Raw genomic sequence first — 54,679 nt, 5'->3', positions numbered from 1 at the left:
GACGACGGCCCGGCATCCGCGGATGCCGGGCCGTCGTCAGTGTCTGGCGACCTACCGGGTCAGCGGACCCGGCCGTAGCCGTACGGCGGCATCATGTCCACGCTGGCCAGCTCGACGGTGCGGCCGAAGGTGGGTGCGTGGATCACCTGGCCGCCGCCCACGTACAGGCCGACGTGGGCAAGACCGTTGTAGAACACCAGGTCACCGGGCTGCAGCGCGCCACGGTTGATTTTTGCGACCACGTCCCACTGCATCGCCGCGTTGTGCGGCAGGCTCTTGCCGGCGGTACGCCACGCGGCGAGCACCAGGCCCGAACAGTCGTAGCCGTTCGGGCCGCTGGCGGCCCAGACGTACGGCTTGCCGATGGCTCCGTACGCGAACTCGACGACCGAGCCGGCGGCACCGGACACCGACGGGATGGTCCCGGTGTACGACGAGCCGGTCTCGCTCGCGGCACCGTAGGCCCGTTCCCGCTTGTCCATCAGCTCGTCGATGTCCGCTTCGATGCTCTTCTTGCGGTCGGCGAGCTCCTTGACCTGGGCGTCCTGCTTCTTCAGGGCCGCCTGCAGCTTCTCCTGCTCGGCCAAATAGGTCAGTTGGGTGCTGGTGAATTCGCTCAGTCGCTGCTGCCGGTCCCGGGCCAGGTGGTCCAGGGTGCCGAGCCGGTGGATGAAGCTGCCGGAGGTGCCGTCCAGCAGGGCACTCGCGGTGCTCAACCCGCCGGTCTTGTACGCGCTGACCGCGATCTGACCGACCTCGGTCTGCGCTGCCGCGAGTTCGGCCTGCAACGGGCCGAGCTTGGCGTCGATCTCCTCGGCCGCCGCCCGGGTGGCCTTGGCCTCCTCCCTGAGCCGGTTGTACGACTCGACGACCTTGGCCAGCTCTTCGGATTCCTCGTCGATCTGCTGCGTGAGTTCGCTGACCGTCGGCTGGGCGGTCGCGGCGGTCGCCGGTACCACCAGGCCGAGGCTCACGCCGGCCAGCATCAGGGTGCGCAGCAGAATCCGCGCTGTTGACAAGAACGCAGAACCCTTCTTCCTCGCCGCCTACCGGGTTAGCTGACGGATTCGGGCGGGAAGTTCGCCCTACCGCGGTGGACCGCGGATTCACCCCAGTTGCCGGTGGGTCCCCGGATCGCGACCATGGGATCACTGGTTGTAACGCCAGGTAATCTCGGGACGGCGATTCGGCGGCACTGGACCGGCGTCACCGCTTCCCGGCGACTGGCGACCGGACCAGCCGGTCCAACTTAGCCGCAAGGATTGCGACCCGGAAAGCGCTGCGATCGTGATCCGTGGCATGGAACTAGTCGAGATCCGTTGACAGTTACTGGATGTGACGGTTGGCTGCTCTGGGCAACATTTTCCTTGCCTTGGTGTGATCGGTTGACTGCGACGCGTCGTCATTCGACAGCGGCTCATCAATTGCGAATAATGCGTCATTAGTCGGTCTGCGCGGTTGTCGTGACTAAGCTATCTGGATAAATAGGGACGAAAGCTCCGATTCGCCATCCAGGACGCGGCCTGCCGTACGTCATTCTGCTAGGTGGCAGAATGACTACCTTCCATCGAGTAGCTTGCTGTTTGCACAATGGACCCGCAAGGTCAGCGCCGCACGAGCCCTTCGGAGGCAGCTATGCGTGCTACTCGCCAGACCCCACCCCGACGCGGTTCCCCGGTGCCCGCCCCGTCCGGCTCCAGTGTCGGACGGACCTTCTACCGGCAGCCCGGCATCTGCGTGACCGGTGAATGGTTCGTCGTGGCCGGCCGGCGGTTCGCCGTCCGCGATCTCACCGAACTCCGGACCGCACGAGGCGCCCGTGACCGGCTCACCGGCCGGGTGATCGCGGTGACCGCCGTGACCCTGGCGGCGGTCGCGGTGACCGTCGGCTACACCCGAGGGCTGGACGAGGTCAGCGCGGGTGCCTACCTCGCCATGCTGGCGGCCGCGTTCGTGCCGGTGTCGGTCGCCTGGCTCGGTGACCGGTTGCGGCCGCGGGCGTACGAACTCTGGGGCCGTCACCAGGGACTGCTGGTGCTGCTGTTCAGCACCGACGACGAACGCCAGTACGGCCAGGTGAGCCGGGCGTTGATGCGGGCCCGGGAGATGTCCCGGCTGGCCGGTCTGTCCGAGCCGGTAACCATCGAACCGTGGGTGCCCGACCAGCGGTGAGCGGGCCCGGCGGCCGCCGTGGTCGTCGGCGGGCTGGTCGACGTCGATCAGCCCGCGTCCGGCCCGTCGAGCCGACGGGCGAGGTCGTGCAGCATCGCCACCGAGTCGGCCGGCGACAGGGATTCCGCCCGTAGCCGGTCGAAGACATGCTGGTACGGCCGGACCTCGTCGGCCCGGTCGATGACCTCCTCGACCAGAGCACTCTCCACGTACACCACGTCGGCGTCGGCCTGGTCGGCGAAGTGCAGGATGACGAACGGCCCGAGCACCGTGTTGCTCCCGGCGGCGAACGGCAGCACCCGGACCGTGACATGAGGTGCCGCGGACATCTTCGCCACGTGCAGGAGCTGCTCGCGCAGCACCCGCGGGCCGCCGGTCATCCGGCGCAGCGCCGCCTCGTCGATGATCACCTCGATCTGCGGCGGGTTTGCGCCGAGGAGCACCTCGTGCTGACGGGCCAGCCGGATCTGCACCCGTCCTTCGATCTCGGCCGCCGGTACGTGGTGCGGGCCGTCGGCCGGGATCACCGCGCGGGCGTACTCCTCGGTCTGCAGCAGGCCGGGGAAGCTGATCGGCTGGAAGTACCGCAGTGCCGACGCCTCCGCCTCCAGGCCGATGTAGGCCGCGTAGGCGGCCGGCACCCGGTCCTTGTAGCCGCTCCACCAGGCGCGCCGTCGTGCCGCCCGGGCCAATTCGACGAGCTCCTGCACCTGCTGCTGGTCGCGTACGCCGTACAGGTCCAGCAGGGCCTTGACGTCGTTGGTCGAGATGCTGACCGACCCCGACTCGATCCGGATCAGTTTCGACAGCGACCAGTCCATCTGAGCGGCGACGTAGTCCTGGGTCAGCGCGGCGGCCTCGCGTGCCCGGCGTAGCGCCGCACGCAGCCGGCGACGCCCGATGGTCGGGCCCTGGTGTCGGGCAGGCATGGGATCGCTCCGGGGGAGTGCCTAGCAGAGTGCCACCTGGCTGGTTGCCACCCTGTTGCAGGCTACACCGCCGCCGTCAGGTCCGCTAAGGACGGCCGGCCGCTCCGCGTGGGACGGCTGGCCCCTCCGCGTGGTCCGGACGGGGGGTCGCCGGTTCTCCCGGTGTCGCCCAGTCGCGTTGGCAAGATCGAGAACTGGTACAGTCCGCCCGATTGCCTGCGTGCTCTGATGGCAAATTTACCAATTTATCCTTATTAAGGAGTCTGGGTGACTGTGATCAGCACTGCCGGTCCGGCGTGGCGTAAGAGCCGCCGCTGCGAGGCGACGACCTGCGTCGAGGTAGCCGAGATCGGCCCGGCGGTCGGGGTGCGCAACTCCACCGATCCCGGAGTGCACCTGGAATTCTCGGCAGCCGCCTGGTCGGCATTCGTCGCCGGGCTGTCCGGTGTGCGGACCAGCTCCGGCGGCCACACCATGGGGTGATCCGACGCCCGCACGAGGTTCGGTTCCGTACGGCCGCCGACAACGTCGGCCATACGCCCCGGCCGGGTCGGCCCGACAACGGTGCCGGCCCGGCGGGGCGCCCTCAGCCGGTCACCGCCCGTCCGGTGTCAGCCGGTGAACACCTTGTCCGGCTCGGTACGCGGCTGCTCGCTCGCCCAGCGGCTGACCACCCGCTCGGCGTAGAACGACACGAACGGCACCGTCCCGGCCAGCATGATCGCCAGAATCCGGCCGAGCGACCAGTTGGCCCGCCGGGCCAGGTCGAACGCGGCGACCAGATAGACCATGTAGAGGAACCCGTGCGCCGGCCCGACCGTTTCGACCACGATGGCCTGGTCGAACAGGTACTTCAACGGCATGCCGATCACCATCAGCAGGATCAGCACCACGCCGACCACGTACGCGATCAGTCGGTACCGGGTGAGTGCGCCTGACACTGTCGTCCGTCCTTCTCTCTTCCGGTCAGCCCGGGTAGTCGCCGGCCCTGGCGTGCGGGTTCGCGTTCAGCCAGGCCAGGTAGTCGTTGTAGGCGGCCAACTCCGGGTCGTCTGAGCCAGGAGCGGCGGTCACGCCAGGGGCAGACCGAACCCGTACCGGCCGGCCGAACGCCTCCTCCCGCGACGGCGCGTTCTCCGGTGTGTCGTTCCTCGGCGTGCCGTTGTCCGGTGCCCCGCTGTCCGGGCCGGGTACCGCCCGACGGGCCTGCCGCATCTCGCGGACCCAGATGAACACCACGAACGCCGCGAAAACCGGCCATTCCACCGCGTACGCCCAGCTCAGCGTGTTGCCGGCGGCAGCTCGGCTGATCTGCCACCAGCCGAGCGCGAGGAAGCCCACCACCAGCGCCACCGCCGCCAGGTGCCGCAGGATCCACACCGGGGTCCACAGCTGCCGCATGCAGGGAAGCGTACCGGCCGGCCGTCGGCTTCTCCGACGAGCCGTCGTAGTCAGCTGCGTGGCCGCCCGGAAGCCGGCGCCCGGTGTTTGCCGCCGACCGGCCGGGGAACCCTACGACGGTAATGCCTCGTCGACTCCCCGGAGGCCGGAGATGACGGATTCAGCGCGGTACGGCAGCTACTCCCCGGCGGCGGCCGGTCGGCCCTTCGAGCCCCGCCCGGACCACTCGCCCGGCGGTGCCACCCGAACCTGGTCGGCCCCGCCCGAACCGGGCGCCGAGACCTGGGTCGACACGGTCGACGAAACCGGAATCGACCCGGTCGAGCTGGCCGACGACGAACTGCTCCGCGAGATCGGCAGCCTGCACCGGACCCGGCTGGACACGCTGCGGCACGGCACCGACGCGGCGCTGGCCAACCATCTGCACCGTACCGCCGACCTGGAGACCGAGTACCTCACCCGGCACCCGGGCCGGGAGGTCGATGCCGCCCGGTTGCGGCACGGGGAGTGAGTCGTGCCCGCGTACGCCGAACGCGGTGTCTCCGCGCCACCTGAGGTGGCGTTCGGCACCGCGACCGACCCCGACCGCAGGGCCGCCTGGTTGCCGGGGCCGCTGCGCCAGGTGCCGGCGGAACCAGCCCACGGCGACCACCTGCAGGCCCGGTGGTCGACGGCGGGCGGCCCGTGGACGGCTGTCGTGCAGGTGTACCCGGTGCAGGCGGGCGGTGCAATGCTCCGCCTGGAGCTGGACTCCGACCTGCCGCACGAGCAACTGACTCGGCTCGCCGACGAGACGCTGACCAGCCTGGTCCGGGCGGTCACCGACAACCTCAACGCCGGTTGACCGTCAGTCCGTAACGCCGGTTGCTCGTCAGTCGGCGGTGAACCCGGGCTTCTCCATCCCGGACCAGCCGCGGGGCGTCTCCGGCTCCCGGTCCCGGTCGGTCCCTTCGATGATGTCGTGGGAGACAGCCGTGTCGTCGTGCTCGCCGGCGAAGTCCGGGTCGTCCCCGGGTGGCTGGCCGTCCGGGGTCTGGCCGAGTGCGGCGGCCGGCCGGTTCTGGTGCTCGTCCATCGGTGATCAGGCACCTTCCGTGGAGGAATGCAGGACCTCTTCCGCCTCATCCTGGGCGTATTCGCCTTCCGGCAGGGCGTTGATCCTGGTCAGCAGGTGAGCGGGCAGCTCGGCGGCGACCGCCCGGCGGGCGATCTCGGCCCGGCTCACCCGCTCCTTGCCGAGGTAGATGTCGTCGAGCAGTGCGTACAGCTCGGCACGGGACGTCTCATCGGTCACCTCCGCCTGCTACCCCGCACGCGACACGGCAAACGACGCTCCACGTACCGACCGGACCGCCGGTTTCATCCTGCCGACCGTCGGCGTTCCGCCCTCCCGGTCCGATCCGGGCACCTACGCTCGGGCCAGGAGGTGGACTCATGATCGGCACCATTTTGTGGGCGCTCGTCGCTGGCGCGATCATCGGCGCTCTGGGACGTCTGCTGCTACCCGGGCGGCAGAACATCTCAGTCTGGCTGACCATCGGCGTCGGAATCGCCGCTGCCCTGCTCGGTGGGGTGATCGCCGCCTGGTTGGGCATCGGCGAGACCGCCGGGATCGACTGGCTGCGACACGCGATCCAGGTCGCGCTGGCGGTGTTCTTCGTCTGGATCGCCGCGCGGGTGGCCGGCCACCGGCCGACCGATGCCCCAGGTCGCGCTACCCGCTGACGGACGCCCCTTGGGTGCCCGAGCCACCCGCTGACTCGCCCGGGGCCGGCCGTCGTGCCGGCCCCGGCCTGGTCATCGCAGAGCGCCGCAGGCTACCGCTGCGCGGCGGCCAGCACCGCCCGGCGGTCGCCGACCGCCGTCGCCAGCCGCCCCAGCACCTGGGCGGTCTGGTCCCAACCCAGGCAGGCGTCGGTGATCGACTGTCCGTGCACCAGTTCCCTGGTCGGGTCGAGATCCTGCCGGCCGGCCACCAGGAACGACTCCAGCATCACCCCGACGATGCCCCGTTGCCCGGCGCCGAGCTGCCCGGCGACGTCCTCGACGACCAGCGGCTGCCGGCGGTGGTCCTTGCCGCTGTTGCCGTGGCTGGCGTCGATGACCAGCCGCTGCGGCAGTCCGGCGGCCCGCAGCAGGTCCAGTGCGGCGGCCACCGACGCGGCGTCGTAGTTGGGCTCACCGGCACCGCCGCGCAACACCAGGTGGCAGTCGGCGTTGCCCCGGGTGTGCAGGATCGCCGGCGTCCCGGACATGTCGATGCCGGGGAAGACGTGCGGCACTGCGGCGGCCCGGATGGCGTCCACCGCAGTGGCGACGCTGCCGTCCGGGCGGTTCTTCATGCCGATCGGCATGGACAGCCCGGAGGACAGCTGCCGGTGCACCTGGCTCTCCACGGTGCGGGCGCCGATCGCTCCCCAGGCCACCGCGTCGGCGATGTACTGCGGGGTGATCGGGTCGAGGAACTCGCAGCCCACCGGCAGCCCGGCCCGCAGCACCTCGAGCAGCAGCGAGCGGGCGATCCGCAGCCCGGAGTTGACGTCCCCGGATCCGTCCAGTCCCGGGTCGTTGATCAGACCCTTCCAGCCGACCGTGGACCGCGGCTTCTCGAAGTACACCCGCATCACGATCAACAGGTCCTCGGCGTGCCGTTGCGCGGCGGCGGCGAGCAGCTGCGCGTACTCCAGGGCGGCGGCCGGGTCGTGCACCGAACACGGGCCGACCACGACCAGCAGCCGGTCGTCCTGTCCGTCGAGCACGCCGGCGACGGCTCGTCGGCCGTCCAGCACCCGCGCGCTGAGCTGGTCGTCGAGGGGCAGCTCGTGGTGCAGCAGGGCCGGGGTGGTGAGCGGCACGACCCGGTCGATGCGCTGATCGGCGACGCGGCCGATGGAGGTGCTCATGTGGTGTGTTCCTTCCGCCAGCCTCCCTGGGGAGCCGGCGCCCCCAGCCGAGCCGGCTGCTCGTTGGCATACGAAAGGGCAGGGGTCGATGCCCGCTGCCCTTGGCCGGCTCTGGTGGGGTGACGTCAGGTCAAGGCTGAGCCACCGGCACCAGGGCCGGCTGCCTAAACCATCGATACGTGCGCGTCACGACGCTCACTGTACCGGATCGGCCGCTGAGCGCCACCCCTGCCGGGTGCCACCACCGGACTTCGGCCGGTCCTCGCCACCCGTTAACCCCGGTCGACATCCGTGGCCATCAGCGTCATCTAGCTTCATCGATTGCCACAAGCATCGATGGAGGTTGAGATGGATCGTCGTAGCGTACTGCGTGCCACGGTGGTCGGCGCTGGTGCCGCCGCCTTCTCCGGCAGTCTGTGGACCGGCGCCTTCGCCGCACCGGCGCAACCCGGCGCCAGCCCGTACGGGCCACTCGGCAACCCCGACGCCAACGGCATCGCGCTACCCGCCGGCTTCACCAGCCGGGTCGTGGCCCGGTCCCGGCAGCGGGTCGGCGACACCTCGTACGTCTGGCACGACGCGCCGGACGGCGGTGCCTGCTTCGCCGCCGGCACCGGCTGGGTGTACGTCTCCAACTCGGAGATCTCCCGCACCGGCGGCGCCTCGGCGATCCGGTTCGACGCCAGCGGCGACGTCGTCTCGGCGTACCGAATCCTGGCGAACACCAACCGCAACTGCGCCGGTGGCGCCATGCCCTGGGGCACCTGGCTCTCCTGCGAGGAGGTGGCCCGCGGGTACGTCTACGAGACGTACCCGCTCGGCGGCACCGGCGCGGTCCGGCGCCCGGCGATGGGCCGGTTCTGTCACGAGGCCGCCGCCGCCGACCCGGTCCGCGGCGTGATCTACCTGACCGAGGACGAGAGCAACGGCTGCTTCTACCGGTTCCGGCCGGACACCTGGGGCGACCTGTCCGCCGGCACCCTGGAGGTGCTGGTCGCCGGCAGCGGCACCAGCGGTCCGGTCAACTGGGCCCGGGTGCCGGACCCGGACGGCGGTCCGATCCCCACCCGCTTCCAGGTCTCCGGCGCGAAACGGTTCGACGGCGGCGAAGGATGCCACTACGCCGACGGCGTCTGCTGGTTCACCACCAAGGGCGACAACCGGGTCTGGGCGTACGACGCGGTCGCCCAGCGGATCGATCTGGCCTACGACGACTCGCTGGTCTCCGGCACCCCGCCGCTGACCGGCGTCGACAACATCGTCGGTACGCCGGGCGGCGACCTGTACGTCGCCGAGGACGGCGGCAACATGGAGATCTGCCTGATCACCCCGGACGAGCGGATCGCGCCGTTCCTGCGGATCAGCGGCCAGTCGTCGTCGGAGATCTGCGGTCCGGCGTTCTCCCCGGACGGTGGCCGGCTGTACTTCTCGTCGCAGCGCGGCACCTCGGGTGCGTCCTCTGGCGGCATCACCTACGAGGTACGCGGCCCGTTCCGCTCCTGATCTGCCCGGCCTGTTCCGCTCCTGACCTGCGCGGGAACGACATGCATGACTCGGTCGCCGCCCGGGTAAACCCTCCGCCCATGAACACTGACACCGACGACGATCCGTTCACCGGCCTACCACCACCGGGCGCCGCCACCACCGGCCAGGCCGCCGCCGACGTCGAAGCCGAGGCGGAGCGGATCGAATCGCGCGCCGGCCACCTGCTGCCGGAGGAGGAGGCGGCCGGTAGCGACGACCCGGTGCGTCAGGCCGCCGCCATCCTGGGCGACTCCGAGCGGCGCGAGCAGCCGCGTCCGCAGCCCGGCAGCGAGCCGCCCGGCTGACCCCGACGGCACCGGCTGATTCCGAAAGCGCCGGGCGGCGCCCGACGGCACCCGGCCGGCCCGGTGCGGCCGGCCGGGGCCCCGATCGGATAACGTCGGGCGCATGTCGCCCAACGGGTACCCCTGGCCGATCGAGACCACCCGGCTGGACAACGGTCTGCGGGTCGTCGTCAGCCCCGACTCCAGCGCACCGGTGGTCGCGGTCAATCTCTGGTACGACGTGGGCTCGCGCCACGAGCCCGCCGGTCGGACCGGATTCGCCCACCTCTTCGAGCATTTGATGTTCGAGGGATCGGTCAACGTGGCCAAGACCGAGCACATGAAGTTGGTGCAGGGCGCGGGCGGCTCGCTCAACGCCACCACCAACCCGGACCGGACCAACTACTTCGAGACCGTCCCCGCCGAGCATCTGGCCCTCGCGCTGTGGCTGGAAGCCGACCGGATGGGCGGCCTGGTGCCGGCGCTGACCCAGGAGACGCTGGACAACCAGCGCGAGGTGGTCAAGAACGAGCGGCGACAGCGCTACGACAACGTGCCGTACGGCGACGCCTGGCTGCGGTTGCTCCCCCTGCTCTACCCGCCGGGGCACCCGTACCACCACGCCACGATCGGCTCGATGGACGACCTGAACGCCGCCGACCTGGCCACCTTCCAGGCGTTCCACGAGATGTACTACGCGCCGAACAACGCGGTGCTGACCGTGGTCGGCGACACCGACGCCGACGAGGTGTTCAGCCTGGCCGACAAGTATTTCGGCGGGATCGCCGCGCGGGCCGACATCCCGCCGGCACCGGACGGGCGTACGCCGGCACCGCTAACCGGCCCGGTCACCGAGACGGTCACCGCCGACGTGCCGGCCGCCCGGCACTACCTCACCTACCGCACCCACCCGTTCGGAACCCCGGCCTACGACGCGGCGACCGTGCTCGGCACGGTGCTGGGCAGTGGCCGGGGCAGCCGGCTCTACCAACGGCTGGCCGACGGTGCCCGGATCGCGCAGCCCGACTACCTGGGCGCGTACGGCGTCGACCTGGCGCACGCGCCCGCGCCGCTGATCATCACCGCGACCGCCCAGCCGACGGTGACCGCCGAGCGGCTCGCCGACGGCCTGATCGAGGTGCTCGACGAGGTGGCCCGCGACGGCGTCACCGACGCCGAGGTCGACCGGGCCAAGGCGCTGCTCACCACCGGCTGGTGGCGTCAGGTCGCCAGCTTCGAGGGCCGTGCCGACACGCTCGGCCGGTACGCCACCCAGTTCGGCGACCCGGCCCGCGCCGCGGAGCGGCTGCCGGGCTGGCTGGCGGTCACCGCCGAGGCGGTCAACGACGAGGCCGCACACCTGTTGCGGCCGGACAACCGGGTCCAGCTCAGCTACCTGCCGGAGGGCGACCAGTGACGATCATCGCGCAGCGTCCCGGACCGGGCGCGGCCCGGCCGTACCGTTTCCCGGACGTGGTCCGGCGCAGTGTGGCCGGTGGCGAGATCGTCGCCGCCCACCTGCCCGGCCACCGGCTGGCGGTGGCGGCCCTGCTGCTGGACGCCGGTGCCAGCCGGGAACCGGCCGGCCGGGAGGGGCTGGCCGGAGTGCTCGCCAAGGCCCTCGAAGAGGGCACCGAGATCCGGGACTCGGCCGCGTACGCCCTGGTCCTGGAAGGTCTCGGCACCGAGTTGTCCATCTCCGTCGACTGGGACTCGTTCCGGGTCGGCGTGCAGGTCAGCACCGACCGGCTCGGGGCGGCAGTCGAGCTGCTCACCGAGGCGGTCCGGACCCCCCGGCTGGATTCGTCCGACGTCGAGCGGGTCCGCGACGACGAGGCGACCGCGCTGCGGATGTACTGGGCCAACCCGGGGCCGCGGGCCGAATCCGCGCTGCGCGCCGACCTGTTCGGTGCCGACCAGCGGCACGGTCGGCCGATGGGCGGCGACCCCGAATCGGTGGCCGCGGTGACCGTGGCGGACGTCGTGGACTTCCACAGTGCGTGGTTCACCCGGCCCGGCACCCTGCTGGTCGCCGGCGACCTGGACCTGATCGACCTGGACGCGCTCGGCGTGGCCGCCTTCGCTGGGGCGACCGGCTCGCCGTCACAGCCCGGACCACCGCTGCCGGTCACTCTGCGGGACCACCGGCGGATCATCCTGGTCGACCGGCCGGGCGCGGTGCAGTCCACGTTGCGGCTCGGCCATCCGGCCCCGCACCGGGCCCACCCCGACTACGTACCGATGACCCTGGCCAGCACCGTCCTCGGTGGAGCCTTCACATCCCGGCTGAACCACCTGATCCGCGAGGTACGCGGCTACACGTACGGCATCCGGTCGGACTTCGGGATGTCCCGCCGCTTCGGGCGCTTCGCGGTCAGCTCCAGTGTGCAGACCGGGGTCACCGCGCCCGCCCTGATCGACTCGGTCGGTGAGGTGTCCCGTACCCAGGCCGACGGGGTGACCGAGGAGGAGCTGGCGGTGGCCCGGTCGTGGCGCGCCGGCCAGCTCTCGGTCGAGCTGCAGACCCCGCCGGCGATCGCCAGCGCCCTGGCGACCCTGGTCGTGCACGGGCTGCCCGACGACTACCACGCCCGGCTGCGCGACGAGCTGCTGTCGGCGACGGTCGAGCAGGTCTCCGCCGCCGCCGCCACCCACTTGCAGGCCGAAGGGCTGACCCTGGTGGTGGAGGGCGACGCGGCGAAGATCCGCGACGAACTGACCGCCTCCGGCCTGGGGGAGCTGCACGACGCCGACTGATCCGCACCGGGCTCAGCGCCGTCGCAGCAGGCGCAGGGTGCGGAGCAGGTGCAACAGCCGCGTACCACGCCGACCCGAGGGCGCCAGGCAGGGCGACACCGTACGCTGCCCGGTAGTGGCCCTCGGCGGACCAGGCCAGGAACGCGCTGACCGTGAGACTGAGCCCGGCGAGGCTGCCGATCAGCATGGCGGGTGCGGTCCGCCAGAACGGCACGCGGCGCTGCGCTTCGCGGTCGGCGATCCCGCAAGCCCACCCCGCGGTCAAGAAGGATCTGGCCGGTATATCGACCACGATCCTTTCAGATCCGCCCCGTCAGGGCCGTCAGGTCCGCGCGACCAGTCTGATATGTCCGGTCAGGTGGTTAACGTGTTGGCCTTCCCGTCGGGGCGTCCTATGGTTGCCGGATGATCATCCCTGCGCAGCGCGACGGAGCCGTGACTGTCACGGCTCCGATCGGCGTGGGCGTCGGCGTGCCCGGCGCCGCCGGCCGGCCGGGCTTGCCGCGCCCCACCGGCCGGGGTCCTCCGGACGGCCGTCGCACCACAACGACGACGGCCACCAGGGGCGAAGCGGACCAGCTTCGGCCCTTTTTCTATCGAGGGAGACCCGATGAGCACCGAACTGCACAGCACCCGCGGCACCGAATGGATCGAACAGGTACGGGTGCAACTGGCCGACCAGTTGGACACGCACCGGGCTCAGTTGACCGAACTCACCGCCGACACCGGCGACCCGGGTGAAGCGCACACCCGGGCCGCGCTGGTCGTCGCCGCCCGGCGCGGCTACGACCAGACCGTCGAGGCGTTGAACCGGATCGCCGAGGGTCGTTACGGCCGCTGCGACCGGTGCGGCGGCGACATCCTCCGGGAACGGTTGGAGATCCTGCCGCACGCGCGGTACTGCGTACCCTGCACGCGCTGAGCGTGACTTGCCCGCCTACCGAATCGCGGTCGGTAGGCGGGCAAATACATTCGAACCCGCGACGGTGTGTCGTCCGTTGTACCCGGGTGTCCGCAATGTGCCGCAGAGAGGCGAGCGCTGATGCCCCAGCTCCACACGTCGGTGATGATCCGGTACGCGACCTACACCGACACCCCGCAAGTGGCCAAGACACTGGTGGAGGCATTTCAGGACACCCCGGAGTCGTCCTGGCTCATCCCGGACCCGGTCGCCCGTCGCCGGGTTTACCAGCGGTTCTGCCCGGCGCTGATCGACTACGGGCTGCGCCAGGGCAGTATCTACCTCACCGAGGACTACAGCGCGGTGGCGGTGTGGCGTCCGTGCAGCCTGATCCTGCCCAACCCGGTCGAGTACGAGCAGCTGCTCGACGACACCTGTGGTGAGTACGCGTACCGGTTCCGGTTGCTGGACAACGCCCTCGCCGAACGACACCCGGTGGGCGAGCACCACTACCTGGCGTACCTCGGAGTCGCCCCGGACCGGCAGGGCTACGGCCTCGGTACGGCGTTGCTGAACCACCGGCACGCCATCTTCGACACCGCCGGCAGCGCCGCCTACGTGGTGGCCAGCAGCCCCGGAGCCCGCGACCTGTACGCCCGGCTCGGCTACCGGCTCACCGCCACCGCCCCGTTCCACCTGCCCGACGGCGGCCCGCTGCTCTGGCCGATGTGGCGGCAGCCGCAGCTGGCCCGCCGTTACCTGAACTGATCACGCGTACCTGATCTGACTGCGCGGGGGTACGCCGACGGGCCGGAAGGTGACGCCGGACAACTCGGTTCCGTCCCGGCCCGGCCCGTCGGTAACCTTCGCAGCATGAGGATCGGGATTGCGACATGAGGATCGGGATTGTCGGCGCGACCGGGCAGGTCGGTGGCGTCATGCGGCAGGTACTGGAGCAGCGGGCGGTGCCCGTCGACGAGTTGCGATTGTTCGCCTCGGCCCGGTCGGCCGGCCGGACCCTGCCGTGGCGCGGCGGCGAGATCGTCGTCGAGGACGCCGCCACCGCCGACTACCGAGGGTTGGACATCGCGCTCTTCTCGGCTGGCAAGGCCAGCTCGAAGGAGCTGGCACCCCGGGTCGCGGCGGCGGGTGCCGTGGTGATCGACAACTCGTCGGCCTGGCGGATGGATCCGGACGTACCGCTGGTGGTCGCCGAGGTCAACCCGCAGGCCGCCGCCGACCGCCCGAAGGGCATCATCGCCAATCCGAACTGCACCACGATGGCGGCGATGCCGGTGCTGCGCCCGCTGCACGACGAGGCCGGCCTGGTCAGCCTGGTCGTCTCGACCTACCAGGCGGTCTCCGGCGCCGGCCTGGCCGGTGTCGCCGAGCTGGACGAGCAGGTCCGCAAGGTCGCCGAGGGCGCGGCGGCGCTGACCTTCGACGGCGGCGCGGTGGAGTTCCCGGCGCCCCGGTCATTCGCCGCGCCGATCGCGTTCAACGTGCTGCCGCTGGCCGGTTCGATCGTCGACGACGGCTCCGACGAGACCGACGAGGAGCAGAAGCTGCGCAACGAGAGCCGCAAGATCCTCGGCATCCCCGAGCTGCGGGTGAGCGGGACCTGCGTCCGGGTGCCGGTGTTCACCGGCCACTCGCTGCAGATCAACGCCCGGTTCGCCCGGCCGATCGACCCGCGACGGGCGGCTGAGCTGCTGGCCGACGCGCCCGGTGTGGCGCTGTCCGACGTGCCGACGCCGCTGCAGGCCGCCGGTCAGGACCCGACGTACGTTGGGCGGATCCGGGTCGACGAGACCGTCGAGCATGGCCTGGCGCTGTTCTGCGCCAACGACAACCTGCGCAAGGGCGCTGCCCTGAACGCGGTGCAGATCGCCGAGCTGCTGATCGCCGCAGCGGACTGAGCCCGGCACCGCAACAGTTCGTGTCACAACAGTTCGTGCCGCAACGCCGGGCGGGTCGTCGTCAGCCGGCGGCGACCCGTTCGGCGAGCAGCATCGCGGCGTCGTCGCTGATCTGGCCGCCGGCGTGGCGCTGCAGCTCGGCGACGACACGGTCCAGCGCCTCCTGCCGGTCCGGCAGCTCCAGGCACGCGGTCACCTGGTCCGAGGCGAGGAACTCACCGTGGCCGTTGCGGGCCTCCACCAATCCGTCGGTGTAGAGCAGCAGCCGGTCTCCGACCTGCCAGGGCCGGGTCACCCGAAGCGGTTCCGGCGCGTCGCGGCGCAACCCCAGCGGCGGGTGCCGGTCACCGGGCTCCAGGATTTCCAGCGCCCCGTCGGCGGTACGCAGCGCCGGGGCCGGATGGCCACAGTTGATCACGGTCAGCGCGTCGTCGGTGAGCTGCACCAGAGCGGCGGTGACGAACTGCGCCGGTTGTCCGGTACCCAGCCCGTCCCGGTACACCGCCTGGTCCAGGTCGGCGGCGACGGCGGACAGCTCCGGCTGTACGAAGGCGGACTGCCGGAAGGCACCCATCACGGTGGCCGACATCTGGACCGCCTGCAGCCCCTTGCCGCACGCGTCCCCGATGATGATCCGAGTCCCGTACGGGCTGTCCACGACGGCGAACAGGTCACCGCCGACGTTGGCCGCCTCGGACGCGGACAGATACCGGGCGACCAGGGCGACATCGCCCAGCTGCGGGGGCGGTGCGCGCAGCACCGCCCGCTGCGCGACCTCGGCGATCTCGGTCATCCGGCGCAGCCGGGCCTCCCGCAGGTTCCGGGACCGGGCCACGTAGATCGACACGATGCCGACCGCGAAGACGACGCTGCTGCGCAGCAGATGGTCCAGGCTGCCGAACATGCCGCTGGGTAGCCCGGCGACCAACGCGACGACGCAGGCGACCGCGGTGACCAGCGCGGTCCGTCGGGTCTTCTCGACGGCGGCGGCGAGCAGCGGGGCCAGCGACAGGAACCCGAGAACGACCGCGCTGGTTTGGGTCAGCACGTCGATGACGGTGATGACCGCGATCAGCGCCAACGCCAGCGGCATCCCGCGCCAGCGTTCGGTGCGGTGCAGCAATGACCGGTCGGCCGGGTGCGGCATCCGCGAATCCGGCGGAAGAGGCTTACGCCAGCTGACCCGGCGTGCCCACACGACGTGCTCCCTACCCGGCCTGCCCGCCCGGTGCACCTCGTGCCGGCGTGGCCGTTCCGACCTGCGAGCGTAGCCGATCCCGCCGACCGGGGGAGGGTGCTGGTTTTCCGCTCCCGACCCCGGGTACCCCGAAGACGGCGCCGACACCGAGAGGAGTGCGCGATGACGACCGTCGGAGAGTTCATGACGGCCCGGCCGTTCACCATGGACGCGAGTGACATGTTGACGGCGGCGGCTCGGCAGATGCGGGATGCCGACATCGGCGACATCATCGTCACCAACGGGAGCGATATCCAAGGAATCGTGACCGACCGGGACATCACGGTCCGGGCGGTGGCATCCGAGATGGATCCGTCGATGACCCAGCTCAGCCAGATCATCACCGAGGACGTGGTGGTCGTGTCGCCGTACGACGACGCGGTCGCGGCCGCCGAGCTGATGCGGACCTACTCGGTACGGCGACTGCCGGTGGTCGACGACGGCCGCCTGGTCGGTGTGGTCTCCATGGGTGACCTCGCCGTCGAGTGGGAACCGGATTCGGTGCTGGCCGACATCAGCACCGACGACCCGAACAACTGACCACCGGCCCTGCCGCCGCGACCACCCGGTCCGGTGAGGCGGGGCCGGAACCCTCCGGTGGGTGTCCCCGACAGGTCTGCCCGGTCTCCCCGGCGCCCGGGTCCGGCAGACACGGGGACACCCGCTTGCGCCCACCCACCCCGATCGGAGATCAGCATGAAGCGCCCACGCATCGTCATCGCGGGTGCCGGCTTCGCCGGCTACCAGGCTGCCCGTACCCTGTCCCGGCTGGCCCGGGGGTCCGCCGAGATCGTCCTGATCAACCCGACCGACTACTTCCTGTACGTGCCGTTGCTGCCCGAGGTCGCCTCGGGTGTGCTGGAGCCGCGCCGGGTCACCGTCTCGCTGCCGGACACCCTGCCCGGCGTACGGGTGGTGCTCGGCGAGATCGACCAGATCGACCTGCCGGACCGGCGGATCTGCTACGTCGACGGCGAGGGCGACCGGGCCGAGCTGAGCTACGACCGGCTGATCGTCTCCATCGGCAGCGTCAACAAGCTGCTGCCGATCCCCGGCGCCAACGAGCACGCGCATGGTTTCCGGACCCTGCCGGAGGCGCTCTACCTTCGCGACCATCTCACCCGGCAGATCGAACTCGCCGACCTGAGCGACGATCCGGCCGAGCGGGCCGCTCGGTGCACCTTCGTCGTGGTCGGGGCCGGATACACCGGCACCGAGGTCGCGGCGCACTGCGTGACCGCCACCGACCTGCTGATCCGCCGGCATCCCCGGCTGGCCGGCCAGCAGGTCCGCTGGCTGCTGCTCGACCTGGCCGACCGGGTGCTACCCGAGCTGGACCAGCGGATGTCGGTCACCGCACAGAAGGTCCTCGACGCGCGAGGTGTCGAGACCAGGTTCGGCACCTCGGTTCGCGAGGCGACCGGCGACGGGGTACATCTGTCCGACGGGGAGTTCATCCCCACCCGGTCACTGATCTGGTGTGTCGGAGTGCGCCCCGATCCGGTGGTGGACGATCTGGGACTGACCACCCTGAAGGGCCGGCTGGTGGTCGACGAGTTCCTCGCCGTACCGCAGCATCCGGAGGTGTACGCGTGCGGTGACGCCGCCGCGGTGCCCGACCCGAACCGGCCGGGCGAGGTCACCCCGATGACCGCCCAGCACGCCGTCCGGCAGGGCAAGCTGGCCGCACAGAACGTCGCCGCGTCGTACGGGCACGGCTCGTTCCGCCCGTACCGGCACAAGGATCTCGGGTTCGTGGTCGACCTCGGCGGCGCGCAGGCGGCGGCGAACCCGCTGCACGTGCCGATCTCCGGCCCGCTGGCGAAAGCGGTGACCCGGGGTTACCACCTGGCGTCGATCCCGGGCAACCGAATCCGCGTGGCGGCCGACTGGACGTTGGAGTCGTTGTTGTCGCGCCAGGGTGTGCAGCTCGGTCTGGTGCCGCCGTCGGCGGTGCCGCTGGACACCGCGTCGCCGGAGCTGGTGTACCCGGTCGGCCGCTGATCTGGTGCGCGGCCGTCACCCGAACCGCAGGTGGGGTCGGCGGCGTAGCCGTACCCCGGTGGCGATCGCGACCAGGGCGACCATCGTGACCGCGACGACCGCGCCGTGCAGCAGCCCTCGGTCGAGGTAGCCGCTGTCGGTGTGGTCGATCGCGTAGGTGGCGATCTCCCGGCTGAACCAGAACGGCAGTGCCCGCGCGGCCGGGCTGGCCGGGTCCATCACCATCTGCAGCCCGACGATGGTCAGCAGGATCAAGGTGCCTTCCAGCTCGCGGGGCAGCAGCGCGCTGATCGCCAGCCCGAACGGCACCGCCACGGCGACCATCACCAGCATGATCAGGGCGATCGCCCCGTGCCGTACGTTGGGTTGGTCGAACAGCACCAACAGGAAGTACGGCACGGACAGCAGCACGCCGACCGCCCACAGTGCCAGCAGCCGGCCGGCCGACAGCTGCGCCGGCCGGTAGCCGGTCAGCCGCAGCCGGGTCTCCAGATCACGGTTGGCGTTGCCGGCGAACAGCGCCGCCGTACTCAGCGCCCAGCCGAGCCCGAGGCAGACGAACCGGATCGACTGCCCGGCGAAGTCGCCCCGGCGGGCCAGGTAGAAACAGAGCGGGAAGACCAGCAGGATCGCCAGTACGCCGCGGCGCCGGGACATCTCGCGCAACGTCATCTCCGCTACGGTCAGCACCCGGCTCATCGACCGGCCTCCTCTCCGGTCAGGTCGAGCACCAGGTCGACCCGGTCGAGCTGGTTCAGCAGGTGGGTGACGACGACGACCGCCTTGCCGGCATCGCGCCAGCGCCACACCTGGTGCCAGAAATCCAGGTAGGTGCCGCGGTCGAAACCCTGGTACGGCTCGTCGAGCAGCAGCAGGTCCGGGTCGCCGAGCCCGGCCAGCACCAGGTTGAGCTTCTGCCGGGTGCCGCCGGACAGGTGCCGGGCCTGGACGGCGGCGGACGCGTCCCAGTCGAGGACCGCGGCCTGCGTCCGCCCGGCGGTACGCGACTGCGCCCGGCTGAGCCGACGGCCGGCACCGACCAGCGCGAAGTGCTCGTCCGGGTGCAGGAAGTCGCCGGTGCCGCCGGACTGCGGGCAGTAGCCGAGGGTGCCGTACACCCGGACCCGGCCGCTGTCCGGGCTGGCCAGGCCGGCGCAGATGCGCAGCAGGGTGCTCTTGCCGCTGCCGTTGGCACCGACCACGGCGGCGATCTCGCCGGCCCGGACGGTGAGTCGCACCCGGTCCAGTACGGTGTGCCGGCGGTACCGCTTGGTGACGTCCTGCACGTCGAGCCGGACCGGACCCGGGTGGACGCGGCGCGGGATCTGAGCCGGCCCGCCGACGCTGCGCGCCACGTCGGTGGCGTATTCGGCCGGGGTGCCGAAGACCGCCAACGGTGCTTCGCCGCTGTCGTACAGGTGGGCCGCGGCCTCCGCGACGACGTGTCCGGCAAACTCGCGGTCGATGCCGTGCCGGTGCAGCTCGCCGGTCAGGGCGGCCAGCCAGGTCTGCTGGTTCACGCGGTGGTCACCTCCTGCAGGATCGTGTCGACACCGGTGGCGAAGGACCGCCAGTCGGCGGTGGTCTGGCGCAGTCGTTGCGCACCGGACTCGGTCAGCCGGTAGTACTTGCGGGCCGGGCCGCTGGTGCCGGCGCGCCACCGCGCGTCGACCAGGCCGGTCCGTTGCAGCCGGAGCAGTACGGGGTAGAGGGTGCCGCCCTTGATCGGCCCCAGCCCGGCCGCCTGCAGCGACTGGGCCAGCTCGTAGCCGTACGACTCGTGCCGGTGCAGCGCCGCGAGCACGCAGAGGTCGAGCACCCCGCGCAGCCACTGGCCCCGCCGTTCCTGATCCACGGTCAGGAAGATAGCAGCGCTATCTAGGTAGCGCCACAACGTATCCCCGGTCCGCTGTTTCCGTACCGGGCGGGCGGGTACCCGATCGACAGTGACGACTCGTCGGAGAGGGAGAGATTGATGGACATCGGCATCATTGGCGCCGGCAACGTCGGCTCGGCCCTGGCCCGGCGGCTGACCGAGGTCGGTCACCAGGTGACGATCTCCGCGTCCAGCCCGGATTCGCCGCGGCTGGCCGAGGCGACCACCGGCACCGGAGTGACCGCCGGCGACGCCGCCCAGGCGGCGGACGCCGAGTTGGTCGTGCTGGCGGTGCCGTACACCGGGATCGGTGACACGCTCACCGGGCCGGTCGCCGACGCGCTGGCCGGCAGCACCGTGATCGACGTGACCAACCCGCTCGGTCCGGACCACATGTCGCTGCGGATCGGCCACGACACCTCCGCCGCCGAGCAGGTCGCCGCGATGGTCCCAGCGGCGAATGTGGTGAAGGCGTTCAACACCGTGCTCGCCCCGAACCACGCCCGGCCGGTGCTCGGCGGCGTACGGCAGTCGGTGGCGGTCGCCGGCGACGACCTGGCAGCCAAGAAGTCCGTCCAGGAACTCGGCACCCAGCTGGGCTTCGACACGGTCGACGCCGGCCCGCTGTCCAGCGCCCGCTACCTGGAGCCGGTCGCCGCGCTGCTCATCCAGGTGGCCTACGGCGGTGGTGCCGGTCCGACGGTCGGTTTCGCGCTCGCCCGCGACTGACCGCGGCCGAGCCCTCGGGTCGGGAAACGCACCACCCTGGCCGTATGGTGGAGGGGTGTCGTGCGTGCCGTGTCCGGCAGGACGGACGCATCCGTTGAAACCCGAGGAGTTCTAGTGACCGTCACTCTGACCGCCGACAGCGCCGGATCGGTCAGCGACTTCAAGGTCGCCGACCTGTCCCTGGCGACCTTCGGTCGCAAGGAGATCGAGCTCGCCGAGCACGAGATGCCCGGGCTGATGGCACTGCGCCGTGAGTACGCCGCCCAGCAGCCGTTCAAGGGCCGCAAGATCGCCGGCTCGCTGCACATGACCGTGCAGACGGCGGTGCTGATCGAGACGTTGACCGCGCTCGGGGCCGACGTGCGCTGGGTCTCCTGCAACATCTTCTCCACCCAGGACCAGGCCGCCGCGGCGGTCGTCGTGGGCCCGAACGGCACGGTCGACAACCCGCAGGGTGTCGCCGTGTACGCCTGGAAGGGTGAGACGCTCGACGAGTACTGGTGGTGCACCGAGCAGATGCTCACCTGGCCGGACGGCAGCGGGCCGGACTCGATCGTCGACGACGGCGGCGACGTGACCCTGCTGATCCACCTCGGCAAGCAGTTCGAGGAGGCCGGCGCGGTGCCCTCCACCTCGGAAACCGACTCGGTCGAGTACGGCATCATCCTGGAGACCCTGCGCCGCTCGCTGGCCGCGAACCCGACCAAGTACACCGAGATGGCCAAGCCGATCATCGGGGTCTCCGAGGAGACCACCACCGGGGTCAACCGCCTCTACGAGTTGGCCCGCGAGGGCAACCTGCTCTTCCCGGCGATCAACGTCAACGACTCGGTCACCAAGAGCAAGTTCGACAACAAGTACGGCATCCGCCACTCGCTGGTCGACGGGATCAACCGGGCCACCGACGTGATGATCGCCGGCAAGCTCGCGGTGATCTGCGGCTACGGCGACGTCGGCAAGGGCGCCGTGGAGTCGCTGCGCGGCCAGGGGGCCCGGATCGTGGTGACCGAGATCGACCCGATCTGCGCGCTGCAGGCGGCGATGGACGGCCTCGACGTGGTGACCCTGGACGACGTCGTCGACCGCGGCGACATCTTCATCACCACCACCGGCAACAAGGACATCATCCTGGCCGACCACATGGCGAGGATGAAGCACAACGCGATCGTCGGCAACGTCGGGCACTTCGACAACGAGATCGACATGGCCGGTCTCGCGAAGGTGCCGGGGATCGAGAAGATCAATGTCAAGCCGCAGGTCGACGAGTGGCGTTTCCCGGACGGTCACTCGGTGATCGTGCTCTCCGAGGGGCGGCTGCTGAACCTCGGCAACGCGACCGGTCACCCGAGCTTCGTGATGTCGACGTCCTTCTCCAACCAGGTCATCGCCCAGGTCGAGCTGTACGCCAAGATCGGCGAGTACGGCAAGCAGGTGTACGTGCTGCCCAAGCACCTCGACGAGAAGGTGGCCCGGCTGCACCTGGACGCGTTCGGCGCCAAGCTGACCGTGCTCACCAAGGCCCAGGCCGACTACATCGGCGTCGACGTGGCCGGCCCGTACAAGCCGGAGCACTACCGCTACTGATCGACGGCCGTCGGAGCGCACCGCCGTACGGTGTGCTCCGACGGCGCGCTCAGGCAGCCAGGCCGAGGGCCTCGGCGGCGGCCCGGCCGTTGGCGTGACTCGCACCGTACGTGGTGACGAAGGCCCGCACCCCGGCCGGGCGCCAGGCAGACGGCCAACCCATCTCCACGACCGCGACCGGGTGCCGGGCGGCCAGCCGTTCGATCAGGCCACCGGCGCCGGGCACCCGGTGCAGGTGCCGTCCGACAAGCACCAGCGGCCGGCCGGCGGCGGCCGCCGAGACCTGCTCGGCGGTCACCTCGGCCGGTGCCACCCGTAGGTGCCGGGCGTGGCCGAGGTGCGGTCCGAGGCCCCACGGCACCCGGCCCTCGGCGATCGTCGAGCCGGCGGTCAACTGCACCACCAGTGCGTCGGCCAGCCCGTCGAGGGTGCCTTCCACCCGGACGGCGCGGCGGGCGGCGGCGTACCCCAGGTCGGCCGGGCCGGCGGTCCCACCCGCCGCCGGTCGGACCACGGCGGCCAGTGCGGTCACCCGGGCGGCCGCCTGCTCGACCCGGCCGACCGGCAGCGTCCCGTCGCCGATCGCGGCGACGATGCCCGCCGCGACCCGTTCGACCAGTGCGTGGTCCACCCGGGCGCCGATGCAGAGCAGATCGGCGCCGGCGGCCAGGGCGGCGACCGCCGCCGGGACGATCCCGCCAGCGGCCAGGGTGGCACCGCGCATCTCCAGCGCATCGGTGACGATCACCCCGGTGAAGCCGTAGTCGCCGCGGAGCAGGTCGGTCAGCGCGGCCCGGCTGAAGGTGGCCGGTGCGTCGCCGGTCAACGTCGGAACCCGGATGTGCGCGGTCATGATCGCCGGGGTGCCGGCTTCGACCACGGCGGCGAACGGTGGCAGATCCCGCCGGCGCAGCACCGCCATCGGTACGTCTACAGTGGGCAGTTCGAGGTGTGAGTCGGTGACCGTGGCGCCGTGGCCGGGGAAGTGCTTGGCGCAGGCGGCGACCCCGGCGTCAGCCAGCCCGGCGACGGCCGCCGCCGCGTGCGTGGCGACCAGTGCCGGGTCGGCCCCGAACGACCGGGTGCCGATGATCGGGTTGTCGTCGGCGGTGTTCACGTCGACGGTCGGGGCCAGGTCGAGGTTGGCGCCGCAGGTGGCGAGCTCGTCGCCGATCGCCCGGTAGACCTGCCGGGTCAGCGCCGGGTCGTCGACCGCGCCGAGCGCGGCGTTGCCGGGGTACGGGCTGCCGGTGGCGTGTGCCAGCCGGGTCACGTCACCGCCCTCCTCGTCGATGGCGATCAGCACGTCGGCGCGGGCGGCCCGCAGCGCGTCGGTGGCGGCCCGCAACTGCTCGGGTCGGTCCACGTTGCCGCCGAACAGGGTGTGCCCGGCGAGCCCGTCGCCGACCAGGTCCACCGCCCACTGCGGGGCGGTGGTGCCGGGGTACGCGGCGAGCAGGGTGCGCAGCGCCAGCCGCCGCAGAGCCGGGTCGTTCGGCATGTTCTCCCCCTCCGTGGCGTCTCCCCGGTCCGAGTGGCGCACCGGGGGGACGCTGTTCGTTGCCGGTGAGTGCCGGGTCGTCCGACCGCCGAGGGTGTCACCGGCGACTACGCTACGGCTACTTCCGTTGCGGATGCCAAGATAATAGTAAACTTTCCTAAATGCTAGAGGACGACCACATGGGTTCCCCGCGCCTGCCCGGCACGCCCCGGCTGCTGCGAGCGCTCAACGACCGGGCGGCGCTGGAGCTGCTCATCGCCCGCGGACCACTCACCCGGGCACAACTCGGCGAGCTGACTGGACTGTCCAAAGTGACAGCTTCGCAGCTGGTCGAGCGGCTGGAAGGACGCGGGCTGGTCACCCGGGTCGGCGAGCAGGCCGGAGGCCGGGGCCCCAACGCCCAGCTGTACGCCGTACAGCCGACCAGCGCGCACGTCGTCGGCGTCGACGTCGGACCGGACCGGGTAGTGGCCGCCTGTGCCGACATCACCGGATCGGTGATCGGCCGGGTCGAGCAGTCCACCAGGGACACCGACGACCCGGTCGGCGTGGTGCACAACGCGGTGGTGCAGGCCGCCAGCAGCGTCGAGACCCAGCTGGCCAGCGTTCGGCGGGTGGTGCTGGGCACCCCCGGCCTGGTCGACCCGGCCAACGGCGACATCACCTTCGCGTACAACCTGCCGCGCTGGCACCGCGGCCTGCTCGCCGCCCTGCGCGAGGACCTGGACACCACGGTCGTGTTCGAAAACGACGTCAACCTCGCCGCGGTCGCCGAGGCGCACGCCGGCGCCGCCCGCGACGTGCCCGACTTCGTGCTGGTCTGGGCCGGCGTCGGAGTCGGCCTGGCGATCATGCTCGGCGGCCGGCTGCACCACGGCAGCACCGGCGCGGCCGGTGAGATCGGCTACCTGCCGGTGCCCGGCGCGCCGATCCCACGCGACGTCTCCCGCCGCGCCAAGCCGGCCTTCCAGCAGATCGCCGGCGCCGACGCGGTCCGGGCGGTGGCCCGCGAACACGGGTTCCGGGCGGCCAGCGCGGGCGACGCGGTGCGGGCCGCGATCGCCGCCGGCACCCGGGGCGGGCCGTTGCTCGACGAGCTGGCCCGCCGGCTCGCGCTCGGCGTCGCCAGCAGCTGCGTGGTGCTCGACCCGCCGCTGGTCGTGCTGACCGGTGAGGTCGGTCAGGCCGGCGGCAGCGCCCTGGCCGAACGGGTGCAGCACGAAGTGGCCGCGATCACCCTGGTCGCCCCCCGGGTCGTGGTCACCGAGCTGACCGAGGAGCCGGTGCTGCAGGGCGCCCTGCGGACCGCCCTTGACGCCGCCCGTGACGAGCTCTTCGGATCCACCGTGGCCTGAGCCCGGCGCACCCGTCGGGTGGTGCCGGCCACCCCGGCGCGGCCAGGTGGGGCGGCACCACCCACGGCGTGATTGGATGGTCCGGTGCCTACCGTTGCTGACGACCTGGTGATCGAGCTCGACTCAGTGGGCGTGACCCGCTCCGGCACGGCTCTGCTGCAGGACATCACCCTGCGGGTGCGGCCCGACCAGCGGTGGGTGGTGCTCGGCCCGAACGGTGCCGGCAAGACCACCCTGCTCAGCCTCGCCGCCGGCCGGCTGCACCCGACGACCGGGACCGTCCGTGTCCTCGACGAGCAGCTGGGGCGCACCGACCTGGCGGAGCTGCGGACCCGGATCGGGCTGACCACCGCCGCGCTCGCCGAACGGATCCCCGGCACCGAGCGGGTGCTCGACGTGGTGCTGACCGCCGCGTGGTCGGTGGTCGGCCGATGGCGGGAGCGCTACGACGAGCTCGACGTGGGCCGGGCGCAGGAGCTGCTCGGCCAGTTCGGCGTGGCCGGGCTGGCGCAGCGCGAGTACGGGACCCTCTCCGAAGGTGAACGCAAACGGGTGCAGATCGCCCGGGCGCTGATGACCGACCCGGAGCTGCTGCTGCTCGACGAGCCGGCGGCCGGGCTCGACCTCGGTGCCCGCGAGGAGTTGGTCGGCCGGCTCGGGGTCCTTGCCCAGGACCCGCATTCTCCGGCGTTGATGCTGGTCACCCACCACGTGGAGGAGATCCCGCCGGGCTTCACCCACGCCCTGCTGCTGCGCGGCGGCACCGTCGTCGCGGCCGGCGAGCTGGCCGCCACGATCACCGGCGAGCACCTGTCGGAGACGTTCGGGGTGCCGCTGGTCGTCGAGCGGGCGGGCCAGCGGTACACCGCCCGGGCCGCCTGAGCGGAGGACGTCGTGACAGCGCCGCGGATCGCGGTGGTGGGCAGCGCGAACATGGACCTGGTCGCGACCGCGCCGAGACTGCCGTCGCCGGGGGAGACCCTGCTCGGCACCGACTTCGTCACGGTGCCCGGCGGCAAGGGCGCCAACCAGGCGATCGCGGCGGCCCGCGCCGGAGGCGACTGCGTGTTCCTTGGCGCGGTCGGCTCGGACGCCTTCGGCGTCACCCTGACCGGCCGGCTCGCCCGGTCCGGGGTGGACACGAGTCAGCTGCGGGTGGTGTACGGGTCGTCCGGCGTCGCGGTCGTCATGGTCAACGCGGCCGGCGAGAACGCGATCGTCGTCACCCCGGGCGCCAATGCGGCGTTCCGTGGGCTGACCGAGCCGGAACTGGCGGCGGTTCGCGACGCCGACGTGCTGGTGGCGCAGTTGGAGATTCCGCTGGAGACGGTACTGGGCGCCGCGGCGGCGGCCCGCGGGGCGGGCACCCGGGTGATCCTCAACGCCGCCCCGGCCCGCGAACTGCCGGCCGAGCTGCTCGACGCGGTGGATCTGCTGGTGGTCAACGAGGCCGAGGCGCGGGCGGTCGTCGGCGCCGGGCGGGAGGACCCGGCGGCGCTGCTGACGGTGGTCCGTCGGGCGGTGCTCACCCTGGGGGCCGAGGGCGCCTGGTTCGCCGACCGCGACGGTACGGTGCACCACGTGCCGGCCTTTCCGGTGGAGACGGTGGACTCCACCGCCGCCGGTGACGCGTTCACCGGCGCGCTCGCGGTCGCCTGGGGCGAGGGACGGGACCTGGTGTCCGCGGTCCGGTGGGCGTCGGCGGCCGGTGCGGCCTGCGTACGCCGGTTGGGGGCCTCGGTGTCGTTGCCGCAGCGGGCCGAGATCGACGCCCTGGCCGGCTGATCGCCCGCCTGGCCGATCGACCGGCTGACCGCTGATCGCGAACCGCCGGTGCCGGGTGGCGCGGATGCGGGACCATCGAGACATGCGAGTCATTCTCAACCTGCTCTGGCTCATCTTCGGCGGCGGCATCGTGCTCGGCCTCGGGTACGCGGTGGCGGCCCTCGTCTGCTTCGTGCTGATCGTCACGATCCCGTTCGGGGTGGCGTCGCTGCGGCTGGCCTACTACTCCCTCTGGCCGTTCGGCCGGACGCTGGTCGCGAAGCCGGGGGCGGGGATCGGCTCCGGGCTGGCGAACATCCTCTGGGTGGTGCTGGCCGGCTGGTGGCTGGCGCTCACCCACATCGTCACCGGCGTGACGCTTTGTCTGACGATCATCGGCATCCCGTTCGGCATCGCCAACTTCAAGTTGGTGCCGGCGGCGTTCTGGCCGCTGGGTCGCGAGGTCGTCGACGTCGAGGACCTGCGTCGACCAGGGCTGGTCCACGCCTGACCCCGGCCGGCCAGCGAGTCCCTGCCCGTGCCGGTCGAGTGCCCGGCACCGGGCAGGGCGCCCGCACTGATCAACCGGCTTCGCCGGCCGGACTGCTGCGTCCGGTGAGTCGGTCGTAGCGCTGTCGGGCCGCCTGGGCAGTGCCCAGGCCCAGTCCGAACGCGATCGCCTGCCAGGTGAGTCCCCGGCTTCGAGCGGCCGCCAGCAGGCCCAGTTCGACCGCGTCGAGGTCGGCGCGGACCGGCGCGACCAGGGTCAGCGCGGCGATCAGGTCGCTGCGGTCCAGCTCCGGCTCGTCCGCGTCACCCTTCGCGCCGCCACTGGCAAGGCTGAGCACCAGCCGTACCGCCTCGTACGGGTCGACCATCTGTGGGTGCAGGTGGCGGTGCCGCCGCGCGGTGGTGTCGGCGTGTCGTCCGGCGATCCTGAGCAGGGCCGCGTGCCGGCGGTGCGCTCGCGACTGTGCCGCGTCGGGCGGGGTGAACAGGTCGTCGGTGGTCACAGCGTCGACTCAAGCACGCCCAACGCATTGCTGTCAACTAAACATTTTCAACAAACCGTTTAGAAACCGTGTTGCTCCGGTCAGGACGTCGGAGGGCGGCCGGTCAGGACCCGGGGTCCGGACGGTGTGATGGCGACCGTGTGTTCGGAGTGGGCGGTACGGGACCCGTCGGCGGAGCGGATCGTCCAACCGTCCTCGTCGTACCTGATCTTGTTGGTGGATTGACAGAACCAGGGTTCGATCGCGATGGTCAGGCCGGGATCGAGCCGCATCCCACGGCCGGCACGGCCGGCGTTGGCGACGTGCGGATCCTCGTGCATGGTGCGGCCGATGCCGTGACCGCCGAACTCGGCGTTGACGCCGTAGCCGTACGAGGCGGCGACGTCGCCGATCGCGGCGCAGACGTCGCCGAGGCGCCCGCCGGGCTGGGCGGCGGTGATCGCCGCCGCGAGGGCGACCTCGGTTGCCTCGATCAGCCGCAGATCGGCCGGATCGGGGGTGCCGACGACGACGGAGACCGCGGAGTCGGCTACCCAGCCGTCGATGCCGACCGCCATGTCGATGCTGAGCAGGTCTCCGTCGCGCAGCACGTAGTCGTGCGGGAGGCCGTGCAGCACCGCGTCGTTGACCGACAGACACAGCACGTTGCGGAACGGGCCGCGGCCGAACGACGGGGCGTAGTCCCAGTAGCAGGACTCGGCGCCGCGTTCGGCGATCCGCCGCCGGGCGTGGTGTTCGATCTCCATCAGGTTGACGCCGACCGCGGCGACACCGCTCAGTTCGGCGAGCAGCTCGCCGACGAACTGGCCGGTGACCGCCATCCGGTCGATCTCCTGGACGGACTTGAGCTCGATCACGACAGCCTCCCTCTCCTTTGCGGTATTTTTATACCACGCCGGGGTCGGTGGCGCTCCGGAGGGATATCCTGCTGGGCATGGTTCGCCAACCACTCACCGCCGAACAGATCGCCGCAGGCCAGCGACTCGGCGCCGCCCTGCGGGTCGCCCGGGCCGGCCGCAGCCTCGTCGAGGTGGCGCTGGCGGCCGGCATCTCCCCCGAGACGCTGCGCAAGATCGAGGCGGGCCGGCTTCCGGCGCCGGCGTTCGGCACCGTGGTCCGGCTCAGCCAGGCCCTCGACGTTCCCCTCGGCGACCTGGCCGACGTCTGGCTGGCCGAGATGCCCGTCCGCCAGGCGTCCTAGCGCCGTCCTGGCGCTCACTCGCCCGGTGGCAGGGCCTCGTCCTCGCCGAGCCGGTCCGCGCCCCGGCGGCGTAACATCCGCAGACCCGGGATGCCGGCCACCGCCAACTTCAGGTCCCGGGTCACCTCCAGCAGGTCGTGGATGTCCGGCCCGACCCGGTCCAGGGTGGCCAGGATCGGCAGCACGTCGGCCTTGAGATGCTGGGTCAGTCGGGGCAGCTCGTCGACCAGCCGGACCGCCGCGTCCACCTCATCCTCGCTCAGCTGCTCGACGAAGTGCCGGGCCATCGGAGCACCACGGCGCAGCGCCGGCTCGTACTCGCCGATCAGCTCGACCGACCGGTCGGCGATCTCCTCGCTGCGCCCCACCACCCGACTGGCCCCCACCGCAACCCGGTCGGCATCGGTGAGCAGCGTCTGCGCGGCGGCCGCCACCCGGGTCGCGGCCGCCACCGCGTCGGTCGCCGCCGTAGCGATCGTCTCCACCCGTAGGGTCGCCTCCTCCGCCTCAGCGACCACCCGTTCGCTGCGGTCGAGCAGCACCTCGACCCGGTCGACCACGGTGCCGACCCGTTGCACCAGAGCCTCGATCTCATCCAGTACGGCGAACGCGCGCGACGGCACGGCGGCGTACTCGGAGGTGAGCCGGCCCATCCGGGTCGCCACCTCACCGGCCTGGCCGGTGGCCCGTCCGGCCGCGCCGGTAACCGCACCGGCGACCTGCCCGACGGTGGATCTGGTCAGTGCGATGAGACTCGCCGGGGACGGCAGCGGGAGTGGCATCTCCCTATTGTGCGGCGCGCCGGCCACCACCGCTGGCGCGCCGGTCGGCGGAACCCGGCGCGGGCCGGGGTAGCGCCGGTCGGGTCGGAGCGGCCCGGGTCGGTACGGCTCGGCCAGGCGTGGCTCGGCCAGGTGTGGCTCGGGTCGGGGCAGACGCTTGCGATGCCAGCGCGGCCTCGACCGCACGGCGCAGCGCCCGGTGGATGCGGCCCACCCGCAGCGCGTCCCGGTCGGACACCAGCAGCACCGGGGTGCCCCGTACGTCGGCCCAGAGTTCGAGCAGGTGCGCGCCCCGGTCGTAGGAGTCGTCGAGCAGCCCGAGCAGCAGGTCCGCGATCGGGATGATGACCAGCCCGACCAGGATCGATCCGCCGATCAGCGCGATGGTGACGGTCGGCGAGGCGTCGATGGTCAGTGCGGTGACCAGCCCGATGATCGCGGTCGCCACCGGGGCCAGGAAGGCGACGCCGACCATGCCCCGGCCGGCCAGGGCGCTCCACGAGCGGGCACCCCGCCGCTGCCAGATCCGGTGCACCTGGGTGAGCGGATGTCGGTGCTGGTCCACCCGGATCTCAGTGGAGGTGATCCGTACGGATTTGTCATCGTAGTAGGTGATCATCCGCCTGCCCTCCCTCACGTTGTGGATCACGTTACCCACTCTCCGGCGCTCCCCGTAGGCTGTCTCGGAACGCGACGTCGATGGGGAGGTCCGCCGTGCCGGAGTTGGTGCTGGTCGAGGTCGAGCAGGGGATAGCCACGATCCGGCTGGCCCGGCCGCCGATGAACGCGCTGAACGCGGCGGTGCAGGAGGAGTTGCGCGAGGCCGCGCGTACCGTCGCCGACGACGACCGGGTCCGGGCGGTCGTGGTCTACGGCGGAGAGAAGGTCTTCGCCGCCGGAGCCGACATCAAAGAGATGGCCGACAAGTCGTACGTGGACATGGCGGCCCGCGCGGCGCAGCTGTCCAGCGCCTTCGACGCGGTGGCCCGGATCCCGAAACCGGTGGTCGCCGCGATCACCGGCTACGCCCTCGGCGGCGGCTGCGAGCTGGCCCTGGCGTGCGACTGGCGGGTGGTCGCCGAGGACGCCAAACTCGGCCAGCCGGAGATCAAACTGGGGGTCATCCCGGGTGCCGGCGGCACCCAGCGGCTGGCCCGGCTGGTCGGCCCGGCCCGCGCCAAGGACATCGTCCTGACCGGACGGATGGTCGACGCCGCCGAGGCCGAGCGGATCGGCCTGGCCGACCGCGTCGTCCCGGCCGACCAGGTGTACGCGGCGGCACTCGACATGGTGCGGCCGTTCGTCACCGGACCGGCCCAAGCCGTCAAGGCGGCCAAGTTGGCCATCGACGGGGGCCTGGAGATGGACCTCGCCTCCGGCCTGGCCTGGGAGAGCCAGCTGTTCGCCAGCCTGTTCGCCACCGAGGACCGCACCGAGGGGATGGCGGCGTTCGTCGCCAAACGCAAGCCCGACTTCACCGGTCGCTAGCCCGGCAACGTGTCGCTGCGGGTGTTGCCCACGTAACCGGCCCTCGACCGGCCCAATCGTCGGCCCCTCGACCGGCCGTGCCGGCGGTGCCGGTCGCACGTGGATGCCGAACAAAGTGACCGGGCGGTAACCTGCTCGGGGGGTGCGCCGGCCGGGCGGGCCCGGGCGACGGGAGGCAGCGACGATGGCGGAGCGGATCGAGGGGCACGGCGGGACGCTGGCGCTGGCCGCCGCACAGGCGTACGGCGTACGCGAGCTGTTCACCCTCTCCGGCGGCCACATCTTTCCGCTCTACGACGCCGCGCACGCCGCCGACTTCCCGATCTACGACGTACGGCACGAGCAGACCGCCGTCTTCGCCGCCGAGGCGGTAGCGAAACTGCAGCGTCGTCCCGGGCTGGCCGCCCTCACCGCCGGCCCCGGCGTCACCAACGGAATCTCCGGTCTGACCAGCGCCTTCTTCAACGCCGCGCCGGTGCTGGTACTCGGCGGCCGGGCACCGGCGTTCCGCTGGGGGTCGGGCAGCCTGCAGGAGATCGACCACGTACCGCTGGTCGCCCCGGTCACCAAGCACGCCGCCACGGTCGCCGCGACCGACGACGTACCGGCCGCGGTCGGTGCCGCGCTGTCCGCCGCGCTCACCCCGCACCGCGGCCCGGCCTTCCTCGACCTGCCGCTGGAGGTCATCTACTCGACCGCCGAGGTGACCGCGCCGACCGCCGGCGCGGTGCCGGTGGTCGAGCCCGACCCGGACGAGGTCGCCCGCGCGGCCCGGCTGATCGCCGCTGCCGACCGACCGGTGATCGTCGCCGGCTCCGACGTGTACGCCGGGGACGCCGTCGCGGCGTTGCGGGAGGCCGCCGAGGCGCTACAGGTGCCGGTCTTCACCAACGGCATGGGGCGTGGGTCGCTGCCGCCGGAGCACCCGCTGGCCTTCGCGAAGGCGCGGCGGGTCGCGTTCGGCCGGGCCGACGTGGTGGTGGTGGTCGGCACCCCGCTGGACTTCCGGCTCAGCTTCGGCGATTTCGGCACCGCCCAGGTGGTGCACGTCGTCGACGCGCCGAGCCAGCGGGCGACCCGCGTACAGCCGGCCGTGTCGCCCGCCGGTGACCTGCGGCTGATCCTGTCGGCGTTCGCTGACCACTCCGGTGACCGGGCCGACCACTCCGGCTGGCTGGCCGACCTGCGCGCCGCCGAGGAGCAGGCCAGGGCGCGGGACGCGGCCGTGCTCGCCGCCGAGTCCGACCCGATCCGCCCGTCGCGGATCTACGGCGAGCTGAGGGCGGTGCTCGACCCGGATGCCGTCACCATCGGCGACGGCGGTGACTTCGTCTCGTACGCCGGCCGCTACCTGGAGCCGTCGGTGCCCGGCAGTTGGCTCGACCCTGGCCCGTACGGCTGCCTGGGCACCGGCATGGGCTACGCGATGGGTGCCCGACTCACCTACCCGGACCGGCAGGTCTGCGTACTGATGGGCGACGGCGCGGCCGGCTTCTCGCTGATGGACGTCGAGTCGCTGGCCCGGCAGAAGCTGCCGGTCGTGATCGTGGTCGGCAACAACGGCATCTGGGGGTTGGAGAAGCACCCGATGCGCGCCATGTACGGCTACGACGTCGCCGCCGATCTGCAGCCAGGGCTGCGCTACGACGAAATCGTCGGGGCGCTGGGCGGCGCGGGGGAGACGGTCACCAAGGCCGGCGACATCGGTCCGGCGCTGCGCCGGGCCTTCGACGCCGGGGTGCCGTACCTGGTCAATGTGTTGACCGACCCGGACGACGCCTATCCGCGTTCGTCGAACCTGGCCTGAGCGCTGGTCGGACCGGCCTGAGCGCTCGTCGGACCTGGCTCTGACGGATCGCCGACCCGGTCTGGTCGGCAAATGCTTGGCGGAATGTCGGTCCTGTCGTTCATTGTGGGGTCTGCAGACAAACGACAGGAGTGAGGATGTCGCACGCGATCTGGGCCGAGGGCCTGGTCAAGCGGTTCGGGCCGACGACCGCGTTGGCCGGGGTGGATCTCGCGGTCCGCACCGGCACCGTGTTCGGGCTGCTCGGGCCGAACGGTGCCGGCAAGACCACAGCGGTCCGGGTGCTCGCCACCCTGTTGCGGCCGGACGCCGGGCACGCCCGGGTACAGGGTTTCGACGTGGTCGGCCAGGCTCACCAGGTCCGCCAGTCGATCGGGCTGACCGGGCAGTACGCCTCGGTCGACGAGACGCTGACCGGTGTGGAGAACCTGATCATGATCGGTCGGTTGCTGGGGTCGTCCCGGCGTGACGCGCGCGCCCGCGCCCGGCAACTGCTGGCCGAGTTCCAGCTCACCGACGCCGCCGATCGCGCGGCCAAGACCTATTCGGGCGGTATGCGCCGCCGGCTCGACCTGGCCGCCAGCCTGGTGGGACGGCCTCAGGTGCTGTTCCTCGACGAGCCGACCACCGGGCTGGACCCGCGCAGCCGCAACGAGCTGTGGGAGCTGGTTCGTGGGCTGGTCGCCGGTGGCGTGACGGTGCTGCTCACCACCCAGTACCTGGAGGAGGCCGACCAGTTGGCCGACGAGCTGGCCGTGGTCGACCACGGTCGGGTGATCGCCGGCGGTACGCCGGAGGAGCTGAAGGCCAAGACCGGCGCCCAGGTCCTCGCGGTGCGCCCGACCGATCCGAAACAGTTGCCGACGGTGCTGACCACGCTGCGGGAGCTGTCCGGCAACGAGCCGTCGTTGGCCCAGACCACGGTGACGGTGAGCACCGCCGATGCGGACCTGCTGCCGGCGGTGGTCCGCCGGCTCGACGAGTCCGGGGTGAAGGTCGGTGAGCTGGCGTTGCGCAGCTCAAGCCTGGATGAGGTCTTCCTGTCGCTCACCGGCCACCGGGCCGATCCGGGCTCCGGCGGCTCGCCCACCGGCACCGGGTCTGCGGCCGGCTCCGGCGGCTCGGAGGTTGGCACCGGCGAGCGGCCGACACCGGCGACCGGGCCGGCCGGTACGGGAGCACTGCCGAACGCCGCCACCATGGAGGGAATCCGTTGACCGCCACCACCGTCACCACGCCCGAGCTGCCCGGGCGGCATCAGTGGGTCAGCCCGGTGGCCGGGCTGCGACACACCGGCACGCTGGCCTGGCGAAGCCTGGTCCAGATCAAGCACAATCCGTTGGAACTGCTCGATCTCAGCGTCCAACCGCTGATGTTCCTGCTGCTGTTCACCTACGTGTTCGGCGGTGCGATCGCCGGCACGCCGGGGGACTACCTGACCTTCGCGTTGCCGGGAATCATCGTGCAGAACGCCCTTTTCGCGACGATGACCACGGGGTTCGGGCTGAACACCGATCTCACCAAAGGGGTGTTCGACCGATTGCGGTCGTTGCCGATCGCCCGGTGGGCGCCGCTGGCCGGGCGGATTCTGGCCGACACCGTCAAGCAGGCCTGGTCGGTGGTGCTGCTGCTGGGTGTCGGGATGATCCTCGGCTTCCGGGTCGACGGTGGTCCGGTCGGCCTGCTCGGCGCGTTCGCGCTGATCCTGGCCTTCACACTGGCCGCGTCGTGGATCTCGGTGCTGGTCGGGGTGATGGTCAGCGAGCCGGAGAAGGTGCAGATCTTCGGCTTCATGGTGATCTTTCCGTTGACCTTCACCAGCAACGCATTCGTGCCCACCGAGACCATGCCGGGCTGGCTGCAGGCCTGGGTCGAGGTCAACCCGGTGACGATCCTCGCCGACGGCCTGCGTGGTCTGCTCAGCGGCGCGCCCGCCGCCGGCCCGGTCGGCTACTCGTTGCTCTGGGCAGCCGGCATCGCGGCGGTGTTCGCGCCGCTGGCACTCGCCCGGTTCAAGCGTCGGGTCTGACCTGACCACCTTGCGGGCGGGCCGCTCGGGTCGCTCGGGTCACGCACCTGACTCAGGCCGGCGGTCCTCCCGGGGGTCTGCGGCGTCTCGGCGGCGCAGGTCGTCCTCCCGGCGGCGCAGGTCCTCCTCCCACCGTTCGAACAGCTCGCGATCCTGCTTCGCCTTCTCGGCGTCGAGCGCGCGCAGGAACTCGGGATCGTCGTCAGGGGCCGCCGGGCGGTTGCGCGGTGGCGGGGTGCCGGTCGGTCGGGGGACGCTACCGAGCGGTGACGGGCTGCCGAAGCCGGGCCGGCGGCTGAGGAACCAGGCGGCCGGCCCGAGGAGGGGGATGACGATGATGACCGGCACCCAGAGCAGGCGCGGCAGGGCGCGGACGTCACCTTTCTCCGCTGAGAGGCAGCTGATCAGCGCCACCGCCATGAGCACGACGTGGAGCATGAAGAGCAGGATGAACACGCGGGCCATCCCGCTATGATGCCCCGCCCGGCGGGCTCAGCCTAGTCAGCTGAGGATCAGGATGGCGCCGAGCACCGCGTAACCGGCGGTGACCAGCCCCAGCAGGGGCACCTCCGCGCTGATCTGTCCGGCTGCCGGACGTCGTGGGCCACTGGCGTGCCGGTAGGCGTAGCCGATCAGCCCGGCCCAACCGACCACCGCGAACAGCCCGAGTAAAGTCGCGGCTCCGCCCCGATCGACGGCCAGTCGCATGGTCAGCGCCACCACCAGGGTGAGGGCCAGAGCCGACCGCCGCCAGGCCAGCCGGGTCCGTTCGGGCTGCAGTCCGGGGTCGCGGGCCGGCGGGCCGTGCTCGTCGGCCGGCGGGTCGGTGGGATCAGCCACTGGTCGCCTCGACCAGTACGACGACGGTCAACGCGGTGGCACCGACACCGACACAGATCGCGAGGAACGCCGGAAACCGGGACGCCGGTAGGTCGGTGCCCAACCGCATGGCCCGCTCGGTACGGGCCCAGTGGTCGACCGCCCGCAGCGCGACGGTCCCGCCGAGCAGCAGCAGGGTCACCGCCAGCCCTTCCCGAAGGTGGACCACGGACAGCTCAGGCAGGAACTGCGCGATGGCCAGCCCGCCGGCGACCAACGCCAGGGCGGTCCGGATCCAGGCCAGGAAGGTCCGCTCGTTCGCCAGCGAGAACCGGTAGTCGGGCGCGGTGCCGACCCGGCGCAGCTGCTGGGGATCGAACCACCGGCGCAGCGCACTCCACACGTGGATCATTATCGCCGGCTAGACTCACCGTCTGTGGCCGAGCTGACCGATGACGAGCGCAGCACGCTGAAGACCGGCGCTTTCGGCGCCGTCTACCTGGTGTCGGCCGCGGACCCGGGGCTGGTGTCGATGGTCCGGGAGAGCTTCGCGGCCTCAGATGTGTTCGCCGGGACATCGGGTCTGGTAAAGGACGTGCTGACCAGCGGAGAGTTGCCCAAGTTGGCCCGGGACAGCCCGGAGGCGGTGGAGCAGCTGGTGCTGCCGGCGCTGCGGCAGTCGGTGGCGGTGCTCACCGCGAAGGCCCCGCACGATCTGGAGCACTACCGGACGGCGGTGACCGAGGCGGTCGACCGGGTGGCGCGGGCCGCGTCCGGGGTCGACCCGGCGGAGACGGCGATGATCTCCAAGATCAGGCAGGCGCTGGCCACTCCCTCCTGACCGATTCGTCCTCCTGGCCGATCCGCGACCTCTGCTGACCAGGGCAGTTTTTCGGTCCGGCCGGCCTGTCGGCGGGGCCGTTTGGCCATTGGCTACTTGCGGGTAACATAGTGGTGGGGCATTCCACAGCGGTGCTCGGTTGACCGATCGTTAAGGAAAGCGGCAGGCTGCGCCGAGAGTGGTAGAGCAGCACCACCTACAGGAGGGGTGTCGAAGCGCGATGAACATCGTCGTACTCGTCAAGCAGGTGCCCGATTCCGGCGCGGAACGCGCCCTGCGCGGTGACGACAACACCGTCGACCGCGGGTCGGCCAACAACGTGATCAATGAGATGGACGAGTACGCGATCGAGGAGGCGCTGCGGCTGCGGGAGGCCAACGGCGGTGAGGTGACCATCCTCACCATGGGCCCGGACCGCGCGGCCGAGTCGATCCGCAAGGCGCTGTCGATGGGGCCGGACAAGGCGGTGCACGTCGTCGACGACGCCCTGCACGGCTCCTGCGCGGTCGCCACCTCCAAGGTCCTCGCGGCGGCGCTCGGCACCCTCGGGGCGGATCTGATCCTCTGCGGTGCCGAGTCCACCGACGGGCGGGTGCAGGTGATGCCGCACATGCTCGCCGAGCGGCTCGGCATCGCCGCCCTGACCGGCGCCCGCAAGCTGACCGTCGACGGCGGCACACTCACCGTCGAACGGCAGAACGAAGAGGGCTACGAGGTGGTCAGCGCTGCCACCCCGGCGGTGGTCTCGGTGTGGGACACCATCAACGAGCCGCGCTACCCCTCGTTCAAGGGGATCATGGCGGCGAAGAAGAAGCCGGTACAGAGCCTGTCCCTGGCCGATCTGGGCGTCGCCACCAGCGAGGTCGGCTTCGACGGAGCGACCAGTGAGGTCGTCGAGCACCACAAGCGCCCGCCACGGTCGGCCGGGCAGAAGGTCGTCGACGACGGCGAGGCCGGCGTACGGCTGGTCGAGTTCCTGGCGTCCGAGAAGTTCGTGTGAGCGGGGAGGTTGACATGGCTGAGGTTCTCGTTGTCGTCGAGGCCACCGGTGAGTTCGGCGTCAAGAAGGTCACCCTGGAGTTGCTGACTCTGGCCCGCAAGCTGGGCGGCGAGGTGTCCGCGGTGGTGCTCGGCGGGCCGGGCGCGGCCGCCGCGATGACCGACAAGCTCGGTGAGTACGGCGCCAGCAAGGTGTACGCCGCCGAGAGCGAGGAGATCGACGGCTACCTGGTCGCCCCGAAGGTGACCGTGCTGGCCGAGCTGATCGGCCGGGTGCAACCCGGCGCGGTGCTGCTCGCCTCCTCCCAGGAGGGCAAGGAGATTGCCGGGCGGCTCGCCGTACGGCTGGACAACGGTCTGCTGACCGACGTGGTCGACCTGGCCGCCGACGGCACCGCGACCCAGATCGCGTTCGCCGGTGCCACCATCGTCACCTCCCGGGTCACCCGGGGCCTGCCGCTGGTGACCCTGCGGCCCAACTCGGTGGCGCCCGAGCCGGCCCCGGCCACCCCGCAGGTGGAGCAGCTGCAGGTACAGGTCACCGACTCCGACAAGCTGGCCAAGGTGGTCGAGCGGGTCGCCGAGCAGTCCGGCTCCCGGCCGGAGCTCACCGAGGCGTCGGTGGTCGTCTCCGGCGGGCGCGGTGTCGGCAGCGGCGACAACTTCAAACTGGTCGAGGAGCTCGCCGACCTGCTCGGCGGCGCGGTGGGCGCCTCCCGGGCCGCCGTGGACTCCGGGTTCTACCCGCACCAGTTCCAGGTGGGGCAGACCGGCAAGACCGTCTCCCCGCAGCTGTACGTGGCGCTGGGTATCTCCGGGGCGATCCAGCACCGGGCCGGCATGCAGACCGCGAAGACCATCGTGGCGGTCAACAAGGACGGCGAGGCGCCGATCTTCGAGCTCGCCGACTTCGGTGTGGTGGGTGACCTGAACAAGGTGGTCCCGCAGGTAGCCGAGGAGATCCGCAAGCGCAAGTGAGGTGACCGTCCCGCAGGGCGTCGTGGCCACCGCCGTAGCGACCTTACCGATCGGGTCCGGCCGCCTATCCGCCGGACCCGACCCGGCGGATAGGCTTGCTGGTGATGGCATATCTCGACCACGCCGCGACCACGCCGATGCTCGACGAGGCGGTGGAGACCTACGTCGCCACCGCCCGCCGGGTCGGTAACGCGTCGTCACTGCACGCCCCCGGCCGGGCGGCCCGGCGTACGGTCGAGGAGGCCCGGGAGCGGGTCGCCGCCGCCCTCGGCGCCCGGCCGTCCGAGGTGATATTCACCGCAGGCGGTACGGAGAGCGACAACCTCGCGGTCAAAGGAATTTTCTGGGCACGTTCGGCGGCGGCTCCGGCCCGGCGGCGACTCCTGGCCAGTACCGTCGAGCACCACGCCGTACTCGACGCCGTGCAGTGGCTCGCCGACCACGGGCAGGCCCAGGTGACCTGGCTGCCGGTGGACGCCACCGGTCGCGTCGACGCCGCCACCGCGCAGGCCGAGCTGGACGCCGTCGCCGACGAGCTGGCCCTGGTCACCGTCATGTGGGCGAACAACGAGGTCGGCACCGTGCAACCGGTCGCCGCCGTCGCGGCGATGGCCGCGCGGGCCGGCGTACCGCTGCACACCGACGCGGTCCAGGCGGTCGGCCAGGTCCCAGTCGATTTCGCCGCCAGCGGCGCCGCCGCGTTGACCGTCAGCGGTCACAAGCTCGGTGGCCCGGCCGGTGTGGGTGCCCTGCTGCTCGGCCGGGACGTCGCCTGCACCCCGTTGCTGCACGGTGGTGGCCAGGAGCGCGACGTCCGTTCCGGCACGCTCGACACCGCCGGGATCGCCGCGTTCGCGGTCGCCGTCGAGGTGGCGGTGAAACGCCAGGCCGAGCACGCGGCCCGGGTCGGTGCGCTGCGCGACGACCTGGTCCGGCGGGTACGCCAGGTGGTGCCGGACGTGATCTACAACGGGGATCCGGCCGACCGGCTCCCCGGCAACGCGCACTTTTCGTTCCCCGGCTGCGAGGGCGACGCGCTGTTGCTGCTGCTCGACGCCCAGGGCATCGCCTGTTCGACCGGCTCGGCCTGTTCAGCCGGAGTGGCGCAGCCGTCGCACGTGCTGCTGGCGATGGCCGACGACGACGAGCGGGCCCGCTCGTCGCTGCGGTTCAGCCTGGGCCACGACTCCACCCGGGCCGAGGTCGACGCGCTGGTGGCGGCCCTGCCCGGTGCGGTCGAGCGGGCCCGCCGGGCCGGTGCGGTCCGCGGGGCGAAGCCGGTGCCGCCCGCCGCCGGCTGACCCGGCACCGCTGCGGGACTACCCTCGAACGTGCGGCGACGATCAGGCAGGAGATGGGTACGGTGCGAGTGCTGGCGGCGATGTCCGGCGGGGTCGATTCGGCGGTGGCGGCCGCCCGGGCGGTGGCCGCCGGGCACGACGTGACCGGTGTGCACCTGGCGCTGTCGCGCAACCCGCAGACGTACCGCACCGGGGCCCGTGGCTGCTGCACGGTCGAGGATGCCCGGGACGCCCGGCGGGCCGCCGACGTGATCGGCATCCCGTTCTACGTCTGGGACATGGCCGAGCAGTTCCACAGTGACGTGGTGGACGACTTCGTCGCCGAGTACGCCGCCGGCCGTACCCCCAATCCCTGCCTGCGCTGCAACGAGAAGATCAAGTTCGCGGCGGTGCTGGACCGCGCGGTGGCGTTGGGGTTCGACGCGGTGGTCACCGGCCACCACGCCCGGCTCGGCCCCGACGGTCTGCTGCGGCGCAGCGTCGACCTGGCCAAGGACCAGTCGTACGTGCTCGCCGTGCTCAACCGGGCCCAGCTGGACCGGGCGATGTTCCCGCTCGGCGACTCGACCAAGGCGCAGGTCCGGGCCGAGGCGGCGCGGCGCGGGCTGACGGTGGCCGACAAGCCCGACTCGCACGACATCTGCTTCATCGCCGACGGCGACACCCGCGGGTTCCTCGCCGACCGGCTCGGCAACGCCCCCGGCGACGTGGTCGACGCGACGACCGGCGCGGTCGTCGGCCGCCACGACGGGGCGTACGCGTTCACCGTCGGCCAGCGGCGTGGCCTGGGCATCGGGGTGCCCGCACCGGACGGCCGACCCCGCTACGTGCTGTCGATCACCCCGACGAGCAACACGGTGACCGTCGGCCCGGCCGAGGCGTTGGACGTCGACGCGGTGACCGGGGTCCGCCCGGTGTGGATCGGCGGGGACCGGCCGACCGGCCCGGTCGAGGCGATGCTCCAGGTGCGCGCGCACGGGTCGAGCACCCCGGCGGTGGTCGAGCTGACCGATGCCGGCATGCACGCTCAGCTGCACCGGCCGGTCCGGGGGGTGGCCGCCGGCCAGGCGATGGTCGCCTACCGGCCCGATCCGGCCGGCGACGTGGTGCTCGGCTCGGCGACCATCGCCGGCTGACCAGTGGAGTCGGCTGACCGGTAGAGTCGGCGGACGTGACCGACGCGAGTGACCTGCCGTGACCGACCCGAGTGAACCGCTGGGACCGGAGCCGGCCGCCCCGGCGGCGGACACACCGTGGCCCTGGCCGGCGGGTGCCGCCAGCGGGATCGGATCGCTGCCCGGCACCGACGTCGCCGAGGCGCAACGGATCGTCCTCGGTGAACTGCCGGGCCTGCCGCATCTGCCCGAGTTGCCGGCCCGTGGGCCGGGCGCGGAGATGATCGGGCGCGGTGCCACCTTCCTGGTGGACCTGCCGGTCGAGCTGTACGCCGGTCGGTGGCGGGTCGCCGCCCGACCCGGCCGGGACCTGCGTCGCGCACTCGACCTGCGGGAACGGGACCTCGACCAGCTGACCGAGCAGGCCGACGGCTATACCGGGTCCCTCAAACTGCAGGCCGCCGGGGCGTGGACGCTGGCCGCCGCTCTCGACTTCGGCCTCGGCGGGCGGCTGGTCCGCGACCACGGTGCCGTACATGACCTGGCCGCCTCGCTCACCGAGGGCCTGCGGGAGCACGTCGCGCAGGTGTCCCGCCGGGTGCCGGGTGCGCGGCTGCTGCTCCAACTCGACGAACCCTCGCTGCCCGCCGTGCTGGCCGGGACGCTGCGCACCGACAGCGGTCTGCACACCTACCGGGCGGTCGCCGCCGGCACCGTCCGGGACCTGCTCGCCGAGGTGATCACCGGCGTCGGTGTGCCGGTGGTGGTGCACTGCTGCGCCGCCGGTGTGCCGGTGGGTCTGCTGCGGGCAGCCGGAGCCGTCGCGATCGCCGCCGACCTGGACCTGCTCACCGACCTGGACCCGGTCGGTGAGGCGATCGACGCCGGGATGGGGCTGTTCGCCGGGGTGGTGCCGGCTACCGGGGTGGCGTCCGGCGCGGCGGCACCGACCTCGGCGCGGGCGGCGGGACAGGTCCGTACCCTCTGGTCAAAGCTGGGGTTTCCGGCGGAGCGGGCCGCCGACCAGGTGGTGGTGACCCCGGCGTGCGGGCTGGCCGGGGCGACCATGTCGTACGCCCGGGCGGCGCTCGCCGCCTGCCGAGACGCCGGCCGGCGGCTGGCCGAGGGCTGACCCGGCCGGCGGCCGGCGGTGGAGTGCCGTCGGCGTCGGCGGGCGGAACGGCGCGCCGGGCGGGAAACAGCGGTTACCGTTGGTGGCGATGAGCTACCACGGTGACAGCGACGGTGACCCGGCCGCCGGTCGGCGCGGCTGGTGGCGGATGTACCGCGGGTTGATCGTCGCCGTGCTGGTGGTGGTCTTCGTGCTGTGCTTCCTGTGGTGCGCCGGGGTGGCCGTGTTCAACCTCGTTCAGGGCGGGTGACCGGTCCGCCACGCGGGTGACTGCGTCGGCCCGCCGGCCGGTATCCGCGAATGTCGGTGCCGACCGATACGGTGCGCAGGTAGATCTGAACACGGAGGTCAGCCGGTGTCCGAGGAAGTCGTTCCGCAGCAGGTCAGCGCCGCCCAGCAGGCGCAGACCGGTGAGGAGCCCGACGCGGCCGCCCGGGAGCGGCACGCCACGCTCGCCGAGGAGATCGATCGCCACCAGTTCCGCTACCACGTCCTCGACGCGCCGGAGATCTCCGACGGGCAGTACGACCAGCTGATCCGGGAGCTGAACCAGCTTGAGGAGCGGCATCCGTCGCTGCGCACGCCGGACTCGCCCAGCCAGCGGGTGGGCTACGCCTACGCCACCCAGTTCGCCCCGGTGAACCACGCCGAGCGGATGATGAGCCTGGACAACGCCTTCGACGACGACGAGCTCACCGCCTGGGCCGACCGGGTGGAGCGCGACGCCGGTGGCCCGGTCAACTACCTGTGCGAACTGAAGGTCGACGGCCTCGCGGTCAACCTCACCTACGAGCGGGGGGTGCTGACCCGGGCGGCCACCCGGGGCGACGGCCGGGTCGGCGAGGACATCACCCCCAACGTGCGGACCATCCGGCAGATCCCGGAGCGGCTGGCCGGCGAGGCACCCGAGCTGCTGGAGGTGCGCGGCGAGATCTACTTCCCGGTGGCCGCGTTCGACGAGCTCAACGCCAGCCTGGTCGCCCAGGAGAAGGCGCCGTTCGCCAATCCGCGCAACGCCGCCGCCGGCTCACTGCGGCAGAAGGACCCCCGGATCACCGCCGGACGCGGGCTGCGCATGGTGGTGCACGGTCTGGGGGCGCGCAAGGGTTTCGAGCCGGTACGCCAGTCCGACGCGTACCGGCAGCTGGCCGACTGGGGGCTGCCGATCAGCAAACGCTGGCAGGTGGTCGGCGACCGCGACGGGGTACGTGACTTCATCGCCCACTTCGCCTCGCACCGCCACGAGGTGGAGCACGAGATCGACGGCGTGGTCGTCAAGATCGACGAGGTGTCGGTTCAGCGCCGTCTCGGCTCCACCAGTCGCGCCCCGCGCTGGGCGATCGCCTACAAGTACCCGCCGGAGGAGGTCAACACCCGGCTGCTCGACATCAAGGTCAACGTCGGGCGGACCGGGCGGGTCACCCCGTACGCGGTGCTCGACCCGGTCAAGGTGGCCGGCTCGACGGTCGGCTTCGCCACCCTGCACAACGCCGGAGAGGTGGCCCGCAAAGGGGTACTGATCGGCGACATGGTGGTCCTGCGGAAAGCGGGCGACGTCATTCCAGAAGTGGTCAGCCCGGTCGTCGATCTGCGGACCGGCGCCGAGCGCGAGTTCGTCATGCCGACCGAGTGCCCGGAGTGTGGCACCGAGCTGCGCTACGAAAAAGAAGGTGACGCCGACATCCGGTGTCCGAATCTCGACTGCCCGGCGCAGTTGACCCGCAAGCTGGAGTACATTGCCGGTCGCGGTGTTCTCGACATCGAGGCGCTGGGGGAGCGGTCCGCGATCGCCCTGGTCGATTCCGGTGCCGTGCAGAGCATCGGCGACCTTTTCGATCTTGACGCCGATCGGTTGTCCGGAGTCGAGTTCTTCCGCAACCAGAGCGGGGAGCTGACCGAGAACGCGAAGAAACTGCTGGCCAACCTCGCCGAGGCCAAGCAACGGCCGCTGTGGCGGATCATCGTCGCGTTCTCCATCCGGCACGTCGGCCCGGTCGCCGCCCAGGCGCTGGCCCGCGAGTTCCGCGCGATCGACGCGATCGCAGCCGCCAGCCAGGAGCAACTGGTCGACGTCGACGGGGTCGGTCCGGTGATCGCCGCGGCCGCCGCCGACTGGTTCGCCGCCCCGCACGCTCAGGAGGTGGTCCGGCGCTGGCGCGCGGCGGGCGTGCGGATGGTCGAGGAAGCCGGTGACGACCAGGCGCCGCGCCCGTTGGCCGGCGTCACCGTCGTGATCACCGGTTCGCTCGCCGGCTACTCCCGCGACGAGGCGGCCGAGGCGGTGCAGTCCCGTGGCGGCAAGGTCAGCGGGTCGGTGTCGAAGAAGACCGGCTTCGTGGTGGTCGGTGACAGCCCGGGATCGAAGTACGACAAGGCCGTCTCGCTGCGTGTCCCGGTGCTCGACGAGGCAGGCTTCGGCGTGCTCCTCGAGGAAGGGGTGGACGCGGCCCGGGCCGTCGCCGTCAACGAACCGGATCAGCCGGCCGAGCCCGCCGAGGCATCCGCGTCCGCGGAACCCGCCGACGCGACCGAGCCCGCCGCCGCCAGCTAGCGGTGATCCGGCGCGGACCATCGCCGCTAGCTCCGGCAATTGGCGGACGCCATTTCTCGACGCGGCCAGGAAACCCCGCGTCGGGCATTCGCCGACCGCGTCTCAAATCAGTCACGACCGCGCTTCGCTCCTGACCCGCCGGCCGTCCCTCCTTAAGGTGTAGGACGTCGGCGGGACGCCCGGCTCGTGCTGAGTCGGCGAAGCGGGCCACGGGAGCGCGACGGGAGGGCAGATGGAGGCCGCGGCATTGCGGAACTCCGTTCCTTCGGAACGCGCGCCTGGGTTCTTCGGCTTTGTCGGCGGCGTGACCGCTGCGGCGCTCGCCGTCTGCGCCGTACCGTTGCTGAACCTGCCCGCCCAGATTTCCGACCTGCCGGCGGCATTCTGGCTGATGGCCCTGCTCGCGGTGCTCGGCGACGCCCGACCGTTCACCCCACCCGGCCGGCGGCGCCGATCCGAAGTCTTCCCGTCGGTCTGTTTCACCTTCGCCATCCTGCTCGCCTGGGGTCTCGGCCCGGCGGTCGCGGTGCAGGCCGTCGCGGTGGCGGTCTTCGCCTGGCGGGCCCGGCACGTGCCGTGGCGGGCCCTGTTCAACAGCTCGCAGTACGCGCTGGCGCTCGCCGCCGCGGCGGCGGTGGCCGGGCTGGCCGGGCCGGGTGCCTTCGCCGGCACCGCGGAGCTGGCCTGGAGCGACGTCGCGGTGGCGGTCGGCGCGGCGGCCGCCTGGTCGGCGGTCAACTACAGCACGGTCACCCTGGCGATCCGGTTGCGCTTCGGCGGCCGGTGGTGGCGGTCGGCCCGCCGTGGCATCGGCTTCGAGTTGTCCTCCACCGGATCGCTGCTGCTGCTCGGACCGGTGTTGGTGGTCGCCGCACAGGTCGACCCGGCGCTGATTCCACTGGTGCTGGTGCCGCTGTACGCGGTCTACCGGATGGCCGCGCTGGCCAGCGAGCAGGAGCGGTCGGCCCGGCTCGACCCGTTGACCGGGCTGGCCAACCGCAAGGCACTGATCGTCGAGATCGCCGATCAGGTGCCGGCTCACGCCGACGCGCTGCGGCACGGAGCGCCGGACTCCCGGATGGCGCTGCTGCTGCTCGACCTGGACCGGTTCAAGCGGGTCAACGACGCGCTCGGGCATCTGGTCGGCGATCGGCTGCTGGTCGAGGTGGGGCTGCGGCTGGCCATGGTGGTCCGGCCGCAGGACCTGGTGGTCCGGCTCGGCGGTGACGAGTTCGCCATCCTGGCCACCCGGCTCACCGGCGCGGACGAGGCGCGGGAGATCGCCGATCAGGTGGTGACCGCGCTCGCCGAGCCGGTCGCCCTGGACGGTCTGCCGCTGGACGTCGGCGGATCGGTGGGCATCGCCCTCTATCCCGAGCACGGTGGGGACTTCGCCACCCTGCTGCAACACGCCGACGTCGCGATGTACGACGCCAAGGACACCGGTGACGGCACCGCCGTCTACGCCGCCGAGTCGGACCACAACACGCCCGAACGGCTCAGCCTCCTCGCCGACCTGCGTCGGGTGCTCGACGTCAACGGCGCGCACGCGGCCGACTCCGGTCGGGAGGTCGACGACGTCGGCGAGATCACCATGTACTACCAGCCGCAGGTGGAGGTCGCGACCGGCGAGGTGGTCGGGGTGGAGGCGCTGCTGCGCTGGCGGCATCCGCGTCGCGGCATGGTCGACCCGGAAGAGTTGATCAAGGTCGCCGAGCAGAGCGCCGTGATGCGCCTGCTCACCCGCCGGGTCGTCGACGACGTCGTCGAGCAGATCGCCAAGTGGGCCGCCGCCGGGATCACCATGCGGGCAGCCGTCAACGTCAGCGTCCGGGACCTGCACACCGGCGAGATCGCCGACCAGATCTCCGACCGGCTCACCCGCTACAACCTGTCACCGGAGCAACTCCAGTTGGAGATCACCGAGGGGGCGTTGATGGCCGACCCCCGGCGGGTACTGGCCACCATCTCGCGGCTCGACGCGATCGGGGTGGCGATCGCCCTGGACGACTTCGGCACCGGCTACTCGTCCATGCAGCACCTGCGCCGGCTCCCACTGTCCGAAGTCAAGATCGACCGCTCGTTCGTACTCGGCATGGCCGCCGACACCGACGACGCGGCCATCGTCCGCTCGGTGATCGAGCTGGCCCGGGCGCTCGGGCTGCGGGTGGTCGCCGAAGGCGTCGAGGACGACGCCTCCTGGCGGCGGCTGTACGCGCTCGGCTGCCACGTCGCCCAGGGCTGGTTCTACGCCCGGCCGATGCCCGCCGACGAACTGGTCAGCTGGCTGGCCCGGTACCGTCCACTGGTCCCCGGCCCGCGCGGCGTCCCACCCGGCCTGCCCGATGACTCGGCCGACGGGCCGCCAGACCGGCGGCCAGACCCGCCCGGCCTGCCCGATGACTCGGCCGGCCCGCCGGAGAAATAGACTCGTCGGGTCCGGCCCGGTTCGCCACGCTGAGCGAGGATCCGGGGCCAACCGTTCGATCACCGTACGAAGGGGGCGCAGATGGCCGCCATCTCCCGCGAGGAGGTCGCGCACCTGGCGCGACTGTCGCGGCTGGCCGTGACCGAGGACGAACTGGCGACGTTCGCCGGCCAGCTCGACGTCATCCTGCAGTCCGTCGCCCGGATCGGCGAGGTCGCCGCCGACGACATCCCGCCCACCTCGCACTCGGTGCCGCTGACCAACGTGTTGCGCGACGACGTCGTCGTGCCCGGTCTGGACCGCGACGCCGCGCTCGCCGCCGCCCCGGACGCCGAGGACGGCCGGTTCCGGGTGCCGCGCATCCTGGACGAGGAGGTCTGAACCATGTCCGAACTCACCGGGATGACCGCCGCACAGCTGGCCGGGCTGATCGCCGACGGTGACACCAGCGCCGTCGAGGTGACCCGCGCCCACCTGGACCGGATCGCCGGCGTCGACGAACGGGTGCACGCCTACCTGCACGTCGACGCCGACGGTGCGCTCGCCGCCGCGCAGGCCGTCGACACCGCCCGCGCCGCCGGGCAGCCGCTCGGCCCGCTGGCCGGCGTACCGATCGCGGTCAAGGACGTCGTCACCACCAAGGGCGTGCCGACCACCGCCGGGTCGAAGATCCTCGACGGCTGGCGGCCACCGTACGACGCGACGATCGTCGCCCGGCTGCGCGCCGCCGGGATGCCGATCCTCGGCAAGACCAACATGGACGAGTTCGCGATGGGTTCGTCGACCGAGTACTCGGCGTACGGGCCGACGTACAACCCGTGGGACCTGACCCGGATCCCCGGCGGTTCCGGCGGCGGCAGCGCGGCGGCGGTCGCCGGGTACGAAGCTCCACTGGCGATCGGCACCGACACCGGCGGCTCGATCCGCCAGCCGGGCGCGGTCACCGGCACCGTCGGCGCCAAGCCGACCTACGGCGGCACCTCCCGGTACGGGCTGATCGCCTTCTCCTCCTCGCTGGACACCCCCGGACCGTGCGCTCGGACCGTGCTCGACGCGGCGCTGCTGCACGAGGCGATCGCCGGGCACGACCCGCATGACTCCACCTCGATCCCGGCCGCCGTGCCGCCGGTGGTCGAAGCCGCCCGCGCCGGTGCCTCCGGCGACCTGACCGGGGTGCGCCTCGGCCTGGTCACCCAGTTCGCCACCGGCGAGGGCGTCGAGCCGGGCGTGCTGGCCGCGTTCCGCGACGCCGTCGACGCGCTGGCCAAGCTCGGTGCCGAGGTCGTCGAGGTCTCCTGCCCGCACTTCGACTACGCGCTGCCGGCGTACTACTTGATCGCGCCGAGCGAATGCTCGTCCAACCTGGCCCGCTACGACGGCGTCCGGTACGGGCTGCGCAGCGGCGACGACGGCAACCGGTCCCTGGAAGAGGTCATGTCGCTGACCCGCGACCAGGGCTTCGGCCCCGAGGTCAAGCGGCGGATCATGCTCGGCACGTACGCGCTGTCCAGCGGCTACTACGACGCCTACTACGGGCAGGCGCAGAAGGTCCGTACCCTGATCACCCGCGACTTCACCGCCGCGTTCGAGCAGGTCGACGTGCTGATCTCGCCGACTACGCCGTTCGTGGCGTTCCCGCTCGGGGCGCGCACCGCCGACCCGTACCAGATGTATCTGGCCGACCTGTTCACTATCCCGACCAACCTGTACGGCGGCCCGGCCATTTCGGTGCCATGCGGGCTGGCCGACGGGCTGCCGGTCGGGTTGCAGGTGATGGCGCCGACGATGGCCGACGACCGGATGTACCGGGTCGCGGCGGCCCTGGAGTCGGCGGTCGGCACCCTCACCCCGCCGGAGCTCTGAGCCACGACGTGCTGACCCGGATCGAGATCGACGGCTTCAAGTCGTTCCGCGAGTTCACGCTGGACGTGCCGCCGTTTCTCGTGATCATCGGGCGGAACGCGGCCGGCAAGTCGAATCTGTTCGACGCGATCCAGTTACTGTCCCGGTTGGCCGGCGATCCGCTGCTGGAGGCCGCCCAGCAGATGCGCGGGGAAGTCCCCGACCTGTTCCATCGGCACACCGACGGCAGCCAGACACCGGTGATGACCTTCGCGGTCGAGGTGCTGCTGGGGCCGTCGGTGACCGACGCGTTCGGCGACACCGCCGAGGTCAACCACTCCCGGCTGCGCTACGAGCTGGCGATCGAGCTGCGGCTCACCAGTAGCAGCGGCACCCGTCGGCCGTACGTGGTGCGGGAGGCCGCGTACCGGATCCCCAAGTCCGACGACGACGCGTTGCGGGCATTGATCCCGCGGTGGAAGCAGGTGGCCAGTTACCGCGGCGGTGGCCGGGAGCTGCTGGAGACTGAGCAGGACGAGCAGGGTCGCGCGGTCTTCAGCATCCGGCAACAGGGCAACCAGGGCCGCAAGCGGAAGCTGCCGGCGACGGCGGCGACGGCGACCGTGCTGTCCAGTTTGACCACTGCCACCGACTTCCCGCTGCTGTACGCGCTGAAGCGGGAGTTGCAGTCGTGGCGGCTGCTGCATCTGGACCCGAGCGCTCTGCGCACCCCGGATTCGTACGACGACTCGGACAGCCTGGCCGCCAATGGGGCGCATCTGGCAAACACGTTGCGCTATCTGGCGGTGGAGACGGGCACCGATGACCGGCCGGAGGGCGCGTTGAACGACCTTTCCGCCGACGTGGCCGAAGTGATACCAGGAGTGGTCCGGGTCCGCCTCGCCGAAGACGAGGCGCGTCGGCAGCGTCAGGTCGAAGTGCTGACCCGCGACGAGGCACCGTTCTCGGCCCGGGTCGCCTCTGACGGGACGCTGCGGGCGATCGCGCTGCTCGCCGCGCTCTACGATCGGCGTGGGGCCGGGCTGATCTGCTTCGAGGAGCCGGAGAACGGCATCTTCCCGCAGCGGCTTGCCCAGTTCGTGCGGTACCTGCGGGCCCTGGTCGAACGGTCGTTGGAGCCGCGCGACGAAGCGGACGGCAATCGATTGACCCAGTTGATTCTGAGCAGCCACTCGCCTGCGATCCTGCGGGCGTTGGAACGCGGCGAGGACGGGGGACGGCTCCATGCGGTCTACCTGGACGTGGTGACCCGGGTTCGCAAGGGTGAACCGCGCAGCCGAATCACCCGTAGCCGCCTGATCGGTGGTGATCAGCTTGCGTCGGATCTCGAAGGGCCCAGCGGTGTGGTCACCAAGGCAGAGATTGCCGAATTCGAGGTTCTGGAGACGCTGGACCGCTGATGCGCTACCTCTCAACCGCACTGATCTCCGAAGGCCTCAGTGATGACCGCTTCCTGCCCCGGCTGCTGGCACGCTCACTGGAAGGACTGTGCCTGACCGAGTTCGATGAAACGGTGTACGTAGCCGACGTACAACCGCTGCGGGACCGGACCGGGCCGGCAGGTATCGACGACGTGATCAGCATGGTCGACCGCAGCGGCGGTGGGTTCACGATTGTCTTCTTTCACCGTGACCAGGGCGCGAACGCCGAACGGGTACACCGGGAGTGGCTGGAACCGCTCCGGAAGCGTTGGGTCGACCGCCGGGAGCAACTCGTCGCGGTGGTGCCGGTTCGGGAAACCGAGGCCTGGCTGCTCGCCGACGGTCAGGCACTGCGCAACGCTCTCGGCGTCCGGTGGACCGATACCGAGATGGGCCTGCCGGGGCGTCCACGCCAGGTGGAGCAGATCGCCGACCCGAAGAAGATGCTCAACGACGTGACGCGCCGGGTCAGCAGATCCGTCGGGGACCACCTCGGCCAGCTGGGCGAGCTGGTCGATCTGAACAGGCTGCAGCAGGTGCCGGCGTACCGGCGATGGTGGGACGACACCCGGGACGCGCTGACCGCGCTCGGTTACCGGGCGGACCGATGAGCCCGACGATGGTGGCTACTAGGCTGGTGCGGTCGCTTCGGTGCCGCGCCCAGAGTTGGAGCATGTGATGAGCACGACCGCGTTGCCCGCGTACGAGGATGTCGTCGCCCGCTACGAGCCGGTGATCGGCCTGGAGACGCACGTCGAGCTGGGCACCAACACCAAGATGTTCTGTGGCTGCCCGACCGGGTTCGGTGCCGAGCCGAACACCCAGGTCTGCCCGGTCTGCCTCGGCCTGCCCGGCTCGTTGCCGGTGGCGAACAAGACGGCGATCGAGGCGACGATCCGCATCGGGCTGGCGCTGAACTGCTCGATCGCCGACTGGTGCCGGTTCGCCCGGAAGAACTACTTCTACCCGGACATGCCAAAGAACTACCAGATCAGCCAGTACGACGAGCCGCTGTGCGTGGACGGCTGGCTCGACGTCGAGGTCGACGGCGAGATGGTGCGGATCGGCATCGAGCGGGTGCACCTGGAGGAGGACACCGGCAAGACACTGCACGTCGGCGGCGCGACCGGGCGGATCCACGGGGCGACCGAGTCGCTGGTCGACTACAACCGGGCCGGCATTCCGCTGGTGGAGATCGTCACCAAGCCGATCCCCGGCACCGGTGACCGGGCACCGCAGGTGGCCCGCGCGTACGTCACCGAGCTGCGGGACGTGATCCGCTCGCTGCGCGTCTCCGACGTGCGGATGGAGCAGGGTTCGCTGCGCTGCGACGTGAACACGTCGCTGACCCCGGTCGGGCAGACCGAGTGGGGCACCCGCACCGAGACCAAGAACGTCAACTCGCTGCGGTCGGTGGAGCGGGCGGTACGCGCGGAGATGCTGCGCCAGGCGTCGGTGCTCGACGCCGGTGGCCGGATCGTGCAGGAGACCCGGCACTTCCACGAGGACAGCGGCGACACCACGTCGGGCCGGTCCAAGGAGACCGCCACCGACTACCGCTACTTCCCGGAGCCGGACCTGGTGCCGCTCGCCCCGGACGCCGCCTGGGTGGCCGAGCTGAAGGCGGCCCTGCCGGAGCTGCCCCGGGTGCACCGCAAGCGGCTGCAGGAGCAGTGGGGGCTGACCAACCACGACATGCAGTCGGTGGTCAACGCCGGCGCGGTCGAGCTGATCGAGCAAACCATCGCCGCCGGCACCACCCCGGCCGGTGCCCGCAAGTGGTGGCTGGGTGAGCTGGCCCGCCGGGCCAACGAGTCCGGTGTGGAGCTGACCGCGCTGGGGGTCACCCCGGCGCACGTGGCCGAGCTGCAGGGGCTGGTCGACGCCGGCAAGCTCAACGACAAGCTGGCCCGTACCGTCCTGGAGGCGGTGGCCGCCGGGGAGGGCACGCCCACCGAGGTGATGACCGCGCGCGGCCTGGAGGTGGTCTCCGACACCGGCGCGTTGACCGCCGCCGTCGACGAGGCGATCGCCGCCAACCCGGACATCGCGGCGAAGGTCCGCGACGGCAAGGTGGCGGCGGCCGGTGCGCTGGTCGGCGCGGTGATGAAGACGACCCGGGGCCAGGCGGACGCGCGTACCGTCCGGGAGCTGATCCTGTCCCGCCTCGGCGCCCAGGGCTGATGGTGGTGCGGTGCCGCCGCCCTGACCGATCGGCGGCATCGGACCTGGCCTATCGAAAAATGGTGCAGTCGGCTACTTTCTGTACATGCAGTGGGATGCCGAGTACGAGCGGGTGGTCGCGGAGTACACGGCGGGCCGCGACGTCGCTGAGCTTGAGCGACAGTACGACCTGAGCCGCGCCGAGATCGAATGGCTGGTCGCGGCCGCCGCTGCCGACCAGCGGTTGTCCGGGACTACCGGTCGGTCGACGTCAGCTGTGCCGGCACCGGACGTCGACTCGGAGGCTCGCCGCAGGACTCCGCCAGTGCCGGTGATCATCGCCGTTGCCGGCTACGCACTCGGCGTCGCGCTGGGACTCGCGCTCGTCGTCCTCGGTGTGCTGATCGAGTTCTGGGCGCTGTCCATCGGAGGCGTGGTCATCGGAGCCATTTTCGGCTCGGTGATGCACGGACTGTGGCAGGGCCGACGCGGCTCGCTGATCACCGCGATCATCCTCGGTGTCGTGTCGGTGCCGGTCGGTCTGATCCTGGTGGTGCTCCTGCTCGTCCCCGCGTCCGCCCAGGCGTGGTTTGCACAGTCTGAGCGGACGCGGACGCGGACGCGGACGAGCTCGGCGAGGTGACCGGACCCGGGGCTACCTGCCGGTCTGACTACCGGCCGGTGCGGCTGACGAAGGTCCGCCAGGCGGCGGGGGAGAAGGTGAGGTTGCCGCCGGTGCGGTCCTTGCTGTCGCGGACCAGGACCCGGCCGGGCAGGTTGTCGGCGACTTCGACGCAGTTGCCGCCGGTGCCGTTGCTGCGGCTGCTGGTCCGCCAGGCCGGTCGAGGATCGGTCGTCATGCCCATCTGTCGGCTGCCTCCTGCATCAACGCCACGGACTGCTCGCTGGGCAGAGCGTACTCCCGCAGCGACTCCCAGGCATGCTCCAGTCTGGTCAGATCGGCCTCCAACTCGATGGTCTGGCCCTCCAACGGCCCGTCGACGAAGCCGGCCGCCCGGCCGTCCAGGCTGGCCAGGGTGAACGGGCCGTTCAGCCCCGGGTAGGCACCGACCCCGGCCGGCACCACCTGGATCGAGACGTTGGGCCGGTCGCAGGCGGCGATCAGCGCCAGGACCTGCTCGCGCATCACCGCCGGGCCGCCGACCGCCCGGGTCAGCACCGCCTCGTCGATCACCCCGACGAAGCGGCACGGCCGCTCGGCGCGGTGCAGGATTTCCTGCCGGCCGAGCCGGTCGCCGACGGTGGTGTCGACGTCGTCGATCGCCACCCCGGCATGGGTGAGGATGACGCGGGCGTACGCCTCGGTCTGCAGCAGGCCGGGCACCAGCAGCGGCTCGTAGCAGCGCAGCATGATTGCCTCCCGCTCGTGCTCCAGCCACGGGCGCAGCCAGACCGGGGCCCGCTCGGTGCGCAGCAGCAGCTCCCAGAGGGTCGAGTAGTCGCAGTTGAAGACCCGGTCGATGGTGGCCAGGTAGTCGAGCCGGATCGGCCGGGCGCCGCGCTCGACCGCGCTGACGTGCTGGGCCGACCAGTGCAGGGCGGCGCCCCACTGCTCCTGGGTGAGCCCGGCCAACTCGCGGCGGCGGCGGAGCTCCGCTATCAGATATGCGCTCGCTGCTCCAGACATTCGTTTCCTCCAGCTCTCTACAGAATTGCTTTGTGGTGGGCAGAGGTTGCCCCGTGACGGATGTTGTTGCTACGAGGGCAAAGCCCATCTTTCATGTGGGAAGCGGGGAAGTCCAGGGTGGAGGAGTGGGAAATTCGAGAAGGCGTCCATTGTCGTCCCGATGGGGGACGCGTGGTGCAAGAATGAATGACAAAGATCAATTGAGCTGATCTCAGCGACTTGCCGTCAGGTATTTGTATTCGAAGTGGGTCAGGTGGAGT

General features: G+C 71.5%; 61 protein-coding genes and 1 riboswitch. Of the genes, 40 read left to right on the top strand and 21 right to left on the bottom strand.

What is annotated here, in order from left to right; genetic code table 11:
• Positions 1–59: 59 nt before the first annotated feature.
• Positions 60–1,019: an NlpC/P60 family protein gene (locus ACFHWT_RS18915; RefSeq protein WP_416595983.1), complete on the bottom strand. Its 960-nt coding sequence runs from the start codon at positions 1,017–1,019 to the stop codon at positions 60–62.
• Positions 1,020–1,029: 10 nt separating this feature from the next.
• Positions 1,030–1,157: riboswitch (cyclic di-AMP (ydaO/yuaA leader) on the bottom strand.
• A 478-nt stretch (positions 1,158–1,635) separates the two neighbouring features.
• Here ACFHWT_RS18915 and ACFHWT_RS18910 point away from each other — a divergent pair.
• The gene (locus ACFHWT_RS18910; RefSeq protein WP_416595982.1) at positions 1,636–2,172 is read left to right on the top strand and encodes a DUF6232 family protein; all 537 of its coding nucleotides are present in this window, start codon (positions 1,636–1,638) and stop codon (positions 2,170–2,172) included.
• A 47-nt stretch (positions 2,173–2,219) separates the two neighbouring features.
• Here ACFHWT_RS18910 and ACFHWT_RS18905 read toward each other — a convergent pair whose 3' ends face one another.
• On the bottom strand, positions 2,220–3,101 hold the full coding sequence (locus tag ACFHWT_RS18905; RefSeq protein ID WP_416595981.1) for a DUF5753 domain-containing protein: 882 nt from the start codon (positions 3,099–3,101) through the stop codon (positions 2,220–2,222).
• 267 nt (positions 3,102–3,368) lie between these two features.
• Here ACFHWT_RS18905 and ACFHWT_RS18900 point away from each other — a divergent pair, with 267 nt between their 5' ends.
• Positions 3,369–3,584, top strand: a complete 216-nt coding sequence (locus ACFHWT_RS18900) for a DUF397 domain-containing protein (RefSeq protein WP_416595980.1) — start codon at positions 3,369–3,371, stop codon at positions 3,582–3,584.
• A gap of 128 nt (positions 3,585–3,712) precedes the next feature.
• Here ACFHWT_RS18900 and ACFHWT_RS18895 read toward each other — a convergent pair whose 3' ends face one another.
• Complete coding sequence (locus tag ACFHWT_RS18895; protein WP_278167589.1) at positions 3,713–4,042, bottom strand: DUF3817 domain-containing protein; 330 nt, start codon at positions 4,040–4,042, stop codon at positions 3,713–3,715.
• Positions 4,043–4,067: 25 nt separating this feature from the next.
• The gene (locus ACFHWT_RS18890; RefSeq protein ID WP_416595979.1) at positions 4,068–4,502 is read right to left on the bottom strand and encodes a hypothetical protein; all 435 of its coding nucleotides are present in this window, start codon (positions 4,500–4,502) and stop codon (positions 4,068–4,070) included.
• 310 nt (positions 4,503–4,812) lie between these two features.
• Between ACFHWT_RS18890 and ACFHWT_RS18885 the strand changes: the two genes are divergently transcribed.
• Positions 4,813–5,013, top strand: coding sequence for a DUF6158 family protein (locus ACFHWT_RS18885; RefSeq protein ID WP_416596009.1), 201 nt, complete (start codon positions 4,813–4,815; stop codon positions 5,011–5,013).
• 3 nt (positions 5,014–5,016) lie between these two features.
• Positions 5,017–5,346, top strand: a complete 330-nt coding sequence (locus tag ACFHWT_RS18880) for a hypothetical protein (RefSeq protein WP_278167592.1) — start codon at positions 5,017–5,019, stop codon at positions 5,344–5,346.
• Between the two features lie 27 nt (positions 5,347–5,373).
• Here ACFHWT_RS18880 and ACFHWT_RS18875 read toward each other — a convergent pair whose 3' ends face one another.
• Together ACFHWT_RS18875 and ACFHWT_RS18870 are read right to left on the bottom strand one after the other, a co-directional pair.
• Positions 5,374–5,577 carry a hypothetical protein gene (locus tag ACFHWT_RS18875; protein ID WP_416595978.1) on the bottom strand — a complete coding sequence of 68 codons (204 nt, stop codon included), beginning with the start codon at positions 5,575–5,577 and terminating at the stop codon, positions 5,374–5,376.
• Between the two features lie 6 nt (positions 5,578–5,583).
• Positions 5,584–5,796 carry a hypothetical protein gene (locus tag ACFHWT_RS18870; protein ID WP_278167595.1) on the bottom strand — a complete coding sequence of 71 codons (213 nt, stop codon included), beginning with the start codon at positions 5,794–5,796 and terminating at the stop codon, positions 5,584–5,586.
• Positions 5,797–5,936: 140 nt separating this feature from the next.
• On the opposite strand from ACFHWT_RS18870, the gene ACFHWT_RS18865 reads away from it, so the two are divergent.
• Positions 5,937–6,227, top strand: coding sequence for a GlsB/YeaQ/YmgE family stress response membrane protein (locus ACFHWT_RS18865; protein WP_123600346.1), 291 nt, complete (start codon positions 5,937–5,939; stop codon positions 6,225–6,227).
• A gap of 92 nt (positions 6,228–6,319) precedes the next feature.
• Here the strand turns inward: ACFHWT_RS18865 and ACFHWT_RS18860 are convergent, their stop codons facing one another.
• Positions 6,320–7,405: a 3-deoxy-7-phosphoheptulonate synthase gene (locus ACFHWT_RS18860; protein ID WP_416595977.1), complete on the bottom strand. Its 1,086-nt coding sequence runs from the start codon at positions 7,403–7,405 to the stop codon at positions 6,320–6,322.
• Positions 7,406–7,753: 348 nt separating this feature from the next.
• On the opposite strand from ACFHWT_RS18860, the gene ACFHWT_RS18855 reads away from it, so the two are divergent.
• The 7 genes from ACFHWT_RS18855 (at position 7,754) to ACFHWT_RS18825 (ending at position 14,790) form a co-directional block, all read left to right on the top strand.
• Complete coding sequence (locus ACFHWT_RS18855; protein WP_416595976.1) at positions 7,754–8,908, top strand: alkaline phosphatase PhoX; 1,155 nt, start codon at positions 7,754–7,756, stop codon at positions 8,906–8,908.
• A gap of 80 nt (positions 8,909–8,988) precedes the next feature.
• Positions 8,989–9,234 (top strand): hypothetical protein, encoded by a 246-nt coding sequence (locus ACFHWT_RS18850; protein WP_416595975.1) that lies wholly within the window; start codon positions 8,989–8,991, stop codon positions 9,232–9,234.
• 103 nt (positions 9,235–9,337) lie between these two features.
• Entirely contained in the window at positions 9,338–10,630 is a 1,293-nt protein-coding gene (locus ACFHWT_RS18845) for a M16 family metallopeptidase (RefSeq protein WP_416595974.1), read from the top strand.
• Positions 10,627–11,970: a M16 family metallopeptidase gene (locus tag ACFHWT_RS18840; RefSeq protein ID WP_416595973.1), complete on the top strand. Its 1,344-nt coding sequence runs from the start codon at positions 10,627–10,629 to the stop codon at positions 11,968–11,970. Before ACFHWT_RS18845 ends, ACFHWT_RS18840 begins: the two co-directional genes overlap by 4 nt.
• A gap of 610 nt (positions 11,971–12,580) precedes the next feature.
• Positions 12,581–12,892 carry a TraR/DksA family transcriptional regulator gene (locus ACFHWT_RS18835; RefSeq protein ID WP_416595972.1) on the top strand — a complete coding sequence of 104 codons (312 nt, stop codon included), beginning with the start codon at positions 12,581–12,583 and terminating at the stop codon, positions 12,890–12,892.
• Between the two features lie 120 nt (positions 12,893–13,012).
• Positions 13,013–13,639, top strand: a complete 627-nt coding sequence (locus ACFHWT_RS18830; protein ID WP_416595971.1) for a GNAT family N-acetyltransferase — start codon at positions 13,013–13,015, stop codon at positions 13,637–13,639.
• A 125-nt stretch (positions 13,640–13,764) separates the two neighbouring features.
• Positions 13,765–14,790 carry an aspartate-semialdehyde dehydrogenase gene (locus ACFHWT_RS18825; RefSeq protein WP_416595970.1) on the top strand — a complete coding sequence of 342 codons (1,026 nt, stop codon included), beginning with the start codon at positions 13,765–13,767 and terminating at the stop codon, positions 14,788–14,790.
• A 61-nt stretch (positions 14,791–14,851) separates the two neighbouring features.
• Here the strand turns inward: ACFHWT_RS18825 and ACFHWT_RS18820 are convergent, their stop codons facing one another.
• Positions 14,852–15,937: a PP2C family protein-serine/threonine phosphatase gene (locus ACFHWT_RS18820; RefSeq protein ID WP_416595969.1), complete on the bottom strand. Its 1,086-nt coding sequence runs from the start codon at positions 15,935–15,937 to the stop codon at positions 14,852–14,854.
• A 213-nt stretch (positions 15,938–16,150) separates the two neighbouring features.
• Between ACFHWT_RS18820 and ACFHWT_RS18815 the strand changes: the two genes are divergently transcribed.
• Together ACFHWT_RS18815 and ACFHWT_RS18810 are read left to right on the top strand one after the other, a co-directional pair.
• Positions 16,151–16,567, top strand: a complete 417-nt coding sequence (locus tag ACFHWT_RS18815; protein ID WP_278167615.1) for a CBS domain-containing protein — start codon at positions 16,151–16,153, stop codon at positions 16,565–16,567.
• Positions 16,568–16,723: 156 nt separating this feature from the next.
• A complete protein-coding gene (locus tag ACFHWT_RS18810) occupies positions 16,724–18,031 on the top strand; it encodes an NAD(P)/FAD-dependent oxidoreductase (RefSeq protein ID WP_416595968.1) in 1,308 nt (435 codons plus the stop codon).
• A gap of 15 nt (positions 18,032–18,046) precedes the next feature.
• Here ACFHWT_RS18810 and ACFHWT_RS18805 read toward each other — a convergent pair whose 3' ends face one another.
• The 3 genes from ACFHWT_RS18805 to ACFHWT_RS18795 are packed head-to-tail and all read right to left on the bottom strand — an operon-like array spanning position 18,047 to position 19,886.
• Positions 18,047–18,730, bottom strand: a complete 684-nt coding sequence (locus ACFHWT_RS18805; protein ID WP_416595967.1) for an ABC transporter permease — start codon at positions 18,728–18,730, stop codon at positions 18,047–18,049.
• On the bottom strand, positions 18,727–19,551 hold the full coding sequence (locus ACFHWT_RS18800; RefSeq protein WP_416595966.1) for an ATP-binding cassette domain-containing protein: 825 nt from the start codon (positions 19,549–19,551) through the stop codon (positions 18,727–18,729). Before ACFHWT_RS18800 ends, ACFHWT_RS18805 begins: the two co-directional genes overlap by 4 nt.
• Positions 19,548–19,886, bottom strand: coding sequence for a PadR family transcriptional regulator (locus ACFHWT_RS18795; RefSeq protein ID WP_416595965.1), 339 nt, complete (start codon positions 19,884–19,886; stop codon positions 19,548–19,550). The genes ACFHWT_RS18800 and ACFHWT_RS18795 overlap by 4 nt, the downstream gene beginning before the upstream one ends.
• Before the next feature lie 42 nt (positions 19,887–19,928).
• Between ACFHWT_RS18795 and ACFHWT_RS18790 the strand changes: the two genes are divergently transcribed.
• Together ACFHWT_RS18790 and ahcY are read left to right on the top strand one after the other, a co-directional pair.
• The gene (locus tag ACFHWT_RS18790; protein ID WP_416596008.1) at positions 19,929–20,636 is read left to right on the top strand and encodes an NADPH-dependent F420 reductase; all 708 of its coding nucleotides are present in this window, start codon (positions 19,929–19,931) and stop codon (positions 20,634–20,636) included.
• A 114-nt stretch (positions 20,637–20,750) separates the two neighbouring features.
• Positions 20,751–22,220 carry an adenosylhomocysteinase gene (ahcY, locus tag ACFHWT_RS18785; protein WP_416595964.1) on the top strand — a complete coding sequence of 490 codons (1,470 nt, stop codon included), beginning with the start codon at positions 20,751–20,753 and terminating at the stop codon, positions 22,218–22,220.
• Positions 22,221–22,269: 49 nt separating this feature from the next.
• On the opposite strand, the gene ACFHWT_RS18780 is transcribed toward ahcY, so the two are convergent.
• Positions 22,270–23,721 (bottom strand): glycoside hydrolase family 3 N-terminal domain-containing protein, encoded by a 1,452-nt coding sequence (locus ACFHWT_RS18780; protein WP_416595963.1) that lies wholly within the window; start codon positions 23,719–23,721, stop codon positions 22,270–22,272.
• A 179-nt stretch (positions 23,722–23,900) separates the two neighbouring features.
• Here ACFHWT_RS18780 and ACFHWT_RS18775 point away from each other — a divergent pair, with 179 nt between their 5' ends.
• From ACFHWT_RS18775 to ACFHWT_RS18760, 4 genes are all read left to right on the top strand, one after another.
• A complete protein-coding gene (locus ACFHWT_RS18775; protein WP_416595962.1) occupies positions 23,901–25,076 on the top strand; it encodes an ROK family transcriptional regulator in 1,176 nt (391 codons plus the stop codon).
• A 72-nt stretch (positions 25,077–25,148) separates the two neighbouring features.
• Positions 25,149–25,958, top strand: coding sequence for an ABC transporter ATP-binding protein (locus ACFHWT_RS18770; RefSeq protein ID WP_416595961.1), 810 nt, complete (start codon positions 25,149–25,151; stop codon positions 25,956–25,958).
• Positions 25,959–25,970: 12 nt separating this feature from the next.
• Positions 25,971–26,861 (top strand): ribokinase, encoded by an 891-nt coding sequence (locus ACFHWT_RS18765; RefSeq protein ID WP_416595960.1) that lies wholly within the window; start codon positions 25,971–25,973, stop codon positions 26,859–26,861.
• Between the two features lie 82 nt (positions 26,862–26,943).
• Positions 26,944–27,351, top strand: a complete 408-nt coding sequence (locus ACFHWT_RS18760) for a YccF domain-containing protein (protein ID WP_278167634.1) — start codon at positions 26,944–26,946, stop codon at positions 27,349–27,351.
• A 70-nt stretch (positions 27,352–27,421) separates the two neighbouring features.
• On the opposite strand, the gene ACFHWT_RS18755 is transcribed toward ACFHWT_RS18760, so the two are convergent.
• Positions 27,422–27,853, bottom strand: coding sequence for a DNA-binding protein (locus ACFHWT_RS18755; RefSeq protein WP_416595959.1), 432 nt, complete (start codon positions 27,851–27,853; stop codon positions 27,422–27,424).
• Between the two features lie 80 nt (positions 27,854–27,933).
• Positions 27,934–28,710 carry a type I methionyl aminopeptidase gene (map, locus tag ACFHWT_RS18750; protein ID WP_416595958.1) on the bottom strand — a complete coding sequence of 259 codons (777 nt, stop codon included), beginning with the start codon at positions 28,708–28,710 and terminating at the stop codon, positions 27,934–27,936.
• Between the two features lie 77 nt (positions 28,711–28,787).
• On the opposite strand from map, the gene ACFHWT_RS18745 reads away from it, so the two are divergent.
• On the top strand, positions 28,788–29,054 hold the full coding sequence (locus tag ACFHWT_RS18745) for a helix-turn-helix domain-containing protein (RefSeq protein ID WP_123600369.1): 267 nt from the start codon (positions 28,788–28,790) through the stop codon (positions 29,052–29,054).
• Positions 29,055–29,068: 14 nt separating this feature from the next.
• On the opposite strand, the gene ACFHWT_RS18740 is transcribed toward ACFHWT_RS18745, so the two are convergent.
• A complete protein-coding gene (locus tag ACFHWT_RS18740; RefSeq protein ID WP_416595957.1) occupies positions 29,069–29,836 on the bottom strand; it encodes a hypothetical protein in 768 nt (255 codons plus the stop codon).
• A 4-nt stretch (positions 29,837–29,840) separates the two neighbouring features.
• A complete protein-coding gene (locus ACFHWT_RS18735; protein ID WP_416595956.1) occupies positions 29,841–30,455 on the bottom strand; it encodes a DUF6232 family protein in 615 nt (204 codons plus the stop codon).
• Positions 30,456–30,550: 95 nt separating this feature from the next.
• Here ACFHWT_RS18735 and ACFHWT_RS18730 point away from each other — a divergent pair, with 95 nt between their 5' ends.
• The 4 genes from ACFHWT_RS18730 to ACFHWT_RS18715 all read left to right on the top strand — a co-directional run bounded on the left by ACFHWT_RS18730 (position 30,551) and on the right by ACFHWT_RS18715 (position 35,160).
• Positions 30,551–31,324 (top strand): enoyl-CoA hydratase-related protein, encoded by a 774-nt coding sequence (locus tag ACFHWT_RS18730; protein WP_416595955.1) that lies wholly within the window; start codon positions 30,551–30,553, stop codon positions 31,322–31,324.
• A gap of 184 nt (positions 31,325–31,508) precedes the next feature.
• On the top strand, positions 31,509–33,131 hold the full coding sequence (locus ACFHWT_RS18725; RefSeq protein WP_416595954.1) for an acetolactate synthase: 1,623 nt from the start codon (positions 31,509–31,511) through the stop codon (positions 33,129–33,131).
• A gap of 137 nt (positions 33,132–33,268) precedes the next feature.
• Positions 33,269–34,348 carry an ATP-binding cassette domain-containing protein gene (locus tag ACFHWT_RS18720; protein ID WP_416595953.1) on the top strand — a complete coding sequence of 360 codons (1,080 nt, stop codon included), beginning with the start codon at positions 33,269–33,271 and terminating at the stop codon, positions 34,346–34,348.
• Positions 34,345–35,160 carry an ABC transporter permease gene (locus ACFHWT_RS18715; RefSeq protein ID WP_416595952.1) on the top strand — a complete coding sequence of 272 codons (816 nt, stop codon included), beginning with the start codon at positions 34,345–34,347 and terminating at the stop codon, positions 35,158–35,160. Before ACFHWT_RS18720 ends, ACFHWT_RS18715 begins: the two co-directional genes overlap by 4 nt.
• 39 nt (positions 35,161–35,199) lie before the next feature.
• Here ACFHWT_RS18715 and ACFHWT_RS18710 read toward each other — a convergent pair whose 3' ends face one another.
• Genes ACFHWT_RS18710 through ACFHWT_RS18700 form a run of 3 tightly spaced genes read right to left on the bottom strand, consistent with a single transcriptional unit; the run spans position 35,200 to position 36,382 of the window.
• A complete protein-coding gene (locus tag ACFHWT_RS18710) occupies positions 35,200–35,625 on the bottom strand; it encodes a PLD nuclease N-terminal domain-containing protein (RefSeq protein ID WP_416595951.1) in 426 nt (141 codons plus the stop codon).
• A 36-nt stretch (positions 35,626–35,661) separates the two neighbouring features.
• Complete coding sequence (locus ACFHWT_RS18705; protein ID WP_416595950.1) at positions 35,662–36,000, bottom strand: DUF202 domain-containing protein; 339 nt, start codon at positions 35,998–36,000, stop codon at positions 35,662–35,664.
• Positions 35,993–36,382, bottom strand: coding sequence for a YidH family protein (locus ACFHWT_RS18700; RefSeq protein WP_416596007.1), 390 nt, complete (start codon positions 36,380–36,382; stop codon positions 35,993–35,995). The genes ACFHWT_RS18705 and ACFHWT_RS18700 overlap by 8 nt, the downstream gene beginning before the upstream one ends.
• 33 nt (positions 36,383–36,415) lie before the next feature.
• Here ACFHWT_RS18700 and ACFHWT_RS18695 point away from each other — a divergent pair, with 33 nt between their 5' ends.
• The 15 genes from ACFHWT_RS18695 to ACFHWT_RS18625 all read left to right on the top strand — a co-directional run bounded on the left by ACFHWT_RS18695 (position 36,416) and on the right by ACFHWT_RS18625 (position 53,414).
• Positions 36,416–36,820, top strand: coding sequence for a hypothetical protein (locus ACFHWT_RS18695; RefSeq protein WP_416595949.1), 405 nt, complete (start codon positions 36,416–36,418; stop codon positions 36,818–36,820).
• A gap of 220 nt (positions 36,821–37,040) precedes the next feature.
• Entirely contained in the window at positions 37,041–37,820 is a 780-nt protein-coding gene (locus tag ACFHWT_RS18690) for an electron transfer flavoprotein subunit beta/FixA family protein (protein WP_416595948.1), read from the top strand.
• A 14-nt stretch (positions 37,821–37,834) separates the two neighbouring features.
• Complete coding sequence (locus tag ACFHWT_RS18685) at positions 37,835–38,797, top strand: electron transfer flavoprotein subunit alpha/FixB family protein (protein ID WP_416595947.1); 963 nt, start codon at positions 37,835–37,837, stop codon at positions 38,795–38,797.
• A gap of 104 nt (positions 38,798–38,901) precedes the next feature.
• Complete coding sequence (locus tag ACFHWT_RS18680; RefSeq protein ID WP_416595946.1) at positions 38,902–40,098, top strand: cysteine desulfurase family protein; 1,197 nt, start codon at positions 38,902–38,904, stop codon at positions 40,096–40,098.
• Positions 40,099–40,160: 62 nt separating this feature from the next.
• Positions 40,161–41,234, top strand: coding sequence for a tRNA 2-thiouridine(34) synthase MnmA (gene mnmA / locus ACFHWT_RS18675; RefSeq protein WP_416596006.1), 1,074 nt, complete (start codon positions 40,161–40,163; stop codon positions 41,232–41,234).
• A 79-nt stretch (positions 41,235–41,313) separates the two neighbouring features.
• Positions 41,314–42,345, top strand: a complete 1,032-nt coding sequence (locus ACFHWT_RS18670; RefSeq protein ID WP_416596005.1) for a methionine synthase — start codon at positions 41,314–41,316, stop codon at positions 42,343–42,345.
• Positions 42,346–42,433: 88 nt separating this feature from the next.
• Positions 42,434–42,595 (top strand): hypothetical protein, encoded by a 162-nt coding sequence (locus ACFHWT_RS18665; RefSeq protein WP_416595945.1) that lies wholly within the window; start codon positions 42,434–42,436, stop codon positions 42,593–42,595.
• A 105-nt stretch (positions 42,596–42,700) separates the two neighbouring features.
• Positions 42,701–44,896: an NAD-dependent DNA ligase LigA gene (gene ligA / locus ACFHWT_RS18660; RefSeq protein WP_416595944.1), complete on the top strand. Its 2,196-nt coding sequence runs from the start codon at positions 42,701–42,703 to the stop codon at positions 44,894–44,896.
• 232 nt (positions 44,897–45,128) lie between these two features.
• A complete protein-coding gene (locus ACFHWT_RS18655) occupies positions 45,129–47,324 on the top strand; it encodes a putative bifunctional diguanylate cyclase/phosphodiesterase (protein WP_416595943.1) in 2,196 nt (731 codons plus the stop codon).
• A gap of 81 nt (positions 47,325–47,405) precedes the next feature.
• A complete protein-coding gene (gatC, locus tag ACFHWT_RS18650; protein WP_123600383.1) occupies positions 47,406–47,705 on the top strand; it encodes an Asp-tRNA(Asn)/Glu-tRNA(Gln) amidotransferase subunit GatC in 300 nt (99 codons plus the stop codon).
• A gap of 3 nt (positions 47,706–47,708) precedes the next feature.
• Entirely contained in the window at positions 47,709–49,187 is a 1,479-nt protein-coding gene (gene gatA / locus ACFHWT_RS18645) for an Asp-tRNA(Asn)/Glu-tRNA(Gln) amidotransferase subunit GatA (protein WP_416595942.1), read from the top strand.
• 8 nt (positions 49,188–49,195) lie between these two features.
• Positions 49,196–50,587, top strand: coding sequence for an AAA family ATPase (locus tag ACFHWT_RS18640; protein WP_416595941.1), 1,392 nt, complete (start codon positions 49,196–49,198; stop codon positions 50,585–50,587).
• Complete coding sequence (locus tag ACFHWT_RS18635) at positions 50,587–51,219, top strand: DUF4276 family protein (RefSeq protein ID WP_416595940.1); 633 nt, start codon at positions 50,587–50,589, stop codon at positions 51,217–51,219. The genes ACFHWT_RS18640 and ACFHWT_RS18635 overlap by 1 nt, the downstream gene beginning before the upstream one ends.
• Before the next feature lie 67 nt (positions 51,220–51,286).
• Complete coding sequence (gene gatB / locus ACFHWT_RS18630; RefSeq protein ID WP_416595939.1) at positions 51,287–52,792, top strand: Asp-tRNA(Asn)/Glu-tRNA(Gln) amidotransferase subunit GatB; 1,506 nt, start codon at positions 51,287–51,289, stop codon at positions 52,790–52,792.
• Between the two features lie 85 nt (positions 52,793–52,877).
• Positions 52,878–53,414 carry a hypothetical protein gene (locus ACFHWT_RS18625; protein ID WP_416595938.1) on the top strand — a complete coding sequence of 179 codons (537 nt, stop codon included), beginning with the start codon at positions 52,878–52,880 and terminating at the stop codon, positions 53,412–53,414.
• A 28-nt stretch (positions 53,415–53,442) separates the two neighbouring features.
• On the opposite strand, the gene ACFHWT_RS18620 is transcribed toward ACFHWT_RS18625, so the two are convergent.
• Together ACFHWT_RS18620 and ACFHWT_RS18615 are read right to left on the bottom strand one after the other, a co-directional pair.
• Complete coding sequence (locus ACFHWT_RS18620; protein WP_416595937.1) at positions 53,443–53,637, bottom strand: DUF397 domain-containing protein; 195 nt, start codon at positions 53,635–53,637, stop codon at positions 53,443–53,445.
• Entirely contained in the window at positions 53,628–54,419 is a 792-nt protein-coding gene (locus tag ACFHWT_RS18615; RefSeq protein WP_282234385.1) for a helix-turn-helix domain-containing protein, read from the bottom strand. The genes ACFHWT_RS18620 and ACFHWT_RS18615 overlap by 10 nt, the downstream gene beginning before the upstream one ends.
• Between the last annotated feature and the right edge of the window lie 260 nt (positions 54,420–54,679).

The organism is Micromonospora sp. LOL_021 (assembly GCF_048060215.1).
GTDB lineage: Bacteria > Actinomycetota > Actinomycetes > Mycobacteriales > Micromonosporaceae > Micromonospora_E.
Note: the sequence above shows the minus strand (reverse complement) of the source record. Positions and strands in the feature narration are given on the sequence as shown.

Coding starts and splice junctions, on each gene's coding strand:
- ACFHWT_RS18910 (WP_416595982.1), top strand. CDS start 1,636: ATGCGTGCTACTCGCCAGACCCCACCCCGACGCGGTTCCCCGGTGCCC.
- ACFHWT_RS18905 (WP_416595981.1), bottom strand. CDS start 3,101: ATGCCTGCCCGACACCAGGGCCCGACCATCGGGCGTCGCCGGCTGCGT.
- ACFHWT_RS18890 (WP_416595979.1), bottom strand. CDS start 4,502: ATGCGGCAGCTGTGGACCCCGGTGTGGATCCTGCGGCACCTGGCGGCG.
- ACFHWT_RS18875 (WP_416595978.1), bottom strand. CDS start 5,577: ATGGACGAGCACCAGAACCGGCCGGCCGCCGCACTCGGCCAGACCCCG.
- ACFHWT_RS18865 (WP_123600346.1), top strand. CDS start 5,937: ATGATCGGCACCATTTTGTGGGCGCTCGTCGCTGGCGCGATCATCGGC.
- ACFHWT_RS18860 (WP_416595977.1), bottom strand. CDS start 7,405: ATGAGCACCTCCATCGGCCGCGTCGCCGATCAGCGCATCGACCGGGTC.
- ACFHWT_RS18855 (WP_416595976.1), top strand. CDS start 7,754: ATGGATCGTCGTAGCGTACTGCGTGCCACGGTGGTCGGCGCTGGTGCC.
- ACFHWT_RS18850 (WP_416595975.1), top strand. CDS start 8,989: ATGAACACTGACACCGACGACGATCCGTTCACCGGCCTACCACCACCG.
- ACFHWT_RS18845 (WP_416595974.1), top strand. CDS start 9,338: ATGTCGCCCAACGGGTACCCCTGGCCGATCGAGACCACCCGGCTGGAC.
- ACFHWT_RS18835 (WP_416595972.1), top strand. CDS start 12,581: ATGAGCACCGAACTGCACAGCACCCGCGGCACCGAATGGATCGAACAG.
- ACFHWT_RS18830 (WP_416595971.1), top strand. CDS start 13,013: ATGCCCCAGCTCCACACGTCGGTGATGATCCGGTACGCGACCTACACC.
- ACFHWT_RS18825 (WP_416595970.1), top strand. CDS start 13,765: ATGAGGATCGGGATTGTCGGCGCGACCGGGCAGGTCGGTGGCGTCATG.
- ACFHWT_RS18820 (WP_416595969.1), bottom strand. CDS start 15,937: ATGCCGCACCCGGCCGACCGGTCATTGCTGCACCGCACCGAACGCTGG.
- ACFHWT_RS18815 (WP_278167615.1), top strand. CDS start 16,151: ATGACGACCGTCGGAGAGTTCATGACGGCCCGGCCGTTCACCATGGAC.
- ACFHWT_RS18810 (WP_416595968.1), top strand. CDS start 16,724: ATGAAGCGCCCACGCATCGTCATCGCGGGTGCCGGCTTCGCCGGCTAC.
- ACFHWT_RS18805 (WP_416595967.1), bottom strand. CDS start 18,730: ATGAGCCGGGTGCTGACCGTAGCGGAGATGACGTTGCGCGAGATGTCC.
- ACFHWT_RS18780 (WP_416595963.1), bottom strand. CDS start 23,721: ATGCCGAACGACCCGGCTCTGCGGCGGCTGGCGCTGCGCACCCTGCTC.
- ACFHWT_RS18775 (WP_416595962.1), top strand. CDS start 23,901: ATGGGTTCCCCGCGCCTGCCCGGCACGCCCCGGCTGCTGCGAGCGCTC.
- ACFHWT_RS18760 (WP_278167634.1), top strand. CDS start 26,944: ATGCGAGTCATTCTCAACCTGCTCTGGCTCATCTTCGGCGGCGGCATC.
- ACFHWT_RS18745 (WP_123600369.1), top strand. CDS start 28,788: ATGGTTCGCCAACCACTCACCGCCGAACAGATCGCCGCAGGCCAGCGA.
- ACFHWT_RS18740 (WP_416595957.1), bottom strand. CDS start 29,836: ATGCCACTCCCGCTGCCGTCCCCGGCGAGTCTCATCGCACTGACCAGA.
- ACFHWT_RS18735 (WP_416595956.1), bottom strand. CDS start 30,455: ATGATCACCTACTACGATGACAAATCCGTACGGATCACCTCCACTGAG.
- ACFHWT_RS18725 (WP_416595954.1), top strand. CDS start 31,509: ATGGCGGAGCGGATCGAGGGGCACGGCGGGACGCTGGCGCTGGCCGCC.
- ACFHWT_RS18720 (WP_416595953.1), top strand. CDS start 33,269: ATGTCGCACGCGATCTGGGCCGAGGGCCTGGTCAAGCGGTTCGGGCCG.
- ACFHWT_RS18710 (WP_416595951.1), bottom strand. CDS start 35,625: ATGGCCCGCGTGTTCATCCTGCTCTTCATGCTCCACGTCGTGCTCATG.
- ACFHWT_RS18690 (WP_416595948.1), top strand. CDS start 37,041: ATGAACATCGTCGTACTCGTCAAGCAGGTGCCCGATTCCGGCGCGGAA.
- ACFHWT_RS18685 (WP_416595947.1), top strand. CDS start 37,835: ATGGCTGAGGTTCTCGTTGTCGTCGAGGCCACCGGTGAGTTCGGCGTC.
- ACFHWT_RS18680 (WP_416595946.1), top strand. CDS start 38,902: ATGGCATATCTCGACCACGCCGCGACCACGCCGATGCTCGACGAGGCG.
- ACFHWT_RS18665 (WP_416595945.1), top strand. CDS start 42,434: ATGAGCTACCACGGTGACAGCGACGGTGACCCGGCCGCCGGTCGGCGC.
- ACFHWT_RS18655 (WP_416595943.1), top strand. CDS start 45,129: ATGGAGGCCGCGGCATTGCGGAACTCCGTTCCTTCGGAACGCGCGCCT.
- gatC (WP_123600383.1), top strand. CDS start 47,406: ATGGCCGCCATCTCCCGCGAGGAGGTCGCGCACCTGGCGCGACTGTCG.
- gatA (WP_416595942.1), top strand. CDS start 47,709: ATGTCCGAACTCACCGGGATGACCGCCGCACAGCTGGCCGGGCTGATC.
- ACFHWT_RS18635 (WP_416595940.1), top strand. CDS start 50,587: ATGCGCTACCTCTCAACCGCACTGATCTCCGAAGGCCTCAGTGATGAC.
- gatB (WP_416595939.1), top strand. CDS start 51,287: ATGAGCACGACCGCGTTGCCCGCGTACGAGGATGTCGTCGCCCGCTAC.
- ACFHWT_RS18625 (WP_416595938.1), top strand. CDS start 52,878: ATGCAGTGGGATGCCGAGTACGAGCGGGTGGTCGCGGAGTACACGGCG.
- ACFHWT_RS18620 (WP_416595937.1), bottom strand. CDS start 53,637: ATGGGCATGACGACCGATCCTCGACCGGCCTGGCGGACCAGCAGCCGC.
- ACFHWT_RS18615 (WP_282234385.1), bottom strand. CDS start 54,419: ATGTCTGGAGCAGCGAGCGCATATCTGATAGCGGAGCTCCGCCGCCGC.